Source organism: Allotabrizicola aquatica (SeqCode), from assembly GCF_965194375.1.
Classification (GTDB): Bacteria; Pseudomonadota; Alphaproteobacteria; order Rhodobacterales; family Rhodobacteraceae; genus Tabrizicola_A; species Tabrizicola_A aquatica.
In genome coordinates this window covers 459,170-514,318 of sequence record NZ_CBDAEL010000001.1, presented here as the reverse complement: position 1 = coordinate 514,318, position 55,149 = coordinate 459,170, and the positions used below count along the sequence as shown (strand labels likewise).

General features: G+C 63.8%; 56 protein-coding genes (2 of these 56 only partly in view). 24 read left to right on the top strand and 32 right to left on the bottom strand.

The annotated features are described in order from the left end of the window. The 5 genes from AC72UB_RS02540 to AC72UB_RS02520 all read left to right on the top strand — a co-directional run. Positions 1-258, top strand: partial view of an ACT domain-containing protein gene (locus tag AC72UB_RS02540; RefSeq protein WP_505188362.1) — the 3' portion only. It extends 126 nt beyond the left edge of the window; only the last 258 of its 384 coding nucleotides appear in the window; its start codon lies beyond the left edge, outside the window; its stop codon occupies positions 256-258. Next, positions 251-856, top strand: coding sequence for a LysE/ArgO family amino acid transporter (locus AC72UB_RS02535; protein ID WP_505188361.1), 606 nt, complete (start codon positions 251-253; stop codon positions 854-856). Before AC72UB_RS02540 ends, AC72UB_RS02535 begins: the two co-directional genes overlap by 8 nt. 69 nt (positions 857-925) lie before the next feature. After that, positions 926-1,765 carry a DMT family transporter gene (locus AC72UB_RS02530; RefSeq protein WP_505188360.1) on the top strand — a complete coding sequence of 280 codons (840 nt, stop codon included), beginning with the start codon at positions 926-928 and terminating at the stop codon, positions 1,763-1,765. A gap of 111 nt (positions 1,766-1,876) precedes the next feature. Beyond that, a complete protein-coding gene (locus AC72UB_RS02525) occupies positions 1,877-3,193 on the top strand; it encodes a DUF2793 domain-containing protein (RefSeq protein WP_505188359.1) in 1,317 nt (438 codons plus the stop codon). A gap of 160 nt (positions 3,194-3,353) precedes the next feature. Further along, positions 3,354-4,658 (top strand): UDP-glucose dehydrogenase family protein, encoded by a 1,305-nt coding sequence (locus AC72UB_RS02520; protein WP_505188358.1) that lies wholly within the window; start codon positions 3,354-3,356, stop codon positions 4,656-4,658. A gap of 107 nt (positions 4,659-4,765) precedes the next feature. On the opposite strand, the gene AC72UB_RS02515 is transcribed toward AC72UB_RS02520, so the two are convergent. The 6 genes from AC72UB_RS02515 to AC72UB_RS02490 all read right to left on the bottom strand — a co-directional run bounded on the left by AC72UB_RS02515 (position 4,766) and on the right by AC72UB_RS02490 (position 11,023). Beyond that, positions 4,766-5,386 (bottom strand): YdeI/OmpD-associated family protein, encoded by a 621-nt coding sequence (locus AC72UB_RS02515; RefSeq protein ID WP_505188357.1) that lies wholly within the window; start codon positions 5,384-5,386, stop codon positions 4,766-4,768. After that, complete coding sequence (locus AC72UB_RS02510; RefSeq protein ID WP_505188356.1) at positions 5,383-5,586, bottom strand: hypothetical protein; 204 nt, start codon at positions 5,584-5,586, stop codon at positions 5,383-5,385. The genes AC72UB_RS02515 and AC72UB_RS02510 overlap by 4 nt, the downstream gene beginning before the upstream one ends. A gap of 10 nt (positions 5,587-5,596) precedes the next feature. Continuing rightward, on the bottom strand, positions 5,597-6,004 hold the full coding sequence (locus tag AC72UB_RS02505) for an SRPBCC family protein (protein WP_505188355.1): 408 nt from the start codon (positions 6,002-6,004) through the stop codon (positions 5,597-5,599). Further along, entirely contained in the window at positions 6,001-6,327 is a 327-nt protein-coding gene (locus AC72UB_RS02500) for an ArsR/SmtB family transcription factor (RefSeq protein WP_505188354.1), read from the bottom strand. The genes AC72UB_RS02505 and AC72UB_RS02500 overlap by 4 nt, the downstream gene beginning before the upstream one ends. 142 nt (positions 6,328-6,469) lie before the next feature. After that, positions 6,470-7,909 (bottom strand): mannose-1-phosphate guanylyltransferase/mannose-6-phosphate isomerase, encoded by a 1,440-nt coding sequence (locus AC72UB_RS02495; RefSeq protein WP_505188353.1) that lies wholly within the window; start codon positions 7,907-7,909, stop codon positions 6,470-6,472. Positions 7,910-8,002: 93 nt separating this feature from the next. Then, complete coding sequence (locus tag AC72UB_RS02490; RefSeq protein WP_505188352.1) at positions 8,003-11,023, bottom strand: nidogen-like domain-containing protein; 3,021 nt, start codon at positions 11,021-11,023, stop codon at positions 8,003-8,005. A gap of 218 nt (positions 11,024-11,241) precedes the next feature. Between AC72UB_RS02490 and AC72UB_RS02485 the strand changes: the two genes are divergently transcribed. From AC72UB_RS02485 to AC72UB_RS02445, 9 genes are all read left to right on the top strand, one after another. After that, a complete protein-coding gene (locus AC72UB_RS02485; protein ID WP_505188351.1) occupies positions 11,242-12,714 on the top strand; it encodes a calcium-binding protein in 1,473 nt (490 codons plus the stop codon). 73 nt (positions 12,715-12,787) lie between these two features. Further along, entirely contained in the window at positions 12,788-13,771 is a 984-nt protein-coding gene (galE, locus tag AC72UB_RS02480; RefSeq protein ID WP_505188350.1) for a UDP-glucose 4-epimerase GalE, read from the top strand. Positions 13,772-14,026: 255 nt separating this feature from the next. After that, a complete protein-coding gene (gene rplU / locus AC72UB_RS02475; protein ID WP_505188349.1) occupies positions 14,027-14,413 on the top strand; it encodes a 50S ribosomal protein L21 in 387 nt (128 codons plus the stop codon). Between the two features lie 15 nt (positions 14,414-14,428). Next, positions 14,429-14,698 carry a 50S ribosomal protein L27 gene (rpmA, locus tag AC72UB_RS02470; protein ID WP_463288937.1) on the top strand — a complete coding sequence of 90 codons (270 nt, stop codon included), beginning with the start codon at positions 14,429-14,431 and terminating at the stop codon, positions 14,696-14,698. Between the two features lie 143 nt (positions 14,699-14,841). Beyond that, positions 14,842-15,021: a hypothetical protein gene (locus tag AC72UB_RS02465; protein ID WP_463288936.1), complete on the top strand. Its 180-nt coding sequence runs from the start codon at positions 14,842-14,844 to the stop codon at positions 15,019-15,021. Positions 15,022-15,097: 76 nt separating this feature from the next. Further along, positions 15,098-15,637, top strand: a complete 540-nt coding sequence (locus AC72UB_RS02460) for a GNAT family N-acetyltransferase (protein ID WP_505188348.1) — start codon at positions 15,098-15,100, stop codon at positions 15,635-15,637. 174 nt (positions 15,638-15,811) lie between these two features. After that, a complete protein-coding gene (gene obgE, locus AC72UB_RS02455; protein WP_463288934.1) occupies positions 15,812-16,834 on the top strand; it encodes a GTPase ObgE in 1,023 nt (340 codons plus the stop codon). Then, positions 16,834-17,949, top strand: a complete 1,116-nt coding sequence (gene proB / locus AC72UB_RS02450; protein ID WP_505188407.1) for a glutamate 5-kinase — start codon at positions 16,834-16,836, stop codon at positions 17,947-17,949. The genes obgE and proB overlap by 1 nt, the downstream gene beginning before the upstream one ends. 92 nt (positions 17,950-18,041) lie before the next feature. Continuing rightward, entirely contained in the window at positions 18,042-19,298 is a 1,257-nt protein-coding gene (locus AC72UB_RS02445) for a glutamate-5-semialdehyde dehydrogenase (RefSeq protein WP_505188347.1), read from the top strand. Here the strand turns inward: AC72UB_RS02445 and AC72UB_RS02440 are convergent. Further along, positions 19,288-19,884: a histidine phosphotransferase family protein gene (locus AC72UB_RS02440; RefSeq protein WP_505188346.1), complete on the bottom strand. Its 597-nt coding sequence runs from the start codon at positions 19,882-19,884 to the stop codon at positions 19,288-19,290. The genes AC72UB_RS02445 and AC72UB_RS02440 overlap by 11 nt on opposite strands. Before the next feature lie 33 nt (positions 19,885-19,917). Here AC72UB_RS02440 and AC72UB_RS02435 point away from each other — a divergent pair, with 33 nt between their 5' ends. From AC72UB_RS02435 to olsA, 3 genes are all read left to right on the top strand, one after another. After that, positions 19,918-20,091, top strand: coding sequence for a DUF3553 domain-containing protein (locus AC72UB_RS02435; RefSeq protein WP_463288931.1), 174 nt, complete (start codon positions 19,918-19,920; stop codon positions 20,089-20,091). 139 nt (positions 20,092-20,230) lie between these two features. Next, positions 20,231-21,016, top strand: coding sequence for an L-ornithine N(alpha)-acyltransferase (olsB, locus tag AC72UB_RS02430; RefSeq protein WP_505188345.1), 786 nt, complete (start codon positions 20,231-20,233; stop codon positions 21,014-21,016). Between the two features lie 10 nt (positions 21,017-21,026). Next, positions 21,027-21,848, top strand: coding sequence for a lyso-ornithine lipid O-acyltransferase (gene olsA, locus AC72UB_RS02425; protein WP_505188344.1), 822 nt, complete (start codon positions 21,027-21,029; stop codon positions 21,846-21,848). Positions 21,849-21,895: 47 nt separating this feature from the next. Here olsA and AC72UB_RS02420 read toward each other — a convergent pair whose 3' ends face one another. Beyond that, positions 21,896-22,528, bottom strand: a complete 633-nt coding sequence (locus AC72UB_RS02420) for a thiamine phosphate synthase (protein ID WP_505188343.1) — start codon at positions 22,526-22,528, stop codon at positions 21,896-21,898. Between the two features lie 125 nt (positions 22,529-22,653). Between AC72UB_RS02420 and AC72UB_RS02415 the strand changes: the two genes are divergently transcribed. The 5 genes from AC72UB_RS02415 (at position 22,654) to AC72UB_RS02395 (ending at position 28,735) form a co-directional block, all read left to right on the top strand. Beyond that, entirely contained in the window at positions 22,654-23,427 is a 774-nt protein-coding gene (locus AC72UB_RS02415) for an RNA methyltransferase (protein WP_505188342.1), read from the top strand. 140 nt (positions 23,428-23,567) lie between these two features. Continuing rightward, a complete protein-coding gene (locus tag AC72UB_RS02410) occupies positions 23,568-24,809 on the top strand; it encodes a lytic murein transglycosylase (RefSeq protein WP_505188341.1) in 1,242 nt (413 codons plus the stop codon). A 124-nt stretch (positions 24,810-24,933) separates the two neighbouring features. Beyond that, positions 24,934-26,082 (top strand): heme A synthase, encoded by a 1,149-nt coding sequence (gene ctaA, locus AC72UB_RS02405; RefSeq protein ID WP_505188340.1) that lies wholly within the window; start codon positions 24,934-24,936, stop codon positions 26,080-26,082. After that, positions 26,079-27,557, top strand: a complete 1,479-nt coding sequence (locus AC72UB_RS02400) for a carboxypeptidase M32 (protein ID WP_505188339.1) — start codon at positions 26,079-26,081, stop codon at positions 27,555-27,557. Before ctaA ends, AC72UB_RS02400 begins: the two co-directional genes overlap by 4 nt. Next, positions 27,554-28,735, top strand: coding sequence for an MFS transporter (locus AC72UB_RS02395; RefSeq protein ID WP_505188338.1), 1,182 nt, complete (start codon positions 27,554-27,556; stop codon positions 28,733-28,735). The genes AC72UB_RS02400 and AC72UB_RS02395 overlap by 4 nt, the downstream gene beginning before the upstream one ends. Positions 28,736-28,841: 106 nt before the next feature. On the opposite strand, the gene AC72UB_RS02390 is transcribed toward AC72UB_RS02395, so the two are convergent. The 4 genes from AC72UB_RS02390 to AC72UB_RS02375 all read right to left on the bottom strand — a co-directional run bounded on the left by AC72UB_RS02390 (position 28,842) and on the right by AC72UB_RS02375 (position 33,244). Further along, positions 28,842-29,585 (bottom strand): YebC/PmpR family DNA-binding transcriptional regulator, encoded by a 744-nt coding sequence (locus AC72UB_RS02390; protein WP_505188337.1) that lies wholly within the window; start codon positions 29,583-29,585, stop codon positions 28,842-28,844. Positions 29,586-29,658: 73 nt separating this feature from the next. Continuing rightward, entirely contained in the window at positions 29,659-31,437 is a 1,779-nt protein-coding gene (locus AC72UB_RS02385; RefSeq protein WP_505188336.1) for an SLC13 family permease, read from the bottom strand. A gap of 77 nt (positions 31,438-31,514) precedes the next feature. Then, positions 31,515-32,435 carry a DMT family transporter gene (locus tag AC72UB_RS02380; RefSeq protein ID WP_505188335.1) on the bottom strand — a complete coding sequence of 307 codons (921 nt, stop codon included), beginning with the start codon at positions 32,433-32,435 and terminating at the stop codon, positions 31,515-31,517. Then, on the bottom strand, positions 32,432-33,244 hold the full coding sequence (locus AC72UB_RS02375; RefSeq protein WP_505188334.1) for a TIGR00282 family metallophosphoesterase: 813 nt from the start codon (positions 33,242-33,244) through the stop codon (positions 32,432-32,434). Before AC72UB_RS02375 ends, AC72UB_RS02380 begins: the two co-directional genes overlap by 4 nt. Positions 33,245-33,406: 162 nt before the next feature. Between AC72UB_RS02375 and AC72UB_RS02370 the strand changes: the two genes are divergently transcribed. Both AC72UB_RS02370 and pdeM read left to right on the top strand, forming a co-directional pair. Continuing rightward, positions 33,407-35,788 carry a ligase-associated DNA damage response DEXH box helicase gene (locus tag AC72UB_RS02370; RefSeq protein ID WP_505188333.1) on the top strand — a complete coding sequence of 794 codons (2,382 nt, stop codon included), beginning with the start codon at positions 33,407-33,409 and terminating at the stop codon, positions 35,786-35,788. 31 nt (positions 35,789-35,819) lie between these two features. Then, complete coding sequence (gene pdeM / locus AC72UB_RS02365; protein WP_505188332.1) at positions 35,820-36,485, top strand: ligase-associated DNA damage response endonuclease PdeM; 666 nt, start codon at positions 35,820-35,822, stop codon at positions 36,483-36,485. On the opposite strand, the gene AC72UB_RS02360 is transcribed toward pdeM, so the two are convergent. The 20 genes from AC72UB_RS02360 to ruvA form a co-directional block, all read right to left on the bottom strand. Then, positions 36,454-37,248 carry a LytTR family DNA-binding domain-containing protein gene (locus tag AC72UB_RS02360; protein ID WP_505188331.1) on the bottom strand — a complete coding sequence of 265 codons (795 nt, stop codon included), beginning with the start codon at positions 37,246-37,248 and terminating at the stop codon, positions 36,454-36,456. The genes pdeM and AC72UB_RS02360 overlap by 32 nt on opposite strands. Before the next feature lie 109 nt (positions 37,249-37,357). Then, positions 37,358-38,248, bottom strand: a complete 891-nt coding sequence (gene folD / locus AC72UB_RS02355) for a bifunctional methylenetetrahydrofolate dehydrogenase/methenyltetrahydrofolate cyclohydrolase FolD (RefSeq protein ID WP_505188330.1) — start codon at positions 38,246-38,248, stop codon at positions 37,358-37,360. A 12-nt stretch (positions 38,249-38,260) separates the two neighbouring features. Further along, positions 38,261-39,139 carry a bifunctional 5,10-methylenetetrahydrofolate dehydrogenase/5,10-methenyltetrahydrofolate cyclohydrolase gene (locus AC72UB_RS02350; RefSeq protein WP_505188329.1) on the bottom strand — a complete coding sequence of 293 codons (879 nt, stop codon included), beginning with the start codon at positions 39,137-39,139 and terminating at the stop codon, positions 38,261-38,263. Positions 39,140-39,148: 9 nt separating this feature from the next. Then, positions 39,149-39,451: a chorismate mutase gene (locus tag AC72UB_RS02345; RefSeq protein WP_505188328.1), complete on the bottom strand. Its 303-nt coding sequence runs from the start codon at positions 39,449-39,451 to the stop codon at positions 39,149-39,151. 71 nt (positions 39,452-39,522) lie between these two features. Beyond that, positions 39,523-41,199: a formate--tetrahydrofolate ligase gene (locus AC72UB_RS02340; protein ID WP_463288912.1), complete on the bottom strand. Its 1,677-nt coding sequence runs from the start codon at positions 41,197-41,199 to the stop codon at positions 39,523-39,525. Between the two features lie 305 nt (positions 41,200-41,504). Beyond that, positions 41,505-42,470, bottom strand: a complete 966-nt coding sequence (locus AC72UB_RS02335) for a magnesium transporter CorA family protein (RefSeq protein ID WP_505188327.1) — start codon at positions 42,468-42,470, stop codon at positions 41,505-41,507. A 128-nt stretch (positions 42,471-42,598) separates the two neighbouring features. Further along, on the bottom strand, positions 42,599-43,198 hold the full coding sequence (locus AC72UB_RS02330) for an MOSC domain-containing protein (RefSeq protein ID WP_505188326.1): 600 nt from the start codon (positions 43,196-43,198) through the stop codon (positions 42,599-42,601). 97 nt (positions 43,199-43,295) lie between these two features. After that, positions 43,296-45,209 (bottom strand): ATP-dependent zinc metalloprotease FtsH, encoded by a 1,914-nt coding sequence (gene ftsH, locus AC72UB_RS02325; RefSeq protein ID WP_505188325.1) that lies wholly within the window; start codon positions 45,207-45,209, stop codon positions 43,296-43,298. Positions 45,210-45,292: 83 nt separating this feature from the next. Then, a complete protein-coding gene (tilS, locus tag AC72UB_RS02320) occupies positions 45,293-46,492 on the bottom strand; it encodes a tRNA lysidine(34) synthetase TilS (RefSeq protein ID WP_505188324.1) in 1,200 nt (399 codons plus the stop codon). A gap of 56 nt (positions 46,493-46,548) precedes the next feature. Further along, positions 46,549-47,388 (bottom strand): tol-pal system protein YbgF, encoded by an 840-nt coding sequence (ybgF, locus tag AC72UB_RS02315; protein ID WP_505188323.1) that lies wholly within the window; start codon positions 47,386-47,388, stop codon positions 46,549-46,551. A gap of 4 nt (positions 47,389-47,392) precedes the next feature. Then, the gene (gene pal, locus AC72UB_RS02310) at positions 47,393-47,911 is read right to left on the bottom strand and encodes a peptidoglycan-associated lipoprotein Pal (protein WP_463288907.1); all 519 of its coding nucleotides are present in this window, start codon (positions 47,909-47,911) and stop codon (positions 47,393-47,395) included. A 172-nt stretch (positions 47,912-48,083) separates the two neighbouring features. Further along, positions 48,084-49,406, bottom strand: coding sequence for a Tol-Pal system beta propeller repeat protein TolB (gene tolB, locus AC72UB_RS02305; RefSeq protein ID WP_505188406.1), 1,323 nt, complete (start codon positions 49,404-49,406; stop codon positions 48,084-48,086). A 106-nt stretch (positions 49,407-49,512) separates the two neighbouring features. Beyond that, positions 49,513-50,685, bottom strand: coding sequence for a cell envelope integrity protein TolA (gene tolA / locus AC72UB_RS02300; protein ID WP_505188322.1), 1,173 nt, complete (start codon positions 50,683-50,685; stop codon positions 49,513-49,515). Positions 50,686-50,694: 9 nt separating this feature from the next. After that, a complete protein-coding gene (gene tolR / locus AC72UB_RS02295; protein WP_463288905.1) occupies positions 50,695-51,165 on the bottom strand; it encodes a protein TolR in 471 nt (156 codons plus the stop codon). 3 nt (positions 51,166-51,168) lie between these two features. Continuing rightward, positions 51,169-51,864, bottom strand: a complete 696-nt coding sequence (tolQ, locus tag AC72UB_RS02290) for a protein TolQ (protein ID WP_463288904.1) — start codon at positions 51,862-51,864, stop codon at positions 51,169-51,171. Positions 51,865-52,014: 150 nt separating this feature from the next. Beyond that, positions 52,015-52,416, bottom strand: coding sequence for a tol-pal system-associated acyl-CoA thioesterase (gene ybgC, locus AC72UB_RS02285; protein WP_505188321.1), 402 nt, complete (start codon positions 52,414-52,416; stop codon positions 52,015-52,017). Continuing rightward, on the bottom strand, positions 52,413-53,126 hold the full coding sequence (locus AC72UB_RS02280) for a DUF2161 family putative PD-(D/E)XK-type phosphodiesterase (protein ID WP_505188320.1): 714 nt from the start codon (positions 53,124-53,126) through the stop codon (positions 52,413-52,415). The genes ybgC and AC72UB_RS02280 overlap by 4 nt, the downstream gene beginning before the upstream one ends. Next, a complete protein-coding gene (locus AC72UB_RS02275) occupies positions 53,123-53,734 on the bottom strand; it encodes a hypothetical protein (RefSeq protein ID WP_505188319.1) in 612 nt (203 codons plus the stop codon). Before AC72UB_RS02275 ends, AC72UB_RS02280 begins: the two co-directional genes overlap by 4 nt. 209 nt (positions 53,735-53,943) lie before the next feature. Beyond that, positions 53,944-54,969: a Holliday junction branch migration DNA helicase RuvB gene (gene ruvB, locus AC72UB_RS02270; protein WP_463288900.1), complete on the bottom strand. Its 1,026-nt coding sequence runs from the start codon at positions 54,967-54,969 to the stop codon at positions 53,944-53,946. A 3-nt stretch (positions 54,970-54,972) separates the two neighbouring features. Then, a protein-coding gene (gene ruvA / locus AC72UB_RS02265) for a Holliday junction branch migration protein RuvA (protein WP_505188318.1) crosses the window boundary here: on the bottom strand, positions 54,973-55,149 show its 3' end. Its footprint extends 510 nt past the window's final position; the window shows 177 of its 687 coding nt (coding positions 511-687); the start codon falls outside the window, past its right edge — the gene reads right to left on this strand; it ends in the stop codon at positions 54,973-54,975.

Genomic DNA, 55,149 nt, shown 5'->3' with positions numbered 1-55,149 from the left:
GAAGGCCCGACCGTCATCGCCCCCCACGCCGCCTTGCAAGCCGCCGGGGTGAATGCCGGGGCCGAATGGGCGCGCATCAGCCTGACCGTTCATTCTGACCTTGCCGCCGTCGGTCTGACCGCTGCCTTTGCCCAAGCGCTGGCCGATCGCGGGATCAGCGCCAATGTGGTGGCGGGCTTTCACCACGACCACATCTTCGTGCCATGGACCCGCCGCCATGATGCCATGACCGCCTTGCAGGAGCTGTCCCATGTTTGAAACCGCCCTTCAGGGCTGGCTTGTCGCCATCAGCCTTATCCTCGCCATCGGCGCGCAAAACGCCTTTGTCCTGCGCCAAGGCCTGCGGCGCGAGCATGTGGCTTGGGTGGTCGCAGTCTGCGCCATCTCCGACGCGATCCTGATCGCCGCCGGGGTGGCGGGGTTTTCGGCGGCCTCCAAAGCCTTGCCTTGGCTGGGCGACGCCATGCGTTGGGGGGGCGTGGCGTTTCTGCTGGCCTATGGCGCGCTGCGGTTTCGCGCGGCGCTGCAGGGTGGGGAATCCTTGGCACCCGGCGAAGGGCCTGCCGCCTCGCTCGGGTCGGTGCTCGGCACCTGTCTCGTGCTGACCTGGGCAAACCCGCATGTCTATTTGGACACCGTGGCGCTGATCGGGTCGATCTCGGCGCAATACGCCCCACATCAAACGTCCTTCGGCATCGGTGCGGCGCTTGGCAGCTTTACCTTCTTTTCCGCCCTCGGCTTTGGCGCGCGGCTTCTTGCGCCCATCTTCGCCAGCCCCCGCGCTTGGGTGGTGCTTGAACTGGTGATTGGAGCCACCATGTGGGCCATCGCGGCAGGGCTTGCCTTTGGCGGCTGAAAGCCCTTACCTCCGCCCATCATGGTGACCACGGCAGCAACACAACGGCCCCTTCAAGGGGTGGCATGGATGGTCGGGTCCGGTCTTGCCTTTGTCGGGGTCAATGCCACCGTGCGGGCCTTGGGCACCGATTTGCCCGCCGCCCAGTCAGCCTTCATCCGCTACGCCTTTGGCGTGCTCTTTTTCCTGCCCATGCTGCCCAGCCTGCTGCGGCAGGGCTTGCCCCCCGGCGCCCTGCCACTCCTCGCATGGCGCGGTGTGGTGCACACGGCGGCGGTCGTCTTTTGGTTCTTTGCCATGGCCCGCATCCCCTTGGCCCATGTCACCGCGATTGGCTATCTCTCCCCGGTCATCCTCCTCTTGGCCGGCGCACTGCTTCTGGGCGAGGGGCTGACGTGGCGGCGTATGCTTGCGGTGGGGTTTGCGCTGATCGGCACGTTGATCGTCCTGCGCCCGGGGCTGGAGCCTGTCGGCATCGGCCATCTGGGCCAGATGGCGGCGGCAACCTGCTTTGCCGGAAGCTATCTTTACGCCAAGAAACTCAGTGGCTTTGTCTCTGCCTCGGTGGTGGTGGCCATGCTGACCTTCACCGTCACGCTGGGCCTCTTGCCACTGGCGCTGTTGGATTGGCGGCCGGTGCCGGGCTGGCATCTGGCCGGGCTGGCGCTGGTGGCGCTACTGGCCACGCTGGGCCACTACCTGATGTCGCGCGCCTTCAGCGTGGCCCCTTTGACCGTGACACAGCCCGTCACTTTCCTGAACCTTGTCTGGGCCGCGCTGATGGGCAGCCTCTTCTTCCATGAGCCGGTGGATATCTGGGTCATCCTCGGCGGCGGGCTGATCATCGGCGCGATCAGCTGGGTAACATGGCGCGAACGCGCCACCCCCGCCCCGACCGCTGAAACCTAAGCTGTTGCGCCCCACAGCACCCCTGCGCGCGCCCCGGAAGCCCGCGTTAAGCCCCTTTCCCTAGCCTTCGCCGCAAGATGTTCCCCCCAGACGATCCCCGCGGAGGCTTTCATGTCAGACCTTTCCCCGATCCTGTCCCTACCGCTCTTGCAGGCCTCGCAGGCGCAAAAGCATGTCACCCATAACGAGGCGCTGATGCAGTTGGACCTGTTGGTGCAGCTGACAGTCGCCGACCGTACCCGCACCGCGCCGCCCCCCGGCCCGGTCGAAGGCCAACGCCACATTATCGCCGCCGCCCCCACCGGGGCTTGGGCGGGTCAGGCTGGCAAGATCGCGCTCTGGCTCGACGGGGCTTGGCAGTTTGTCACCCCGCTGACCGGCTGGCGCGCTTGGGTGACCGCCGAGACGGCGGAACTCACCTTTACGGGCAGCGCGTGGGTTGCCCCTTCGGGCGCCACGATCCCAACGGTGCTGTCCGTGGACGAAATCGGTGTCTCTGCCACCTCGGACGCCACCAACCGGCTGTCCGTCGCCTCAGCCGCTTCACTGTTCAACCATGCCGGTGCCGGTCATCAGATGAAGCTGAACAAGGCCAGCACCGCCCAGACCGCCGCCATCCTATTCCAGACCGACTTCTCCGGACGGGCCGAAATTGGCACGCTGGGCAACAACAACTTCGCCCTGAAAGTCTCCAGCAACGGCACCAGCTACACCACCGCGCTAGAGGTCAGCGCGACCACCGCCGGGGTCGAGCTGTTCCGTCCGGTGCTCTTGACCGGGCAGTCCAGCCCACCGGCCAGCCCGGCCAACGGGCATCTCTGGCACGACAGCACCCGCGGCCAACTGATGGCGCGCATCGCTGGGCAAAGCCGGGCGATTGATGAACAGGCCGATATCCCCTGCCTTGTGCCACCGACCGGCGAATACATGTCGACCACCATGGGCAGCGGCGGGGCGACGACGGTGCTCAGCGGCGCGGCCGGGCGGATTGACGTTTTTCCCTTTATCCCCGGCGCCGATCTGGAGGCGAATGCCTTGGGCGTGAACTGCACGACAGCCGTCGCAGGGGCCCTGTGCAAGCTGGTGGTCTATGACGCGCTGCCGAACGGCACGCCGGGCAGCCTGTTGCTGGAAACCAGCACGGCGGATCTGTCGACCCTTGGCAACAAGGTGCTGACCGCCAGCCTGACGCTCTATCGCGGGCGTACCTATTGGCTCGGGGTGCGCCATTCTGCGACTGCTTCGCTGTCGGCTTGGGCGTTGCAGGCGACGCCCGACATCAACGGTGGCACCGCCATGGTCACAACCGCCCGCAAAACCCTGCGCCGCACGGTGACCTTCACCACCGCCGCCCCCGCCACATGGACCTACAGCTCGGCTGAGATCAACGCCGCCGTGGCCACCGCGATCTGGCTGCGCATGGCATAAGGCCCATCAATAGCCGCCCCCCAATGCCCCGGACAGCGCACAACCTTGCCCGGAAATTGACTTGTTTTTGCAGTCTGCCTACACAGGCAGAACCCGTCCGATCTATGTGTCAGGGCGGGATAAGACATTTTTAAAAAGACATTTTCTGAAGGTCAGGCAGATGAAGATTGCAATGATTGGCACTGGCTATGTCGGCCTTGTCTCTGGGGTCTGCTTTTCGGATTTCGGCCATGAGGTGATCTGCGTCGACAAGGACCCTTGCAAGATTGATCGGCTCTGCGCCGGGCAAATTCCGATCTTCGAGCCGGGTCTGGAAGATCTGATGGCCAAAAACGTCGCCGCTGGACGGCTGTCGTTCACTCTGGATCTGGCGCAGGCGGTCGCAGGGGCGGATGCAGTGTTCATCGCCGTCGGCACCCCCACCCGGCGCGGTGACGGGCATGCGGACCTCACCTATGTCATGGCCGCCGCCGCCGAAATCGGCCGCGCGCTGACTGGCTATGCCGTGATCGTCACCAAATCGACCGTGCCCGTCGGCACCAACCGCAAGGTGGCCGAGGCCGTGCTGGCCGCCAACCCGAACGCGGACTTCGATGTCGCCTCCAACCCCGAATTCCTGCGCGAAGGGGCGGCGATTGATGACTTCATGCGCCCCGACCGGGTTGTGGTCGGCGTCGAAAGCAAGCGCGCCCGCAAGGTGATGGGCGACATCTATCGCCCCCTCTTCTTGCGCGATTTTCCGATCGTCTACACGGGGCTGGAAAGTGCCGAGATGATCAAATACGCCGCCAACGCCTTTCTGGCCACCAAGATCACCTTCATCAACGAAATCGCCGCCCTGTGCGAACGCGTCGGGGCAGATGTCAAAGATGTGGCCAAGGGCATGGGTATGGACGGGCGCATCGGCAACAAGTTCCTGCACGCAGGTCCCGGCTATGGCGGTTCATGTTTCCCCAAAGATACCAAAGCCTTGGCCCGCATTGGCCAAGAACATGCCGTGCCGATGCAGATCACCGAGACCGTCATTAAGGTGAATGAGGAAATCAAGCGCCGGATGATCGACAAGATCGAAGACCTCTGCGACGGGGTCCTCAACGGCAAGACCATCGCGGTTCTGGGCGTCACCTTCAAACCCAACACCGACGACATGCGCGACGCCCCCTCGCTCACCATCGTGCCCGCGCTTGTGGGCGCAGGCGCGCGGGTCAAGGTGGTGGACCCCCAAGGCCGCCACGAAGGCGAGGCGCTCTTGCCGGGTGTCAAATGGGTGGAAAACCCCTATCAGGCCGCCCAAGGCGCGCATCTGGTGGTGATCCTGACCGAATGGAACGAATTCCGCGCGCTGGATCTGACCAAGATGGCCAAGAAAATGGAGATCGCCCGCATGGCCGACCTTCGCAACGTCTACTCCGAGGAAGAGGCGAAAGAGGGCGGGTTTGAGGTTTATGTGGGGATTGGGCGGTAGGGGCCAAAGGCCTCAGCTGCCGCCTGTTGGCTGCGTTGTCCTATGTGCTAGCTAAGTTAGGAGGGCGGGTGTGCGGACGAAACCTTCATTTGACCAATGACTGCTTACTAGCGTTCGTTGGCACCCTTGCCATCGATGATCTTGTCACGAAACTGCTCAATCCGGGCCATGCGTGTCTCTGGTTTCTTCGCACCACTCAGATTGATTACGTAGCTGCGTTGCCGCCCGGGTGTCAGAGCATGAAACGCCTCTGCTAGTTCTGGATCACTATCGAGCGCATTTGCAAGCTCTTCCGGCAGCTCAGGTGTCGAGGAGTTCTTCGGCGGTGTCTTGCCTTCCTTCGCGTAGCACTTCGCCTCGTCCAAATAGGCGCGGATAGTCTTTTCCAAGGCCGCGACCTGAACTGTTTGCTTGAAGTAGATCGTATCTGCATGCTGCGTGTTCGGTCCCGGTCTTTCCAGCACGCCTTCCGGATCTTTCATCAGGGCAGCATTGAAGAAACCAAGGACGAACTTGTCTTTATAGGCACCGAGGATGGCGATGTTTCGGCCCGCATGGCGATAGCAGGGTTGCCCCCATCTGAGCTCTTCTTTCAGATCAGCCGACAGACAGATGGCGCGGAGCTTCGCCAGACCTTCGGACCAAAGCTTAGTAGAGCATTCGGGCGAGTCGAAGCGGTCGCAGCGCCCGCATCCCTTTGTGAAGAAATCCTCGACATCCGTAATCATGCGTTAGCTTTCCGAACATAGTGCAGGGCGAAGAGGTAGAGGCCGCTAAGCAGCATCAGCGCGAGCGCGGGAAGCGGCATGTAGAAGGCCCATTCCGGGGGCGCGGGCCTGGTGCTAATCACGAAGACCGCAATCACGAGTAGGGTAAAGATGATCGACATCCAGCGATGGAACTGACGGGCGAAATTGCTGATTTTCAAAGCAGATACCTCATGGTTTGTCTAGCGTGCCTTGAAGGTTTTCGAAGAATGCGCTCCACCCACCTTTCGCCCCGCCAAGGGCTTGTTTCTGATTCAAACGGAACCCACTTTGCTCCATTCTCAGCAAGGTGCCAGCGCTGGTCGGCTCCAGTGTGAAGGTAACCACTGTTGCGACATCGAAGGCACTCCAGGTGTACGAGAGCTTCTTGTGTTGCTTGATTTCCTCCACACGGCAGTCGATTGGACCCCACTCCGCCGAGAACGAGAAGGCATGACCAATCACCAATTGAAAGTTACTCTGCATCAGCCAGTCCGCGAGCAACTCGGGCTGGGTCAACGCGCGCCAGACCCGTTCGGGCGGATACGCAAATTCACGTTCGACAACAACCGAACGGGTCTGTCTATCCGCGCCCGTCATTGGTCCATCCGCTTCAACAGATCACCGAGCCTGTCAAATTTGGTTTCCCAGAACCTTGTCATATGGTCCATCCAATCAACCAACACACGGAGGCCATCAGCTCGAGCGGCATAATGCGTTTCGCGCCCACGTTGCTGCCCCGTGACTAGCCCGGCTTCCTTGAGAACAGCCAGATGCTTTGATACGGCGGGTTGTGAGAAACCCGCTCTATCAGTCAACGCTCTGACAGACTTTTCGCCCTCCATGCACAGATGCTCGAACAGCCGCCGTCGCGTTGGATCGGCAAGCGACTTGAATAAAGTGTCCGTTTCATGATGGTTCAATTTTCATAGCTCCACGGTTATGGATTATCCATAACCAACGGGGAATGAGATAGTCAAGATCGGACCATTGCACCGGTCTGAATAATGAGGGGGTTGAGCTCCAAAGCACATCGATGCTGCATGCAAACCATGGGCAATGACCCTACCCCTTCGCCCCCTGCCCCCGCGCATAGACATCCTCATATCGCACGATGTCATCCTCGCCCAAATAGGCCCCGGTCTGCACCTCGATCAGCACCATCGGCAGTTTGCCGGGGTTTTCCAGACGGTGTTTTTCGCCCAAGGGGATGAACACCGACTGGTTTTCGCTCACCAGTGACACCCGGTTGCCCACCGTCACCCGCGCGGTGCCGCAGACCACGATCCAATGTTCCGCCCGGTGGACATGGCTTTGCAACGACAGCGCCGCCCCCGGCTTGACCACAATGCGTTTCACCTGAAAGCGGTCTGACAGCGCGAGCGTCTCAAACCAACCCCAAGGCCGATGGTCGCGGGGAAAATGCTCAGCCTGCCGGGCCTTGGTCTCTTTCAACACCGCCACCGCCTGCTTCACATCCTGCGCCCGGTTGCGGGGCGCGACCAGCACGGCATCGGGCATCGCAACCGCGATCATGTCCTGCAAGCCAATTCCCACCACGACCTGCCCCGCGCTTTCCGCCCGCAAAAGACTGCCCGTGCAGCCGATGCTCACCGCGTCCCCATGGGTCACATTTCCCGCCGCATCGCGCGTGCCGGTCTCGCGCCAAACCGCGTCCCAATCGCCCAGATCAGACCAGCCGGCCGAGAACGGCAGCACATCCAGATTGGCCGCCTTTTCCATCACCGCATAGTCAATCGAGATATCGCGCGCCTTGGCCCAAGGGTCAGCCGCCAGCCGCAAAAAGCCCAAATCCGGCTCGGCCAGTTCCACCGCATCGGCTACGGGGCCAATCAGATCGGGCGCATGGGTGGCAAAGCCTTCCAAAAGCGTTTGCGCCGAAAACAGGAAAATCCCCGCGTTCCACAAAAAGGTGCCCGCCGCCAGCATCGCCTCGGCCCGCGCCGCATCGGGCTTTTCGACGAAGCGGCGCAGGGGCTGGGTCTGGTCGTCACGCGGAGGGGCCGAAAGCTCGAGCCAACCATAGCCGGTTTCCGCCCGGTCCGGCCGGATACCAAAAGTCACAATCCGCCCGGCCATCGCCGCCGGGGCCGCAGCCTTGACCGCCGCACGAAACGCCTCGGCCTTGGGCACCACATGGTCCGACGGCGCGACAAGGATCAGCGTCTGCGGGTCGCGCGCGGCAATCTGCAGCCCAGCCGCCAGAATGGCCGGGGCGGTGTTGCGGCCCGAAGGTTCGATCAGCACCGCACCGGGATCAATCCCCGCCGCCGCCAATTGTTCAACCACGATAAAGCGAAACTCGCTGTTGGTCACCACCACCGGACGGTCGAACCCCGGCCCAGAAAGGCGCGTGGCCGCCTGTTGAAACAGGCTGTCCTGACCATTCAAGGCACTGAATTGCTTTGGATAACTCTTGCGCGACAAGGGCCAAAGCCGCGTGCCCGACCCGCCGCACAAGATCAAAGGCGTCACACTGGTCATCTGCTTTGCCACCACAAGACAGGCACACCCCCCGTCCACCTAAAGAAGGGCTAGCCAGCCAATGTGGCGAATTTGTGGAAGATACACCCTGCCTCACAGCAGATCGTAACTGACCGATCCGATCCGAAGGAAAATGTCGTCCAGCCGTCCGGCATCGACCAGCGTGAACAAGACCTGCCCGCTGGGGCGATGCAGGATCAACGCTTCGGGGGTGCCCGCCGCCCCCTGCCCGGCCACCGCCTGCACGCGCACAGCCAGATCCGCCCGCTGCAGCCCAGCCACTGTGATCGCCAGCGCGTCCCCTTCGGCTGGGTCATAATCCAAAATGACATCCCCTGCCTCGGACAAGTGGCGGAGCACAAACGTGTCAGCCCCGCGCCCGCCCGACAGCCGGTCGATCCCCGCACCGCCGTCCAGCCGATCATTGCCATCGCGGCCAAACAGCCAGTCGTTGCCGCCACCGCCCTCGATCCCGTTGCTGCGGGTATCGCCATACAGCCTGTCGCCAAACGGCGACCCGCGCAGACCCTCAATGCTGACATAGCGGTCGCCCTTGGCATCCCCGGTGTTGACGGCCGGATTGGCCAGATCGACGGTCACGCCCGCGCGGTCGATGGTGTAGTCGGCCCAGTCAAACCCCGACCCGCCCTCCAGATGATCGGCCCGCGCGCCGCCCCGCAAGACGTCATTTCCGGATCCACCATAGAGCCTGCCATGGCCCCAGCCTCCGATCAGCAGATCATGGCCCGCCCCGCCATAAATCCAATCCACCGCCGCACTGCCCATCAAGGTATCCGCGTGATGCGACCCGATCAGCCCCTCGATGCTGACATAGCGATCCCCCCGCGCATCTCCGGTGTTCGCCGCAGGCGACGCGAGCGAGACCGCGACCCCCACCGTCGCATCGGCATAGCTGGCAAGATCAATCCCGCTGCCGCCGTTCAAAAGGTCGGCCCCACTGCCGCCTTGCAAGCTGTCCTGTCCCGCAGCCCCCATCAGCGTGTCATTGCCGCCAAGGCCTTGCAAAAGATTGGCCGCGCTGGTGCCGCGCAGGTCATCGCCATGGGCCGAACCCTGCAATCCCTCGACGCTGGAATAGCGGTCACCGCGCGCGTCACCCGTGTTGGCCAAAGGCTGGGCAAGGCTGGCCAAAACGCCGCGCGCGGCATTGGCATAGCTGGCCAGATCAAACCCTGCGCCGCCATACAGCAGATCCGCCCCGCCATAGCCTTGCAGCGTGTCATTGCCCGCCCCGCCCGAGAGCCGATTGCTCGCTGCATTGCCCCCCAACCTGTCATGGTAATTTGTGCCGCCCAGATCCTCGATCTCGACATAGCGGTCACCCCGCGCATCGCCAAAGTTGCGATCATGGCGCGTCAGATCAGCCCCAACGGCCGCACGCGCCCCGGAGTGGCTGGCAACATCCCGCCCGCTGCCGCCAAAGAAAAGATCCGACCCGCGCCCGCCCACCAGCACATCATTGCCGACCCCGCCATACAGCGTGTCATTGCCGTCGCGGCCAAAGATCTGGTCATGGCCTGACCCGCCGTAAAGCCGGTTGGTGGCCGCATCCCCCGACAGTGTGTCATTGTAAGGGCTGCCCAGAAGATCCTCGACACTGCTAAAGCGGTCGCCCAGCGCATCAGTGCCGCGATGGGCCGAAGGCGTCGCGAGATCGGCCCGAATGGCGCTTCTCGAGTTGGAATAAGACACCAGATCCCGCCCGCTGCCGCCAAAGAACGTGTCCGCCCAGCTACCGCCGATCAAGATGTCATTGCCGAGCCCGCCATAAAGGAGATCCGCCCCACCGCGCCCCACCAGCTGGTCTTGGCCAGACCCGCCATAAAGCCAATTCACCAGATGATCGCCGATCAAAGTGTCATCGTGACCCGATCCGCTGACCATCTCGATCTCGCGCAGCACATCACCCGCCGCCAGACCGCTGTTTGCCCCGGGCGACACAAGATCCACCCGAACCGCCCCCGTGGCCTCGCTATAGTCCACCCGGTCAAGACCGCTGCCGCCGATGTAAAGATCAGCCCCCGCCCCGGCCATGAACACGTCATCGCCGAGCCCGCCGTAAAGCGTGTCATTGCCCGCCCCGCCGCGCAGCGTGTCGGCCCCCGCCTCACCGCGCAACAGGTTGCTGCCCGCATCCCCGGTGATCGCATCGCCAAAGCCAGACCCGATCACCCCCTCCACCGACGCATAGCTATCACCCGCCGCATCCGCGCCCCGGTTGGCCGAGGGCAGCGCCAGATTGACCGTCACCGGCCCCACTGAGGCGGCATAGCTCACCGTGTCGAACCCGGTGCCGCCAAAAAACCCATCGGCCCCAGCCGAGCCGAGGAACACATCCTCGCCCGCGCCGCCGTAAAGCAAATCCTCGCCCAGCCCCCCGGCCAAGGTGTCACCTGCACTGGTGCCATTGACCACCCGCGGCGGCACATAGCGATACACCCAAAGCCCCGCGACCCCGGTATTGCCAAGCTGATCGGGCAACGCCAAAAGCCGCCCCTCCTGCCCCGAGGCCCCGTGGCCATTCACAGCCCCCGAGGCCCCCAGCCGCCAGCCAATCAGTGCCGGATCACCGCCCAGCCCCTGCCAGCCCCCCTCCAGATCGCCCGTCGTCCAGCCAATGCTTTCATAGCGCAGGACAATGTCGATCCCGTCCTCGCCCTGATCGTAAAGCTGCAGCTGAAAGGTGTTGGTCACGCTGGCATTGCGGCGGTAAAACCCCACCTCCTGCCAGGTGATGCTGACGACATCGGCCACCGGGTCAATATCCACCCAGACCGACCCACTTTCCGGCCCCTCACCATCCAGCCGCGTGTCCACATCGCCATGAAACGCCGCGATGAAGGGCCGCGCAATGGCCGCCAGACTGCCCTGCACCCCATTCACCGCTGCGCCAAAACTCACCAAGCCATTGGTGCTGACAAAAAGGCTGCTGGCGGCATACGGCGTCGCGCCAAACTGAAAGCCGTCCTCAAAGACCGCGCTAACATTGACCTGCAGGCTCGCATCATCAGCCCGCGACAGCATGATCTCCCCGTAACCCGCCGAGCCGCCCAGCCCGGACATGGCGGTGCCATTTCCGCTGACCTCAGACATTCCACCATCCACACACGTCCCCGGCGCCAAGGATGCCCCGCGCCGGGTGAACGAGGCGTTAAATCCGCCCGCCGCCGCGCCCCTCAATCAAACGCATTTCCCTTTAACTTTTCCGAAAGGTCGCCATCCCGCCCAAAACCCGTCACCGCCCCGGCCCCAGCCATGGCCGACCCTGCCCACCAGTCTTGGGCACAATGGTCTGGCAGGGGGCAGCACAGGTGCAACTTCAGTCGGTGACGTCCTATACCGCGCTCGGCCAATGGTTTGACCACATCGCCGATGGGCTGGCGGTGGTGGAAAGCGGCGGCTATGTGCGGCTCCTGTATGCCGCGCGCGCCGACAACCGCCTGTCCTCGCTGACCCTTGCCGAAGGCACCAGCCCACCCCCACCCGCGCCCACAGACCCTCAGATCGGCCACAGCACCGGGGGTGATCTTGTGGTGCAAGACATGCCCGGCGCAGACCGCATCTATGTGTTTTCCAGCCATGAAGGGCTTTTGCGCCATGCCACCCTTGGCCCCACCGGACAACCGGGGCTGACCAATGGCACGCAGACCGATCAAGGCTTCCTCTTTGGCGTCACCGCCATGGAAATTCTGGAACGCGGCGCGACCGATATCGCCGTGATCGCCCAGCGCAACGAACCGGGGCTCAAGCTGTTTTCCATCACCCAAACCGGGACGGTCACGCTGCTTTCCAGCCTCTCGGACAGTGCCAAATCCTATCTCGGCGATGTCACTGCCCTGACCAGCGTCGAAGTGGCTGGGCGCAGCTTTCTTCTCACCGCCTCGGCCTTGGAGAACGGGATCAGCCTTTTTGAAATCGAGGCCGACGGCTCGGCCAGCTTCGTCGATGCGCTGGGCGCGGCCGATGGGTTGCCCGTGGGCGGTCCTTCAGCCCTGCAAACCGCCCAGATCGGCGGCACGCAATATGTCGTGGTCGCGGGTACCCTTTCCTCCTCGCTCAGCGTGCTGCGCGTCAACGAGATGGGCGTGCTCTTCGTGCACGATCACATAATCGACGACCGCAGCACCCGCTTCGACCATGTCGCCGCCTTGGACATGTTCACCTATGCCGGCCGCGTCTTTGTGGTCGCCGCTGGCACCGACGCGGGCCTGTCGGTGGTTGAACTTTTGCCCGACGGACGGCTGTCGCACATGCTGTCGCAGGCGCTGGAAACCGGGGCGGGTCTTGCCAATGTCACCGGCATCGAGGTGACAGTGATCGGCACCGCCGCGCAGATCCTGTTGACCGACGCGCGCGGCGACCGCATCCATCACTTTGCCATCCCACTGGCCGATCTTGGCGGCATAATCACCGCACAGGGCGGCACCACCACCGGCAGCGCGCGGGATGACCGCCTGATCGGCAGCGCAACTGCCGACACGCTGCAAGGCGGCACAGGCGATGATTTTCTGCACGACGGCGGCGGCAATGACCTTCTTTTCGGCGGTACGGGGGCCGATGTCTTTGTCTTTGGCCGCGATGACAGCCCCGACCGGATTGGCGATTTTCAGGCCGGAACGGATAAGCTGGATGTGTCGGACTGGGGGCGCATCTATACCGCCATGGCGCTCCAGATCACCGCCACCCCCACCGGCGCGGTGGTCAGCTATGGCACCGAAACCCTGACCATCACCCGCGCGGGCGGTGGCAGCCTAGCGCTGACAGATGCTGACTTTCTGTTTTGACCCCGCTTTCAACTTGCGCCCTTGGCCCGGTTTGCGCCAAGAACAAGGCAATTGATTTCAGGACGACCCCATTATGCAGACTGTATTGGTCACCGGCGGCGCGGGCTATATTGGCGCCCATGCCTGCAAAGCGCTGGCGCAGGCGGGATTTCAGCCCGTGGCCTTCGACAATCTCTCCACCGGCTGGGCCGAAGCGGTAAAGTTCGGCCCCCTCGTCCAAGGCGATCTGATGAACCGCGCCGATCTCGACGCGGCCTTTGCCCGCCATCGCCCCGTCGCAGTGATGCACTTTGCCGCTCTGTCTTTGGTGGGCGACAGCATGACCGATCCGGGCCGCTACTGGCGCGGGAACATCGGCTCGGCGCTGAACCTCATCGAGGCGGCGCTCGATGCGGGATGTCTGAACTTTGTGTTCTCCTCAACCTGCGCCACCTATGGCGATCAGGACGGCGTCCTGCTGGACGAACACAGCGTCCAGCGCCCGATCAATGCCTATGGCGCCTCAAAACGCGCCATCGAAGATATGCTGAACAACTTCTCTGCCTCCCACGGGCTGAACCGGGTGATCTTTCGCTATTTCAACGTGGCAGGGGCCGACCCCGAGGGGGATTTGGGCGAACAGCACCGGCCGGAAACCCATCTGATCCCCCTGATGCTGGACGCCATCGAAGGCCGCCGCTCGGCACTGACACTACATGGCACCGATTATCCCACGCCAGACGGCACCTGCCTGCGCGACTATGTGCATGTGTCAGACCTCGTGGATGCCCATGTGCTGGGCCTTGGCTGGCTTTTGGACGGCAAGGGCAATGCCGAATTCAACCTCGGTTCCGGCCGCGGCTTTTCGGTGCGCGAGGTGATTGCCGCCTCCACCGCCGTCACGAACCGCACCGTGCCGGTCGTCGAAGGCCCGCGCCGGGCGGGCGATGCAGCGGCGCTGGTGTCAGGCTCGACCCGGGCGGTTGAGGTCTTGGGCTGGAAGCCGCGCTACCCAGATCTGGCGGACATGATCCGCCACGCCTATGAATGGGGACAAAAGCCGGGGTTCTCCAAATGACACGCCTCGCCGGCTTCGGCGTGCGTCGTGGGGCCTCGACGAGAAGCGGAACGCGCACGAGGAGACGCGGTCGCGCTTGACAGAACGCGCCAATCCCCCGATAAGCCCGTATCCCGGACAGGTGCGAATCTGTCCGGGCAATTTTCATGACGTCCCGAGAGGGGCGCGCTGTCCGAGGCGGGGAAACCCACGAACACCCGATGATTGCAAAATCCGGGGGGCCACAGGGCGCGGCTGACAAAGAAGGAACGACCCATGTTTGCGGTCATCAAGACCGGTGGCAAACAGTATACCGTTCGTGCGGGCGACGTCCTGCGCGTCGAACTGATTGACGCCGTTGCTGGAGACAAAGTCCAGTTCAACGAAATTCTGATGGTTGGCGGTGAGAAAGTCACCGTCGGCGCTCCGATGGTGGCAGGTGCAGCGGTTCAGGCCGATGTCATCGACAACATCAAGGGCGAAAAGACCATTCACTTTGTGAAGCGTCGCCGTAAGCACTCGTCGCAGCGCACCAAGGGCCACCGTCAAAAGTGGACGCTGGTTCGCGTGTCCGAGATCATGGCAGCCGGTGCTGACAAGTCGGGCGTCAAGGCTGCAATCGGCACCGCCGATGCGCGCCGCGCCGCGCACGAAACCAAGTAAGAGGAGAACTCCCCCATGGCACATAAAAAGGCAGGCGGCTCCTCTCGCAACGGCCGCGACTCCGCGGGCCGTCGTTTGGGCGTAAAACTGTTCGGCGGCCAAGCGGCCATTCCGGGCAATATCATCGTTCGTCAGCGCGGCACCGAATGGTTCCCGGGCGCGGGCGTTGGCATGGGCCGCGACCACACCATCTTCGCCGTTGTCGAAGGCAAGGTGACGTTCAAGAAAGGCTTCAAAGGCCGCACCTTTATTTCGGTGCTGCCGACCGCCGAGGCCGCCGAGTAAGCCGAACACCCAAGCTTGAAACATCAACGGGGGATCGGCGACAAAGCCGGTCCCCCGTCTCGTTTTCCAGATCAGGGCGCGGACGGAACCGGTCAGACAGGGTGGGGCAACCCACCACAACCGTCACGCAGGAAACGATGCAAATGACCGTGACACGACAGGATCTTTTAGACCTTGGCCTTTCCCAAGGACCTCACTTCGACGCCGCCCTTGCCGAGGCCAATCGCCTTCGGCTGACCGGGGCGGCTTTGCAAACATTTGTCCGCGCGCTGGGGGCCGATCAGGCCACCAAGACCCCCCATTTCATCACAAGCGAGGGCTGATATGACACAGCTGGCGCCCCATATTCATCCTGTCGCCCGCCTTCGGACGGGACCTGCGCTTTCACGGAGAGACGCCATGACCTTTGACCGGCCCATTGCCCCCGCCGACAGCATTGCCGCCGGGCGGTTCGGGCTGCGCCCCTTGCGCCCCTCGGATTCCGGTCTGTGTGAACTTTATGCCGGGGACAAGCGGGTGGCCGAGGCCACGCGCACGATTCCCCACCCGCTGCCGCCGGGCGCGGTCGAAGCCTTTATCGCCCGGGCCATGGCAGGCGACAGCCGCGGCACGATCTGGGCGATGGACGGCTCGGCCTCGGGCCTGTCCGAGCTTTTGGGCGTGATCAGCCTGAAGCCGATGGATCGCGGCCAGTCAGAGGTCGGGTTTTGGGTTGCCCCGCAGATGTGGAACACCGGAATTGCCTCGGACGCCGTGCGCGCGCTGGTCGCGGCCAATCCCTTGAACGACCGCACCTACTTTGCCGAGGTGTTTCAAGACAACCCCGGCTCGGCCCGCGTGCTGACCAATTGCGGCTTTGAATATCTGGGCGACGCCGAAACCTTTTCGGTCGCCCGCAATGCCCGTGTGCCGACCTGGACCTATATCCGCAAGATGTAACGCTCATCGTTGCGCTGACGCGCCTCTTCGCTGGCCATCTGGCCAAGGGGGCGCACGGAGCGGATGGTGTAAAGATGAGTATTTGGAAAGGCGCAAGACCTGCACGCGAAGTGCTTGAGCCTTGCGCCTTTGTCCTCTATCGCCTGTCGGGCGAGCCAAACGAAAGATGATGCGATGAAGTTCCTCGACCTTGCCAAAGTCTATATCCGCTCGGGCGGCGGTGGGGCGGGCTGCGTGTCGTTCCGGCGCGAGAAGTTCGTCGAATTCGGCGGGCCTGATGGCGGCGACGGCGGCCATGGCGGTTCGGTCTGGGTCGAGGCGGTCGAGGGGCTGAACACGCTCATCGACTATCGCTATCAGCAACATTTCTTTGCCAAATCCGGCCAGCCCGGCATGGGCAGCCAGAAAACCGGCAAGACCGGCGATGACGTCGTGATGAAGGTGCCCTTGGGCACCGAAATCATCGATGAGGACGAGGAAACCGTGATTGCCGATCTGACCGAGCCGGGCCAGCGGGTCTGTATTGCCAAGGGCGGCAATGGGGGCTGGGGCAACCTGCAGTTCAAATCCGCCACCAACCGCGCGCCGAACCGGGCCAATCCGGGGCAAGAAGGCGTGGAGCGCACCATCTGGCTGCGGCTGAAGCTGATTGCGGATGCCGGGCTTTTGGGCCTGCCCAATGCCGGCAAATCCACCTTTCTGGCGGCCGTCTCGAACGCCCGGCCCAAGATTGCGGACTACCCCTTTACCACACTGGTGCCGAACCTTGGCGTCGTCGGGGTGGATGGCAAGGAATTCGTCATGGCCGATATCCCCGGCCTGATCGAAGGCGCCAGCGAAGGGCGGGGCCTTGGCATCCAGTTCCTCGCCCATGTCGAACGCTGCAAGGTGTTGTTGCATCTGGTCGATGGCACATCCTCCAGCGTCACCAAGGATTACCGCACCATCGTGCATGAGTTGGAGGCCTATTCCGACGTTCTGGGCGACAAGCCCCGCATCTTGGCGCTGAACAAGGTGGACGCGATGGATGCCAAGCAGATTTCCGACCGCCGCCGCGCCTTGGAAAAGGCCTCAGGCGGGCCGGTGCATGTGATTTCGGGCGTCGCAGGGCGGGGCGTGCAGGACGTGTTGCGCGTGATTTACGCCACCATCGAAGGTGAGGCCCCGCAAGTGGAGACAGGACCGTGGCAGCCGTAATGCCCCTGATTGCCCCCGATGTGACGGCGGCGAAGCGACTGGTCATCAAGATCGGTTCGGCCTTGCTGGTTGACCGCATGACCGGGTTGAAACAGGGCTGGCTGTCGGCTTTGGCCATGGATGTGGCCGAGGCCAAGCTGCGCGGCACCGATGTGGTGCTGGTGTCGTCGGGCTCGATCGCGCTTGGCCGCAAGGTGCTGGCGCTGGGGGATGGCCCGCTGACGCTGGAGCAATCGCAGGCTGCCGCCGCCGTGGGCCAAATCCGTCTCGCGCGCGCCTATGAAGAGGTGCTGCAACCGCATGGCATCACCACCGGCCAGGTTCTGGTGACGCTGGAGGATACCGAGGACCGCCGCCGTTATCTCAACTCCCGCGCCACGATGGAAACGCTGCTGGGTCTGGGCGTGGTGCCGATCGTCAATGAAAACGACACCGTGGCCACCGACGAGATCCGCTTTGGCGACAACGACCGGCTCGCCGCGCAAATCGCGGTCACCGTCGGGGCGGATCAGCTGATCCTGTTGTCAGATGTGGACGGCTTCTATTCGGCCAATCCGAAAGAAGACCCGACGGCCGAGCGGTTTGACCTTGTCACCAAGATCACGCCCGAGATCGAGGCGATGGCGGGCGATCCGATTTCGGGCATGTCCAAGGGCGGCATGAAGACCAAGCTTCTGGCGGCGAAAACCGCCGTAGCCGGGGGCTGCGCCATGGCGATCATGGAAGGATCCACCCCGCGCCCCTTGCAGGCGCTGGCGCGGGGGGCCAACCGGACGTGGTTCCTGCCCAAAGGCGACCCGCAAGCCGCGCGCAAACGCTGGATCAACGCCATGAAGCCGCGCGGCGAACTGCGGCTGGACGCAGGGGCCGTGACGGCGCTGAAGGCGGGCAAAAGCCTGCTTCCGGCGGGCGTTACAGAGGTCACCGGCAGCTTTGGTCGCGGTGATCCGGTGGCGATCCTGTCGCCAGAGGGCGATGTTTTGGGCAAGGGTCTGGTGCGCTATACCGCCACCGAGGCCCGCGCGATTGCCGGACATCGGACGGGCGATATCGAGGCGATCTTGGGCTATCAGGGCCGCTCGGCCTTGGTGCATCGCGACGATATGGTGATCTGAGACACCGATTTCTTTACAGAAATCGGTTCGGAAAATTGCAGATTTTCCGGGGCGGAGTTTGGGTCAAACTCCGGTTTCGGGAGGGGATGAAGATGAGCGAACAGTCCGACCTGATGACCGAAATCGGCACCCGCGCCCGCGCGGCGGCGGCGGAGCTGGCCTATGCCTCATCTGAACGCAAGGCGGCGGCCTTGCAGGCGGCCGCGGCGGCGGTCTGGGCGCGGCGGGACGAGATCCTCGATGCCAATGTGCTCGACATGGATTTCGGCCGCGACAAGGGCCTGTCGCCCGCCATGCTCGACCGGCTGATGCTGAACGAGACGCGCCTGCGCGGCATTGTCGATGGCTTGCGTCAGGTGGCCGAACAGCGCGATCCGGTGGGCCGGGTTCTGGACCAATGGACGCGCCCGAATGGGCTTCATATTCAACGCGTTGCCACCCCCTTGGGCGTGGTGGGCGTGATTTATGAATCGCGCCCCAATGTCACCGCGGATGCCGGGGCCTTGTGCCTTAAGGCCGGCAATGCCGTGATCCTGCGCGGTGGCAGCGAAAGCTTCCACTCCTCCGAGGCGTTGCACGCCTGCATGCAGCAGGGCCTGCGCGAGGCCGGTCTGCCCGAAGCCGCGATCCAGCTGATCCCCACCCGCGACCGCGCCATGGTGACCGAAATGCTGCGCGCCACGGCCTATATCGATGTGATTGTGCCGCGCGGCGGCAAGGGTCTGGTGGGCCTTGTGCAAGCCGAGGCCCGCGTGCCGGTCTTTGCCCATCTTGAGGGCATCTGCCACATCTACGCCGACCGCGACGCTGATCTTGAAAAGGCACGCCGCGTGGTTCTGAACGCCAAAACCCGCCGCACCGGCATTTGCGGTGCCGCCGAATGTCTGCTGATCGACTGGCAGTTCTACACCAAGCACGGCGCGATGCTGATCGAGGACCTCTTGGCCGCCGGGGTCGAAGTGCGCACCGAGGGTGAGCTTCTGAAAATCCCCGGCACGGTGCAGGCCGCCCCCGACGATTTTGGCCGCGAGTTTCTCGACAAGATCATCGCCGCCAAGCTGGTCGACGGGGTCGATGCCGCCATCGCCCATATCCGCCGCTATGGCTCCAACCACACCGAGGCGATCCTGACCGAAAACGACGCCACCGCCGCGCGGTTTTTCGAACGGCTCGACAGCGCCATCCTGATGCGCAACGCCTCCACTCAGTTCGCCGATGGCGGCGAATTTGGCATGGGCGGCGAAATCGGCATTGCCACGGGCAAACTGCATGCGCGCGGGCCGGTTGGGGCCGAACAGCTGTGCAGCTTCAAATACCTTGTCACCGGCGACGGCACGATCAGAACGTAAGCCGAATCTCCTGCCCGCTGATCTCCACCGTCAAGCGGCGATGCTGGCGGGCCACCTCCTCGGGCACCAGCAGGAATTGCACTTGCCCGGGGCCAATCTCGGGTGCTGCCGCCGGGTTTGACAGCGCCTCCCACAGCTCAGGGTCAATCCGCAGCCGCGGCGCCGACCCGGTCAGCGTCCAGCGGCTTTCCCCCCGGTCCACCGCGATGCGCCCACCTTGGCCGAGTGCCGTTTCGAGGCACAGGATGCACTGAAACGCCAACTTGCATTCGCGCCGCGACAGATCGGCAGGCGAAGTCCAGTCCACCATCACGCGCGTGCCGCGCGCCATATCGGCCAAAATCCCCGTCACCTCAGCCGCGCCAATGCGCTGATCCTTGGATGTCTGCCCAAAGGCCACGCGGAAAAACCGGATGCGCGCATTGGCATGGGCCACGCTTTCGGCCACCAGCGTCATCTCGGGCCCCTGCGCCAGCCCGTCCATCATCAACAGCTCCACCCCATTGCCGATGGCCCCGATCGGGCTGATAAGATCATGACAGATGCGCGACCCCAGCAAGGCAGAGATGTCAGACTTATCATGCATCGGGGCAACCTTTCTTACGGGCGGAGACCTGAGATGGCAGCACTTTTGGAACCCGGCATGTTGGTGCGGCACCCCGCCCAGCCCGATTGGGGCCTTGGTCAGGTGCAATCCAACATAGGCAACCGCGTTACCGTGAACTTCGAACACGCCGGAAAACAGGTGATTGACCTGAACCAGATCGATCTGGTCCCCGTTTTCGGCCTTTAAGCCAGTATTGGGTTAAGAAGACCTTAATGCAACCTTGGATTGCATTTGTCGCACCAGCCACTCTGACCGGCAGCCGCAGTTGCATTGCACGCAGCCCGGTTCTAGAACCGAAGCCGATCGGGGCAGGAAAAAAGCAGGAATGACGGACGACGACAGCGCCTTTGTCTTGCGGCTTGCCCGTGACGACCGCGATCTGCGCGCCGCGCAGCGGCTGCGCTATCGAGTCTTCGTGCAGGAACTGGGCGCCAATGGCCCCCTGATCGACCATGACCGGCTTTTGGAAATCGACGCGTTTGACCCGCATTTCGACCACCTTCTTCTGATCGACACCCGCCGCGATGCGACGCATCTCGATGATGTGGTGGGGGCTTACCGGCTTTTGCCCTCGGACCGGATGCTCAGCGCCGGTCGCTTCTATTCCGAAAGCGAATATGACCTCAGCGCGTTGAAATCCACCGGGCGCAAGCTGGTGGAACTGGGGCGGTCTTGCGTGCATCCGGCCTATCGCGGCGGCAGCGCCATGCTGCAACTGTGGAGCGCGCTGGCCGCCTATGTGCTGGAACGCGATATCGAAATTCTGTTCGGGGCCGCCTCGTTCCACGGCACCGATGTGGCGGCACTGGCACAGCCCTTGTCCTATCTCGCCCATCACCACATTGCCCCGCCCGAGCTGCAAGTCCGCGCCCTGCCGCCCCATGCCGTGGCGATGGACATCATCCCCGCCGATCAGCTTGACCGCCGCGCCGCCGTGGCCGGCACCCCGGCGCTGATCCGCGCCTATCTGCGGCTGGGCGGATTTGTCGGCCAGGGCGCCTTTGTCGATCACGCCTTCAACACCACAGACGTCTGCCTCGTGCTTGACACCGCACGGATGAGCGACAAGCACCGCGCCTTCTGGATCCGCAAGCAGGGCGATCGAGCGTGAGGCACACGGCATGACGGACTGGCGTGACGCACCGATCGTGGTTGCAAAGCCCGGGCTTCTTGGCTGGGCGTTGGTGGCGCTGCGCGGGTTGACGCTGGGCGCCGTGACCTATGGCGGCCTTTTGCTTCTCTTGCTCTTGCGGCTGATCGAACGGCCGCTGTTCGGGCAACAACGGCCCATCACCCCCTTCATCACGCAATTCGTCTGCCGCGCGGCCTTTGTCATCCTGCGCATGCCGATCATCGTGCGGGGCCAACCGATGCGCCAAAAGGGTGCGGTGGTGGCCAACCATGCGTCATGGCTGGATATCTTCGCGCTGAACGCGGCCCAGCGCATCTATTTCGTGTCAAAATCCGAAGTGGCCTCATGGCCTGCCATCGGATGGCTGGCTCGGGCGACCGGCACGGTGTTTATCAACCGCAAGGGCACCGAGGCGAAAGCCCAGCAAGAGGTGTTCGAGGCGCGACTGCGCGCCGGTCACCGCCTCTGCTTTTTCCCCGAAGGTACCAGCACCGACGCGATCCGCGTCCTGCCGTTCAAATCCTCGCTGTTTCAGGCGTTTTACACCCACGGGCTGGACCGGGTCTTGTTCATTCAGCCGGTGACCGTGGTCTATCACGCCCCGCCCGAGAAGGACCCGCGCTTTTACGGCTGGTGGGGCAATATGGAATTTGGCCCGCATCTGCTGCTCACACTGGCGGCGCGGCGGCAGGGCCGGGTCGAGGTGATCTTCCACCCCGAAGTGCCGGTGGACGCCTTTCCCAGCCGCAAAGAATTGGCCGCGCATTGCGAGCGCGTGATCCGCACGAGCCATCCCTTGGCCGAAGGCTGATCTGCCGAAGCTCTCGTCGGGCGCCTGCGGCTTCTCCTCGAGGGGTGTCAGCCCAAGGGGGCCATCAACGCCTTCAGCGCCGCCGCCGGATCCTCTGCGCCCCAGATTTCTTCGCCAACCCCGAAGAAATCGGTGACGGGGCCGAATTTCGCGACCAACTCGGCCGTCAGCGCGCCTTCGGCGATCGAGGGCACCTCGATCACCTGGCTCCACCATTCGAACAAATCAAACTCCACCCGCTCGCCCTTGCCGAGCGCGGTTTCGCCCAAGGGGCCAAAGGCGGCATAATCGGCCCCAGCCTCGCCCGCGCTCATGCCCTCATGGCGCGAGGTGCCGCAAAAGGCCCCCACAATCGCATCGGCCCCAAGATCCTTGCGGACCTTGCGCACCGACCGCGCGCCATCGGTCAGATGCACGCCGTCAAGACCCAGACGTTCGACCATAAGCACATGGTTTTCAATGACAATCGCCACGTCCCGCTCATGCGCGACCAAGCGGCAGGCATCACCCGCGCGCAGGATCATCTCCTCATCCTTGGTCGCCAGCGCCAACCGCACGCAGGCCACCTCGACCCCGTCCAGCACCCGCGCCAGCTGGTCGGGAAACACCTCCAGCTCAAAGGCGGGCGGGGTGATCAGCGTGATCTGCGGACGATCTTCAACGGCGGGGGTGGCGGACATGTCAGGCTCCTTCGGCATCCGCCCGGCTTATCAGCCTTTTTTCGGCTTGGCTATCGGGGGCTGGCCTTCCAAGAGGGGGGCAGATGGCGTATCTGGCGGGAAAATCCCGCACAAAGGCGCCGCCCATGACCGAAGCCAAAAGCCAGACGACAATTCCGGCGCCGATCCAGCCCGCCTTCATTCTGGTGCGCCCGCAAATGGGCGAGAACATCGGGGCGACCGCGCGGGCCATGCTGAACTTCGGGCTAGACCGGATGCGGATCGTCGAGCCGCGCGACGGCTGGCCCAACCCGAAGGCAAACGCCCTTGCCTCGGGCGCGGGCCGCGTGCTGGACGCGGCCGGGATTTTCCCTGACGTTCCGCGTGCCATTGCGGACTGCGATTTCGTCTTTGCCACGACCGGGCTCAAGCGTGAGATGGTCAAACCCGTGGTCACGCCCGAACGCGCGATGCAGATGGTGCGCGAGATGGCGGCGGCGGGCAAGAAGGTGGGCATTCTCTTTGGCCCCGAACGGACAGGGCTGGAAAACGACGATGTGGCGCTGGCCAATGTCATCGTCACCGTGCCGACAAACCCCGATTTCTCCAGTCTCAACCTTGGCCAATGCGCGCTGTTGGTCGCCTATGAATGGGGCCGCCAACAGATCGACGTGCCACCCGAAATCATGATGCTGGCCCGCACCGAGTTTGCCAACCGCGAAGAGGTGGAAAAGCTCGGCGATCATTTCGAAGAGCGGCTGGACGCGGCGGGCTTTTTCTTTCCCCCCACCAAGTCCGCCGGCATGCGGCTCAACCTGCGCAACATGTGGGCGCGGCTGAACCTGACGCGGGCCGAGGTGCAAACCTTTCACGGCATGCTGCGCCAGATCGCCTATAAACTGCGCCAGCAAGGCGATTAAGCGCACAACCCAGCTTGCACCCGCGCGCCCGGCCCTATCGGCGGATTTGAGTATTTGGGCCAAGATGAAACCAAATTCGATTCAAACTGTTTGGGTTCTGCGATAGGGTCAGACGAAGGACCACGGGTATGGGGCGAGTGATGCGGGTAGTGACGCGGCGGGTAACGGTGATGGGGTTGATCGCGGCGGGGCTGTCGGCTTGCGTTGGTGGGGGCGGGCGCGGGCCGGTTGGGGCCGCACAGGCCGAAACCGTGATGCGCCCGGTGCCCAATGCTGGGTTTGACGCTTGGGTCGCGGGGTTTCGCGCCCGCGCCGCAGCGCGCGGCATCCCGGCCGGGGTGATCAGTGACGCGATGGGATCGGCCGGCTTTCTGCCCGATGTGGTGGAGCGTGACCGCAACCAGACAGAGTTCACCCGCACACTGGAAGATTACCTCGCCATCGCCGCCAAGCCCGAACGCGTGACCATGGGCCAAGACAAGCTGCGCCAATATGGGGCCGTCCTGTCGCGGATCGAGGCGCGCTATGGGGTCGAGGCCCATGTGGTGACCGCCGTCTGGGGGCTGGAAAGCTTTTACGGCACAAGGCGCGGCAATGTGCCCGTGGTGTCGGCGCTGGCCACGCTGGCCTATGACGGGCGGCGCGGCGCGTTCTTTGAAAGCCAGTTGATTGCGGCCCTGAAGATCATCGCCAATGGCGATGTCTCGGCGCGCGGGATGACCGGGTCTTGGGCCGGGGCGATGGGCCACACCCAGTTTATCCCGACCTCCTATCTGGCCTATGCCGTTGATTTCACCGGCGATGGCAAGCGCGACATATGGAGCGAGGATCCAACCGATTCCCTCGCCTCTACCGCCGCCTATCTTAAGAATTCCGGCTGGCAGCGCGGCCTGCCTTGGGGCGGTGAAGTGTGGCTGCCATCAGACTTTAACCCAGCCCTTCTGGGGCGCGGCAAGGGCAAGTCAGCGGGCGAATGGGCCGCCCTTGGCGTCACCTCGGCCACCGGCGGCGCGGTGCCCGAGGGCGGGTCGATCATCGCGCCGAAGGGCGTCGGCGGCCCAGCTTTCCTTCAGACCCAGAATTTTAACGTCATCCTGCGTTATAACAATGCCGAAAGCTATGCGATCGGCGTCGGCCACCTGTCCGACAGGCTATTGGGCCGTCCGGCTGTGCAGGCCGATTGGGGCCCGGACCAAACCGGCATGACCATGGCCGACCGCCAAGCGCTGCAACACGCGCTGACCGATGCGGGCTATGACACCGGCGGCACCGACGGGGTGATCGGCACCAAGACCAAGGCGGCCATCTCGGCCTATCAGCAGGCCTCTGGCCTGCCCGTGACCGGCGAGCCGTCGTTGGATCTGTTGCGCCGTTTCCGCTGATCGCGCACGCCCTTGCCCGATCCGGGGCGGAATGACGCAGGGCAATCTGTGGTTTCGCGGCACCAGCCCTTGAAGGCCCCTCGCGGCGGGCCTAGACTCTGCCCAAGACGTGAAGGGGACGGGCATGGCCGAAAAGCGCAAGCTGTTTGAAGAGGTTGGGGCAACCGCACAGGCGGCCCCGCAGGGTGGGCTGATCGAAGGCAACAAGGGCGCGCGGCGCGGCATCCGGGCATGGCTCGTGACGCTGTTCCTCTTGGTCGCCATGATGATCGCCGTGGGCGGCCTGACCCGGCTGACCGACTCTGGCCTGTCGATCACCGAATGGAAGCCCGTCACCGGCGCCATCCCGCCGCTCTCTGAGGCCGATTGGGTCACCGAGTTCGACAAATACAAGGCCACCCCGGAATACCAGCTGCAAAACAGCCAGATGTCGATGGAGGCCTTCAAGGTCATCTTCTGGTGGGAATGGGCGCATCGGCAGTTGGGCCGCGTGGTGGGGCTGGTTTGGGCGGTGGGCTTTGTCGGCTTCCTCGTCGCCCGCGCCATTCCACCGGGCTGGACGGGGCGGCTGTTGGGCCTTGGTGCGCTCGGGGGGCTGCAAGGGGCCATCGGCTGGTGGATGGTGTCATCGGGGCTGGTGGGCGAGCAGGTGGATGTGAAGTCCTACCGGCTGGCCACCCATCTGGGGCTGGCCTTTGTCATCCTTGGCCTGATCGCGTGGTATGTGTTCCTCTTGGGCCGATCCGAGACCAACCTGATACAGGCGCGGCGCAATTCAGAGCGCAAGCTGGTGGGCCTGTCCACCGGGCTCATGCATTTCGCCTTCCTGCAAATCCTGCTGGGGGCCTTGGTCGCGGGCATTGACGCCGGGCGCGGCTTTCCCACTTGGCCCGACATGAACGGCCAGTTCTTCCCGGCGGACGCCTTCTATGTGCCGGGCGGTGGCGGGGTCTGGCATGCCTTCTTTGAAAACCCGGGGCTGGTGCAGTTCATGCACCGGATGGCGGGCTATCTTCTCTTTGCCTTCGGCATCGTCGTCTGGCTGCGCGGGCGGCACTCGGCCCATGCCGCCACACGCGGGGCCTTTCATGCCGTCATGGCCATGTTGGTGGCGCAGATGGTCCTTGGCATCATCACCGTCCTGACGGCAGCGCATATGCACATCGCCATCACCCACCAGATTGGCGCGGTGATCTTGTGGGTTCTCATCATCCGGGCGCGGCACCTGTCGGTTTATCCGGTCGCAGGGTCCATCGCAAAGGGCACAGCATGACCAACACCACCGCCTTCGCCGATCTCATGGCCTTCCAGCGCCAGACCGAGGCGCTGTCCTTAGTGGCCGAACGGCTGGGCTGGGATCAGGAAACCATGATGCCGCGCGGCGCTGCCGATCAGCGCGGCGAGGAAATGGCGGCGATGGAGGGGGTCCTCCACGCGCGGCGCACCGATCCGCGCATCGCCAACTGGCTGGAGGCGGCTGAGGCCCCCGACCCAGCCGGGGCCGCGCAACTGCGCCTGATCCGCCGCAGCTATGACCGCACCACCAAGGTTCCCGCCGATCTGGCCGAGGCACTGGCGCGGCTGACATCCGTCGCCCAAGGCATCTGGGCCGAGGCCCGCGCGCGCGATGACGTGTCGGCCTTCCTGCCCACCCTCTCCGAAGTGCTGGCCTTGAAGCGCGAAGAGGCCGCCGCGCTGGCCACGGGCGGCGATCTTTATGACGCGTTGATCGATGACTATGAACCCGGCGCCACCGCCGAAAGCTTGGGCGCGATGTTTGACCGGATGCGCCCGCGTCTCGTGGCCCTGCGTGAGGCTGTGCTGGCCCACCCGGCCCCGGCCCCGCTCGTCGGCCATTTCTCCACCGACAGCCAACTCCGCATGTCCCGTGATCTGGCCACCGCCTTTGGCTATGATTGGTCGCGCGGCCGCATCGACCTTGCGGTGCATCCCTTCTCCTCGGGCGGTGGCAGCGACAGCCGGATCACCACCCGCGTGGTGGAAACTGACCCCTTCAACTGCTTTTACTCCACCATCCACGAGGTCGGCCATTCCAGCTATGAGCTGGCCATCGACCCTGATTACGCCATGACCCCGATCGGCCACGGCTGCTCGATGGGTGTCCACGAAAGCCAAAGCCGGATTTATGAAAACCAGATTGGCCGCAGCCGCGCATTCACCGGCTGGATGTTCGCCCAGATGCACGACCGCTTTGGCGCCTTTGACATGCCCAACGCCGAAGCCTTCTACGCCGCCGTCAACCGCGTGCAGCCCGGCTTTATCCGCACCGAGGCCGATGAGGTGCATTACAACCTGCACATCATGATGCGCTTTGATCTCGAACGCGCGCTGATCCGGGGTGACCTTGCGGTCAAAGACCTTGAGGCCGCCTGGAATGACCGTTTCAAGGCCGATTTCGGCGTCGCCGTCGACCGCCCGGCCCATGGCATGCTGCAGGATGTGCATTGGTCTTGCGGGCTCTTTGGCTATTTCCCGACCTATACCTTGGGCAATGTCTATGCCGGCTGCCTCAATCAGGCGCTGCGCAAGGCCGTGCCGGATCTTGACGACCAACTGGCCAAGGGCGACACCTCTGCCGCGACCGGTTGGCTGCGCGAGACCCTGCAACGCCACGGGGGGCTGCGCACGCCCCGCGACACCATCGCCCATGCCTGCGGCTTTGATCCCCACGAAGGCCCGCTTCTCGACTATCTGGAGGCCAAATTCGCTGGCCTCTACGGGCTGTGAGCCGCGCCAACGCCCCGGTCTGGGCGCTGGCCGTCGGCCAGACGCTTACCTATGCCGGGGTCTATTACGCCTTCCCGGCCATCCTGCCCGATCTTCTGGCCGAGACCGGCTGGACCGCCGCCGAACTCGCCGCCGGGCCGACCTTGGGCTTTCTGGTGATGGCCGCCCTCACCCCCTTTACCGGGCGCTGGGTTGACAGGGGCTGGGGCGGCGAGATGCTGACCTATACCCCGATCCTTGCCGCCCTTGGCGTGGCGGCCCTTGGCTGGGCACCAAGCCTTGTCTGGTGGCTGCTGATCTGGGCGCTTCTCGGCGCAGTGCAGGCCACCTGCCTCTATGAAACCTGCTTTGCCTTCCTGACACGCCGCCTGGGCGACGATGCCCGCCTTGCCATCACCCGCGTAACCTTGGTCGCGGGCTTTTCCGGCACGGTCACCTTTCCCTTAGGCGCGCTGATGGCGCACAATTTCGGGGCCCAAGGCGCGCTGATCGGCTTTGGCCTTCTGATCCTTCTGGGCGCGGTTCCCGTCAACGCCTGGGCCGTGCGCACCCTGCGCCGCATGGAGCGCGCCGAGGCCCCGCGCCGCAGCCCGCCCGAACCCGGAGCGCTGCACGATGCGCTGCGCCGCCCGGCCTTTTGGGGCATTTCAGCCATCTTCGCGCTGGTCTGGCTGAACCACGGGATTCTTCTGACCTTTATCCTGATGCTGTTCCAAGACCGCGGCGCCAGCGTCGCCATGGCCACGATTGCAGCGGCCTGCATCGGTCCCTCCCAAGTGGCCGGACGCGCGGTCCTGTTGATCTTTGCCTCGCGGCTATCCAACGCGCGCGCGAGCCTCTGGTCGCTGGCCTCTGTCCTCGTCGCAGGCGTGATCCTGTGGGTGGCGGGCTGGCTTCCCGCACTGATCTTCGTCTTTGCCATGCTGCAAGGCGCAGGTGCGGGGCTTTTGTCCAACCTGCGGCCCATGCTGGTGGCCGACCATCTGGGCCGTCGCGGCTTTGGCACCATTTCCGGCGCGGTGGCGGTGTCGCCCATCCTCGCCTCCGCCGCCGCCCCGTCTGTTGGTGCCGCTCTTCTCGGCGTCGGCGGGCCGGGCCTGATCTATGCCGCCGGCCTGTCAATGGCGGCGGCGGCCATGGCCTTGGGGCTGTGGATCTTGCCGAACCGGCAGTCCTGACGCACCCCCCACCCCCAGCCCCTCCCCACAAAGGGGGAGGGGAGGCGGCAGACATGAAAAAGGCGCGCCGGGTGGGGCGCGCCTGTTCAACCTTATCGAAGCAGGTTCAGCCCAGTTGGGCCGCAACCTCATCAGACATATCGAAGTTATGGGTGACCGACTGCACGTCGTCATCCTCTTCCAGCATGTCGATCAACCGCATCAGCTTTTGCGCCGTGTCCAGATCCACATCGGTGCGGGTCTGCGGCTTGAAGATGATCTTGGATTCTTCAGATTCCCCCAGCGCCTTTTCCAAAGCGTCAGAGACTTCCGATAGGCTTTCCACCTGACAGTAAATCCAGTGGCCCTCCTCATCGGATTCCACGTCATCCGCCCCCGCATCCAGCGCGGCCATCATGACATCATCGGCCGATCCGGCGCTGGCGGGATAGGAGATCTCGCCCACCCGGTCAAAGCCGTGGGAAACCGACCCGGTCTGCCCCAGATTGCCGCCGCACTTCGAAAAATAGCTGCGTACGTTCGACGCGGTGCGGTTCAGGTTATCCGTCATCGCCTCTACGATGATCGCAATCCCGTTCACCCCGTACCCTTCATAACGGATCTCGGTGTAATCCGCCGCATCGCCACCCGATGACTTCTTGATCGCGCGGTCGATCACGTCTTTCGGCATAGACACCGCCTTGGCGGCCTTCACGGCCAGACGCAGACGCGGGTTCTTGTCGGGGTCAGGATCGCCCATCTTCGCCGCGACGGTGATTTCCTTCGACAGCTTGGAAAACATCTTCGAGCGCAGCTTGTCCTGCTTGCCTTTACGATGCTGAATGTTCGCCCATTTGGAATGGCCAGCCATGACCTCAAACTCCGGTAATCTCGGTGATGGGGTCGTCTACACCAGCCGCCCCCCCGGCGGCAACCCCCGCACCCTAAAGGTCATACAAGAGCGGCACCGCAATGGTCACGACCACCGCCGAGATCACGTTGATCGGCACACCAAAACGGATGAAGTCCATAAAGGTATAGCCGCCGGGGCCGTAAACCAGCGTGTTGGTCTGATAGCCAATCGGCGTGGCAAAGCTGGCCGAGGCGCCGATCATCACCACAATGACCAAGGGGCGCGGATCGACGCCCAGCGTATGGGCCAGCTGAATGACAATCGGCGTCACGATGACCGCGACCGCGTTGTTCGACACCACCTCGGTCAGAAACGAAGTCAGCGCATAGACGGACAGCACCAAGAGCCACGGCGCCATGCCTTGCATAAAGGGCGCGACAAACTCCACGACCCGCTCCACCGCGCCGGAATGCTCCAACCCGGCCCCAACCCCTAGCATCCCGAAGATCAGCGCCATCAGCCGCCCATCGACCGAGGCCAGCGCCTCATCGCCGTCAATCGCCCGGGTCAAGAGCACGATCCCCACGCCGACAAAGGCCAGATATTGGATCGGCGCAATGTTCAGCGCCGCCCCGATCACCACCGCCACCAGCACCACCACCACAATGGGCGCATGCTTGCGCCGATAGGGGCGCTCAGAGGGATGCGAGACATCGACCATATCCATATCCGCCGCCAACCGCTGAATATCGGACGGCGCGCCCTCCAACAGCAAGGTATCACCCACCTGCACCACCAGATCATCCAACTGCCGCCCGATGTTCTGATTCCGCCGATGCACCGCCAAAGGATAAACCCCATAGCGCCGCCGCAAGCGCATCTGGCCAAGACTGCGCCCCACCATCAGACAGCCCGGAGTGATCAAGACCTCCACCGTGGCGGTCTGCACCGACGACAGCTCATCCACCTGCCGCAACTGTTTGTGGTCCTTCAGCCCCAAAAGCTCGGCCATCGGCGTGCGCAGCACCACACGATCACCCTCGACCAGCACCACCCCCGCCATGTCGCGGCGCAACGAAAGATCCCCGCGCAGCACGTCAATCACCCGCGCCCCCCCGCGCGAAAAGAGGTCAACCTCACCCGGGTTCTTGCCGATAAAGGCCGACCCTTCGGGAATGGCCACTTCGGTAAAGAACTTCATCCCCTTACGGTCCGACAACAGCGCCGACATCGAGTCACGATCCGGCAACAAGCGTTTGGCGAAAAACGCCAGATAAGCCAGCCCCGCCGCCGCCACGATCAGGCCCACGGGCGTCAGCTCAAAGATCCCGAACGGCTCCAGCCCTTGGGCGCGTGCCACGCCATCCACCACAAGATTGGTCGAAGTGCCGATCATCGTCACCGTGCCACCCAGAATGGTCATGTAAGACAAGGGGATCAGCAGCTTGGACGGCGACATCTGCAGCTGTTTGGCCAGCTGCATGAAAATCGGCAGCATCACCACCACCAAGGGGGTGTTGTTGACAAAGGCCGAGGCCAGCGTGACCCCAAGGCCCAAGGTCACCAAGGTCAAGGCAGGATGCGCCTCGGCCTTGCGGGCGGCCAGTTGGCCGACGGTTTCCAAAACCCCCGTCCGCACCAAGGCACCCACGATGATGAACATCGCCGCAATCGTCCAAGGCGCGTTGTTCGACAGAACCGAGCCGACACTCTCCATCGGCAAAATGCCAAGGATCAGCATCAGCGTGGCACCACCAATCGCCACCACCTCAACCGCATAGGTTTCGCGCAGGAACATCACGAACATGCCGCACAGGATCAACAGCGCGATCACCGCTTGCGCGCCTTGGCTCAGGTCAAGTCCGATCATGGATGCCTCCGGTCTGGACGGCAACCTTAGCGCGACTCCCGCATCATGGGAATATAATATCTACTAACTTAGTCGAGTTAAGCGGAGGGCCGCTCACGCGGCGCAACAAGCGCCAAGCCGCAGAGCATAACCGCCGCCGCCGCCCAAACCCAAGGCGAGAACCGCTCGCCCAACAGCACCATGGCCCAGACGATCCCCGAGGCCGTGGTGAAATAGGCCGATTGCGAGGCAAAGACCGACCCAGCCCGCGCCGCAAGCCAGACAAAGCTGGCATACAGCAGGGCATGCAGGGCCGATGAGGCGATCAACGCCCATTCCGCCAGACCGGGCTTTAGGGGCATCGGGAACCAATGGCCCATGGCCAGCATGACCGGCGCGCAGAACACCAGCCCGGCGATGGACGCACCGAACATCGCCTGAATCGCATCCATCCCTTGGGTGCCGCGCGCAGCGACATAGGTGTTTTCCAGCGCGTAAAAGAACGGGCCAATCATGGCGATGGGCAAAAACGCCACCATCGCCCGATCCGGCAGGCTGGTTTGCGGCAGCACAATCAGCAAAACCCCCGACAGGCCCAGCAGAATCCCAATCATCCGCCGCAGGCTAAAGCGGTCCAATCCCAGCGCCATCGCAATGGGAAAGGCCATCAGCGGGATGGTGGCGATGATGATCGACATGATGCCCGAGGGCAGGCGCGCCACCGAGACATAGAAGGTGTAGTTCGGGATCAGCGTGCCCAAAAAGGCCACCACCACGTAAAACTCCAGCGCCTTGCGGTGCAAGGGCAAGCGCTTGCCGCGCACAAGGGTCAGGGCCCCCAACACCAGAACGCAGACCACAAGCTGCCAGAAGATCAGCCCAAAGGGCGGATGCCCGGTCGAGGCGGCAATCTTGCCCAGGGGCTGGGTCGACCCCCAGCCAATGCCGATCAGCGCCAGAATAATCGCATAGCCCGCGCGCGAGGGTGTCTTGCCCGTGGCAAGGGATGCAAAGGTCATGGCCCAACAGGCTCCAGTCGTCCGCCCTGACGCACCGGCACAATGCGGGTGGCCTTTCCGGTGCGGTCATCGGTTTCGACGTAAACGCCCGACAGCGTGGCCGGGCCACTCGCGGGTTCAAAGCGGGCCTGCGACATGCCGGTGATAAAGCGGCGCAACGGCTCCATCTTTTCCATGCCAATGACCGAGTTGTAATCGCCGCACATCCCGGCATCGGTCAGATAGGCAGTGCCGCCGGGCAGAATCATATGGTCGGCGGTCGGCACATGGGTGTGGGTGCCGACGACAAGGCTGGCTTGCCCGTCACACCAATGACCCATCGCCATTTTCTCGGATGTCGCCTCGGCGTGCACATCCAAAATGGCGGCTTGCACCGATGCGCCCAGCCGGTGGGTCTTGAAAATCGCCTCGGTGGCCGAGAACGGATCATCAAAGGGCCGCTTCATAAAGACCTGCCCCAAGACCTGCGCCACCAAAACCTTGCGCCCCGACGTGGCGTCGAAAATTTTGTAGCCGCGCCCCGGCGCCACCTTGGAGAAGTTGAGCGGCCGAATGATGCGATGTTCGGTTTCTGCAAACTGCATCATGTCCTTTTGGTCAAAGGCATGATCCCCAAGGGTGATGCAATCGGCCCCGGCTTGCAGGAGCAACCTCGCATGTTCCGTGGTCAGCCCCGCGCCTTGGCTCGCGTTCTCGCCATTCACGACGACAAAATCCAACCCCCAACGCGTGCGCAGGGCGGGCAGGAATTCGGTGACAGCCGCACGACCCGCGCGGCCCATCACATCGCCAAGGAACATCAGTTTCATGGGCCGAAGCCTTAGGCTGCCCCGCGCGGCAACGCAAGCAAACCAGCGACGCGCCTCGTCGGTCTTCGACCGCTCGTTGCCCATGCCCCAAGGCCCCCCACGACGCGCGGTCGCAGACCGACGAGGAGTTGCGGTCCGCCCTGCACAGGCTATCTATGGCCCATGACCCTGCCCCCCACCCTGTCAAACTGGTTCGCCGCCCAAAGCTGGACCCTGCACCCCCATCAGCACGAGATGCTGGCGCGCGGGGCGGCACGCTCCACCTTGCTCATCGCGCCCACCGGGGGCGGCAAAACGCTGGCGGGGTTTCTGCCCTCGCTGGCCGAACTCGCGGGCGGGCATCAGGGCCTCCACACCCTTTACATCTCGCCGCTCAAGGCGCTCGCCGCCGACATCCGCCGCAACCTGCGCCGCCCGGTCGAAGGGGCCAACCTCCCCATCCGGATCGAAGACCGCACTGGCGACACCACCTACACCCAACGCCGCCGCCAGCGCGCCGACCCGCCGCATATCCTGCTCACCACCCCCGAAAGCCTCGCGCTTTTGCTCAGCTATGAAGACGCCCCGCGCATCTTTGCCGGGCTCCAGCGCGTCGTGGTGGACGAACTTCACGCACTCGCCGAAAGCAAGCGCGGCGATCAGTTGATGCTCGCACTCTCCCGGCTGGAAACCCTCTCGCCCGGCCTGCGCCGCGTGGGCCTCTCGGCCACGGTCGAAGATGCCCCGGCCCTCGCCGCCTATCTGGGCGCGGGCACCCAGATCCTGACCGCCGATCCCGGCCCAGACCCCGACATCACCATGCTCGACACCGCCACACCGCCGCCTTGGGCGGGGGGCGGCGGGCGCTACGCCATCCCGGAAATCCTGAACCAGATCACCCGCCACCAGACCACGCTGATCTTTCACAACACCCGCGCGCAGGCCGAAATCTTTTTCCACCACCTGTGGCTGGCCAACAGCGAAGACCTGCCGATCGGCATCCACCACGGCTCGCTGTCCCGCGAACAGCGCGAACGGGTCGAGGCGGCGATGGTCTCGGGTGCCCTGCGCGCCGTGGTCTGCACCGGGTCGCTTGATCTGGGCATCGACTGGGGCGCGGTCGATCTGGTCATTCAGGTCGGCGCGCCAAAGAACATCAAACGCCTTGTCCAGCGCATCGGCCGCGCCAACCACCGCTACAACGCGCCCTCCAAGGCGCTTTTGGTGCCCGCCAACCGCTTTGAGGTGGTGGAATGCCAAGCCGCGATGGAAGCCGCCCGCGCCCATACGCTGGACGGCGAGCCGCGCGGCCCCGGCCCGCGCGATGTGCTCTGCCAGCACATCCTCGCCACCGCCTGCGCCGCCCCCTTTGACGCCGCCACCCTGTACGCCGAGGTCACCACCGCTGGCCCCTACGCCGCCCTCACCCGCCCCGAGTTCGACGACTGCCTGAATTTCGTCGCCACCGGCGGCTATGCACTGCGCGCCTATGACCGCTGGCAGCGGCTGATGCAGCGCGGCGGGCTGTGGTCCTTGCGCGACCCCCGCAGCGCCGCCGTGATCCGCCAGAATCTTGGCACCATCATCGACATCGAAACGCTGAAGGTGCGACTGGGCCGCTTTGGCACTCCCTTGGGCGAGGTGGAGGAATCCTTCGCCGCCACCCTGTCGCCCGGCGACACCTTTCTGATCGGCGGGCAGGTGGTGCGCTATGAAAGCCTGCACGAAATGACCGTTGAGGTCAGCCGCGCTGCGGCGCGCGATCCCAAGGTCGCTGTGTTTAATGGCACAAAATTCGCCACATCCACCCTGCTTTCCGCCCGGATTCTTGAAATTTTCCAACAAGACCGCTGGCCAGACCTGCCGCGCCACACCGCCGAATGGCTAGCCCTGCAACGCGAGGTCTCGCGCCTGCCAGAGCCCAACCGCCTGCTGGCCGAAAGCTTCCCACAAGACGGGCGCGAGCATCTGTGCGTCTACGGCTTTGCGGGCCGCAACGCCCAACAGACCCTTGGCCTCTTGCTGACGAAACGGATGGAAGAGGCGGGTCTTGCCCCCTTGGGCTTTGTCGCCACCGACTATGCCACGCTGATCTGGGGGCTGGAGCCGGTCCTCGACGCGGCCCCGCTGCTCGATCTGACAGACCTGCGCGACGGGCTGGAGGGCTGGCTTTCGGGCAACGCCGTGATGAAACGCACCTTCCGCAACGTCGCCATCGTGGCGGGCCTGATCGAACGCAGCCACCAAGGCCGCCGCAAATCCGGGCGGCAGGCCACGTTCTCCTCGGACATCCTCTATGACACGCTGGTCCGCCATGACCCCGACCACCTCCTCCTGCGGCTGACCCGCGAAGAGGCGATGCGCGGCTTGATCGACTTCTCCCGGCTGGAAGAGATGCTGGCCCGCGTCCAAGGCCGGATCGACACCCGGCGGCTCTCCCGCGTCTCGCCCCTTGCCGCGCCCTTGTTTCTGGAACCCAGCAAAATCCCGGTCGATGGCAAAGGCCGCGAACGGCTGGCCGAGGATGCCGCCCGCGCCCTGTTGCGCGCGGCGGGTCTGGATTGATTTTCCGCCCCAAGCCGGGCACACCCGCGCCATGAGCTATGACCTCACCCTTGGCCCCGCGCGATTGACCGCCCTGCCCTCCGGCGCGCTGCATTGGGCGGCGGAGCGGCTTTTGTGCGTCTCAGACCTGCATTTCGGCAAATCCGAACGCCTCGCGCGGCGCGGCGGCGCGCTCTTGCCCCCCTATGAGACCCGCGCCACGCTCCTGCGGCTTGAGGCTGATCTTGAAGCGACCGGCGCGCGAGTGGTGGTCTGCCTTGGCGACAGTTTTGACGATCTCGCCGCCGCCGAGGGAATGGACGCCGATGACCGCCTTTGGCTCATCCGCCTCATGGCCGGGCGCGACTGGATCTGGATCGAGGGCAACCATGACGCAGGCCCCACCGATCTGGGCGGCAGCCATCTGGCGGAACTCACCCGCGACGGGCTGACCTTTCGCCACATCGGCGGCGGGCCGGGCCATGAAATCTCGGGCCACTACCACCCCAAGGCGCGGCTGGCGGGCAAAGCGTGGCGGGCGTTTCTGTGCGACGATACGCGGGCAATTCTGCCCGCCTATGGCACCTTCACCGGCGGGCTCTGGGCCGAGGATGCCGCCCTTCAGGGGCTGATGGGGCCGGATGCGCGGGCGATCCTGACGCTGCCCGACAAATGTCTCGCCATCCCTATGCCGCGCCCTGCTGTTCGGCGGCCTTAAGACCGGGCACGGGCGGAAACCGGGCGTCCACCTTGGCGCGGTGGTTGCGGCTCACCGGAATCTGCTGACCGCTTTGCAACTGCAACACCAACTTGCCGCCCTCACGGCAGACGGTGGTCACAGCCCCCCATGCCACCCAATGCGACCGATGCACCTGCGCGCCAAGGTGATCCTCCACCTCATCCATCGCATCGGAAAACCGCATCAACAGGCTGGTCTTGCCGCCACTCGTCTGCACATCCACATAATGGTCACGCACCGAGATTGCCCAAATCTCGCCACAGATCGCAGGATCCAACCGCCGCAAAAGCCGCGGCGCAGGGCCGGATCCCACGGTGTCGGTCTGGCTCGGCTCACCGCTCACTGCAATCCGCAACGCGCAAATCCCCAGTGAGACCGACGCGATCAGAACCGCAATTTCGGCACCTTGCACATGGGCGTGAACCTTGTCCGCCACCACCAGAACGATGAGGGCATAAAGCGCCGGCGCCAGCACAATCGCATTCAAACCCGCGATCAGCAGGCTTGCTTTCAGGCTGGGCGCTGGCCAAAAACGGCATGAAACAAGGGTTCTGATCGCGGTGCCAACCACGACGCCCAAGCCCAAAAGCGGTGTCCAGAACAGGGCGCGCTCACTCAACGTCAGCGCGCCATAGCTGCCAAAAGGCCCCATGATCGACACCACAACTGACAGGCACAACCATGCCACCAACGGCACAGGCGACCTTAACTCTGCCAGAAGTTCCCTGCGGAACGACAACATGCGAACCCCGAACCCAAACACCACCTTTTTGCCAGATATCGGAGAATCCGACTCTGATCAATCCGGAGGCGTTGGGCGCGCTGTGGCGAAACCGCCGGGTGGGCGGCCGTTAGGCTGTCAGGCCCTCAGGCTCGGCCAAACCGTTGGCGCGGCAGCAGGCGGTCAGGGTATTGGCCAAAAGGCAGGCAATGGTCATCGGACCCACACCGCCCGGCACGGGCGTGATCGCACCTGCCACAGCGGCGGCGCTGTCGTAATGCACATCGCCCACCAGCTTGGCCTTGCCGTCGCGTTCAATGCGGTTGATGCCCACGTCGATCACGGTGGCGCCGGGCTTCACATACTCGCCGGTCAGCATTTCCGGACGGCCCACGGCCGCCACCAGAATATCCGCCCCGCGGCAGACCGCCGCCAGATCCTTGGTGCGGCTGTGCGCGATGGTCACCGTGCAGCTGTCGCCCAGCAACAGCTGCGCCATCGGCTTACCAACAATGTTCGACCGCCCCACGACCACAGCATTCAGCCCGGCGAGCTTACCATGATGATCGCGCAGCATCATCAAGCAGCCAAGCGGCGTGCAGGGCACCATCGACTTTTGCCCGGTTCCCAGAAGGCCAACGTTCGAAATGTGGAACCCGTCAACGTCCTTGGCCGGATCAATCGTGTTGATGATCAGCTCTGAATTCAGATGAGCCGGCAGTGGCAACTGCACGAGAATGCCGTGAACTTTCGGATCCGCGTTCAGCGATTTCACCAGCGCCAACAGGTCGGCCTCTGACGTCTCGGCGGGCAGCCGATGTTCGAAAGAGGCCATTCCGACCTCGATCGTCGAGGCATGCTTGTTCTTCACATAAACCTTGGAAGCTGGATCCTCACCCACCAGCACCACGGCCAGACCGGGCTGAATACCCTTCTCCTCGCGCAGCTTGGCCACATGGGCCTGCACCTGAGCGCGCACATTGGCAGCGAATGCTTTGCCGTCGATCACCTTGGCCGTCATCTCATCTCTCCCTTACACCGCCGCCGCAAAGGCGCTGCGATAATGTTCCATCTGCATCCGCGTCGCGAGCACGGCGTTCTTCATCAGCGTCAAAACCGTCACCGGGCCAACCCCGCCGGGCACTGGCGTGATCCAGCCCGCCACAGCGGCGCAACTGTCAAAATCGGCGTCCCCCACGGTTCTGCCGTCCACCCGATTGATCCCGATGTCGATCAGCGCCGCCCCCGGTTTCAGCATCTCGCCCGTCACCAGCCCGGGCTTGCCCACCGCCACAAAGACCGCATCCGCCGCACGGGAATGCACGGCCACCTGCCGCGTCATGTGGTGGCAGACCGTCACCGTCGCGCCCAGACCCATCATCAGAAAGGCAATCGGCTTGCCGACAATCTCGCTGTGACCAATCACGCAGACGTCCAAACCCTCCATCCGCAGGGGCAGGGTTTTCAAGATCTCCACCGCCGCCACCGCCGTGCAGGGGCCAAGGGTCAGATCGTTGTACACGATGTTGCCGATCGACGCGGGGTGCATCCCTTCGACATCCTTCATCGGATGCACAGCCTTTTGCAGCGCCTTCACCGGGATATGGGCGGGCAAGGGGCGCTGGATGATGATGCCATTCACGCGGGGATCGGCGTTCAGACCTGCCAGAACGCCGGTCAATTGCTCAAGGCTGATCGCCTCGGGGTAATTGCGCGCCTCAAAGGCCACGCCTGCCGCTTCCGCCGATTTCTGCTGATTGCGGACATAAAGCTCGGCCGCCGCCACATCGCCCACGGAAATCGAGACCAAACGCGGCGCCCAACCTGCAGCGGCCAAAGCCTGCGCCTCTTCGCGCGTCTCATCGCGCATCCGCGCGGCTATCGCTTTACCGTCAATAATCGTCGCCGTCATGTCACCCTGTCAGGGGCGCGAGGCCCCAAGCTTTGCGTCTTCGCGCGCGATCGACCACTCAATGATCCTGCGCCAAAGATCTTCCACCAACTCAGGGTCCAAAGACTGCCGCGCGGCTTCGGCGCGCACCTTGGCGACCACCTCTTCCACCCGCACATCAATCCGGGCAGGCAGGCCGTTTCCCTGCTTTAGCTGGATCGCGCGGTCAATATAGCCCGCGCGCGCCGTCAGCTGCGCCACGATCCCGGCATCCAACGCGTCAATCGCCGCGCGAAGTTCGGTCATGTCGTGGCAATCCTGCGGGGCCTTCATCGCCTGTCCTTCCATGAATTGGGCGTGAGGTATGCTCCCACGCCCAGAAGTTCAAGGCAACAAGGTCGCGATCAGAACAGGCCTTCGACGTTGCCTTCGTCGTTCAGGCGGATCACTTCGGCCGACGGAACCTTGGGCAGGCCCGGCATGGTCATGATCTCACCGCAGATGGCAACGATAAAGCCCGCACCTGCCGAAAGCCGCACTTCGCGCACCGGAACCGAATGGCCGGTCGGCGCACCGCGCACGGTCGGGTCGGTGGTGAACGAGTACTGGGTCTTGGCCACGCAGATCGGCAGATGGCCATAGCCAGCGGCTTCCCACGTCTTCAGCTGATCACGGATCGACTTGTCGGCAATCACGTCATCCGCATGGTAGATGCGCTTGGCGATGGTTTCCAGCTTCTGGAACAGCGGCATTTCATCGGGATAGAGCGGCGCAAAGTTGGCCGCGCCCGATTCTGCCAGCTGCACAACCTTGTGCGACAGCTCTTCGATCCCGGCCGAGCCGTTTGCCCAATGCTTGCACAAGATCGCCTCAGCGCCCTGCTCGGCCACATAGGCCTTCACAGCTGCCACTTCGGCATCGGTGTCCGAGTAGAAGTGGTTGATCGCCACAACAACCGGCACACCGAACGACTTCACGTTGGCGATGTGACGGCCAAGGTTGGGGCAGCCCTTCTGGACGGCAGCCACGTTCTCGGCACCCAAGTCAGCCTTGGCCACGCCGCCGTTCATCTTCATCGCGCGCACAGTCGCCACGATCACGGCAGCCGAAGGCTTCAGCCCGGCCTTGCGGCACTTGATGTCAAAGAACTTTTCCGCACCAAGGTCAGCACCGAAACCAGCTTCGGTGACAACATACTCACCCAGCTTCAGCGCGGTCTTGGTCGCGATGACCGAGTTGCAGCCATGCGCGATGTTGGCGAACGGGCCGCCATGCACGAAGGCAGGGTTGTTTTCCAAGGTCTGCACGATGTTCGGCTGCATCGCGTCTTTCAAGAGGACGGTCATCGCGCCGTCAGCCTTGATGTCGCGGGCGTAGATCGCCTTTTTCTCGCGGGTATAGGCAACAACGATGTCACCCAGACGCTTTTGCAGGTCTTCAAGGTCATTCGACAGGCACAGGATCGCCATGACTTCCGAGGCCACGGTGATGTCGAACCCGGTCTGACGCGGGAAGCCGTTGGCCACACCGCCCAGGTTCACAACGATATCGCGCAGCGCGCGGTCGTTCATGTCCATCACGCGGCGCCAGACGATACGACGCTCGTCGATGGCCAGCTCATTGCCCCAATAGATGTGGTTGTCGATCATCGCCGACAGCAGGTTGTGGGCAGAAGTAATGGCGTGGAAGTCGCCGGTGAAGTGAAGGTTCATCTCTTCCATCGGCACAACCTGCGCCATACCGCCGCCTGCAGCGCCGCCCTTCATCCCGAAGTTCGGGCCAAGCGAGGCTTCGCGGATACAAACCACGGCCTTCTTGCCGATGCGGTTCAGACCGTCGCCCAGACCCACGGTGGTGGTGGTCTTGCCTTCACCCGCCGGGGTGGGGTTGATCGCGGTGACAAGGATCAGCTTGCCATCCTTCTTGCCCGCAAGGCTCTTGATGAACTCTTGGCTCACCTTGGCCTTGTCATGCCCATAGGGCAGCAGGCTTTCGGCCGGGATGCCCAGCTTGGCCCCGATCTCCATGATGTTCTTCTTCTTCGCTTCGCGCGCGATCTCGATGTCGGTTTTGAAGGCCATTTTAATCTCCCAGGGGGCAAACTATCCCGTTTCCGACGTGATAACGGGCAAGTCGGGCTTTGGACGGGCGTTTTCCGACATGTCCCGCACGGTTTTCGCCAGAGGGTGTTTCCGATGGGAAACCTGACGCCACGCGCAGGGGAAAAGCCAAGGGTCGGTCAAAGCCAGATCAGGGGAGAGGGCACCGTCTTTCAAACGCCGCGCGCCCAGCGAGATGAGCCCGGCGGAAACCTTGGTGGGGACAAGGGAGACACCTCAGAGGCCACCATCGGAACGTCTCTTCGTTGTGGCCCTTTGCAGGCCCGTCAGAGCAATTTCTTCCAGCGAAAGATCAGCCAAGGCACGACCGCCGACGCCACCATCAGGCCAATCGCCATCGGATAGCCCCAAGCCCATGTCAACTCGGGCATATGCTCAAAGTTCATGCCGTAGACGCTGGCAATCAGCGTGGGCGGCAGGAACACAAAGGCCACGACCGAGAAGATCTTGATGATATCCGACTGCCGGATGTTGATGACCCCCAGCGTGGATTCCAGCAAAAACAGGATCTTCTGGTTTTGCTTCTGCGCAGTTTCCTGCAGCGATTGGATATCGCGCATCAGGGTTTTCATCCGCACCCCGTCCGCCGCTTTCGTGGCCTTGGATCCGCTCACCAGCAGGGATTGATAGGTCGTCAGCCGTTGCAGCGTGCTCAGGCTTTCGGCTGTCTTGCTGTTCAGATCCTCCGCCCGCCCGATCCTTTGCAAGACCACCGCCAGTTTCTCGGTCTTGCCCGACGGGCGGTGCGCCTCAAAGATCGTGGTGGACAGTGCGTCCAGCTTGCGGGCCTCGGCTTCCAGAATATCGGCCAGCCGATCCACCACGGTATCGACCAGCGACAGCAGCGTTTGCAGCCCCGAGGTTCCGCCCAGATCGTGCCGCGCGGCCCAACCGGCGAAGAAGTCAAGCGAGCCGGGATGGTGGTAATGCACCGTCACCAAACAGTCTGGCAAAAGGACAAAGGTCACAGGACCGATTTCGGTCAGCTTTTCGGACCGCGTGGCCAGTATCTGCGCGGTCAGGAAATGCGCCGCACCTTCCTGATACAGCCGCGACGAATGCTCGATCTCTTGCATGTCGTCGTGGGTCGGGATGTTGATCTTCAGCGCCGCCTCAACCGCCTGCTCCTCCTCGGCAACCGGCGACTCCATGTCGATCCAGACGGCCCCAGCCAGATCGGCCCCCTCGATCCGGACCAGCCTGCCATTCTCTGCCCGATATGCCGTGATCATCCGCTGCACCGATCCGTTGCGCTGAGAGAAAGCCTAGCGGCGTGCCGCGAAAAGCAAAAGGCCCCGCGTCGGGGGCGGGGCCGTTCTAATCTGGATCAGACACAGTCCTGCCTGCCGCACGACTGCGCTTACCCCGCGCGGGCGGCGTCCAGATGCGCCCAGACCGGCTGGTCGGGAATATGCAGGCGAATGGTGTCGCCCAAGGCAAAGCGGCCCTCCCGCTCCACCCAAGCCGTGACACCGCGTCGACCTTTCGCCGCCGTCTTATAGCGTTTGCCAAAGCCGGGATGCTGGCCCTCAATCGGCCGGGCGGGCAAGGTGCAGGGGCGGTTGTTCATATCGATCACCAAGGTCGCGCCACTGGCCCCTTGCAGCCGGGACGAGGGCGGGAGATGGCTGAAATCAGGGATACCTTCGATCACCATCGTCGCCCCCACCAGCGCGGGATCAAGTTCTGCCAAACCCATCGCCGCCGCCGTGGCCGCCAGATCTTCGGCCGACAACAGCGTCAACTGCCGGGTGTTGCGAATTTCGGTGTTGCTTTTGTAAAGCGCCTTAACCCGGCTGCAGGCCGGGCGGGTCAGCCCGCCATGGGCCTCCCCCTCGGGTCCGGCGAAGGTGGTCATCAGGCCGGGCTGGCTTTGGCTTTCCAGCGCCGCTGCGCGGTCGGGAACGCAGCCCAGCCAAACAATGCGACCAATGAACTGGGTGGGTTTCAGCGCGCTCATGACGGCTCCTGTCAGATCAGGGGCGCAGAGCCGCGCCCACACAAAGAAAAACCCCGAGGCCATGGCGTGGCCTCGGGGCGATGGTGGTTCTACCCAATCACGCCAAAGGCTCGGGCGACGGATCGGGCGCAGCTTTCGGCTTGCGCGGCCGGGTCTTCGGGATCGACACCACACCCTCGCCGCCACCGGCGGCAGGCGGGGCGGCATCATCATCAGAACTGGGCTTGTCACCCGCGATCACCCGCTTGATCTCATCGCCGGTCAGGGTCTCATATTCCAACAGACCCTTGGCCAGACGTTCGAACTGGTCAGACTGCTCCAGCAAGATACCGCGCGCGGTGTCATAGCCTTCGTCGATCAGGCGCTTGACCTCGGATTCAATCAGCATCTTGGTTTCAGCCGACACCGAAAGCCCAGCGGTCTTGCCCTGATAGCCCTCATGCGCCTCAGCATAGTCGATGTTGCCGACCGCATCCGACATACCCCAGCGCAGCACCATCGCACGCGCCAAAGCGCTGGCTTGCTGAATGTCGCCAGACGGGCCATTCGACACGCCTTCTTCACCCCATTTGATGATCTCGGCGGCCTTGCCGGCCATGGTCATGGCGATCTTCTGCTTGCACTCATCCTTGTGCCAGTTCAGCCGGTCAATCTCGGGCAAAGATACCACCATGCCCAAGGCCCCACCGCGCGGAATGATCGTGGCCTTATAGACCGGGTCACATTTCGGCAGCGCCATGCCCACAATCGCGTGGCCCGCCTCGTGATAGGCGGTGTGTTCTTTCTGCTCTTGCGTCAGCACCATCGACCGACGCTCGGCCCCCATCATCACCTTGTCCTTGGCCGATTCGAAATCGGCCATGGCGACAAAGCGGCGGCCAAGGCGGGCGGCGATCAGCGCGGCCTCGTTCACAAGGTTGGCAAGATCCGCACCCGAGAACCCCGGCGTGCCGCGCGCAATCACCCGCAGGTCAACGTCCGGGCCCGAAGGCACTTTGCGGGCGTGTACCGACAGAATCTTCTCACGGCCCTTGATGTCCGGATTCGGCACATGGATCTGGCGGTCAAAACGGCCGGGGCGCAGCAGCGCAGGGTCCAGCACGTCTTTGCGGTTGGTGGCGGCGACGATGATCACACCGTCATTCGCCTCAAACCCGTCCATCTCAACCAAAAGCTGGTTCAGCGTCTGCTCGCGCTCGTCATTGCCGCCGCCCATGCCAACGCCACGCGCCCGGCCCACAGCGTCAATTTCGTCGATGAACACGATGCAAGGCGCGTTTTTCTTGGCCTGCTCGAACATGTCGCGCACGCGGCTTGCGCCGACGCCGACAAACATTTCCACGAAATCAGACCCCGAGATGGTAAAAAACGGAACCCCCGCCTCACCCGCAATGGCGCGGGCCAAGAGGGTTTTACCCGTGCCGGGCGGGCCAACCAGCAAAGCGCCTTTCGGAATCTTGCCGCCAAGACGCGAGAATTTCTGCGGATTGCGCAGGAATTCCACAATCTCCTCAAGCTCTTCCTTGGCCTCATCAATCCCGGCCACATCGTCAAAGGTCACGCGGCCATTCTTTTCGGTCAAGAGCTTGGCCTTCGATTTGCCAAAGCCCATCGCTCCGCCTTTGCCGCCGCCCTGCATCCGGTTCATAAAGAAAATCCAGATGCCGATCAGCACGATAAAGGGCAGCCACAGCGACAACAGGCTCATAAAGCCCGACGACTGCTGCGGTTCAGCCCGCACCTCGACGCCCTTGTCGATCAGCCGTTCGGTCAGCTTGGGGTCATTCGGGGCCACGGTGGCAAAGCGGTTGCCGGTGGTGTCGGTCGCAACCACACGCTCGCCGTCAATGGTGGCGCTGGCCACCTCACCCGCATCCACCCGCTGGATGAATTCTGAATAAGAGACCGTGCGCGAAGCCGTGGTCGACTGGTTCCCACCAAAGGCGTTGAAAAGCGCCAAGATCAGAAGAAACAGAACAACCCAGAAGGCGATGTTTCGTGCGTTACCCACGAAGATACTCCGGTTTTGGGGCCAAAGCCCCTCATGAGGCAACTTCGGCGGACTTGCTTAAAATAGAGATAAGTCTGCCGGGTTCAATGAGATAAGATAAATTCCTTAAAGGAGGGCGCGCATGTCGCAGCCTCTCGGCCAAAGATCGCGCATGGGGCGGCCTGCAAAAGCGCCCCCTGCCATAGGCCCGGTGTCACCTCCAGCACCTGCCGGGGCAGGCCCGTGGCCCGCCAATCGGGACATTGGCGCAACCCTTCGGGACCAAGCGCCCGCACCTCGCCCACCTTTCCCGTCAGGTGCCAACGCCCGTCCCAGACCTGCCCGGCGGGCACCGGCCCGCCACAGGCGCGCGCCTCTCGGCTGACCCAACAGGCCTGATCCCGCCAGCGAAACCGCACCCCGCCCAAGGTGGCATCCTTGCCAAGGCTCAGCGCCCGCTCCAGCCCCGCAAGCTTGGCCTCCCGTGGCGGATGGTGCGCGCCGCTGACCCAACGGATCGCCGCAATCAACAACCGCCGCCTAGTTTCAGGATGCAGCGCCCCAAAGGCGCGCCCCTCAACCCGCAACGCCCCTGCCACCTCGGCCACCGCCTCTTGGGCGGCGACCGCCACCGCATGCTGCACCAAGCCCTGCACCGCCGAAAGGTTGCTGATGACAGCCGAAAGCTCGCCCACGCTGATCCCCAACGGCCCCAGCGCCTGCAGCGCACGCCGCGCCTTGATGCGGGTAAAGCGGTCATTGTCATTCGATGGATCGTCAATCCACGGCAGATTGTGCCGGGTCAGATAGGCCCGCAACTCGGCGCGGGTCTGCGACAGAAACGGCCTGCGAAACGCAACCCCATCAATCGCGAACTCTGGCCGCATGCCGCTCAGCCCATCCAGCCCAGCCGCGCGCGACAGACCCATCAGAAAGGTTTCAGCCTGATCGTCGGCGGTATGGGCCAGCGTCACGACACCCAGGCCTTGGCGCTTGGCCCAAGCGGCCATCAACCCGTACCGTGCCTCACGCGCCGCTTGCATCAGATTGCCGGGCACATCGCCATGCTCCCAGACCAAAACCTCATGCGGCACCATAAGCCCTGCACAGGTTCGCCCAACAAAGGCCGCTTCTTCCGCCGCCTCGCGCCGCAGGCGGTGATCCACTGTCACGGCCTTCAACGCCCAGCCTGCCTCACGCGCGGCGCGCGCCATCAGATGCAGCATCGCCATGCTGTCACTGCCGCCAGACACTGCCACACCAAGGCCTGCAGGACGCGCCCCAGCCGCGCAACCCGCAGCCAAGGCCCTCCTCAACAAAGGCGCATCATCCCCCTGCGCGGCCAGCCATTGGCTGTGATCTACTGACACCCCAGCCCCTGCCGCGACAGATCGGCGTTGGTGGCATGAATGGTGCCGGGAAAGCGCACCGGCACTTCGGCCAAGGTCACGCAGGCATCGGGAACCTGCCCCAGATCGCCCAGCGCCTGCCCCAGCTTCAACAGCGACTCAGCCGCAAACGGCCCGTCCGGCTTGCCCGAAAACGCGTCGAGATAAGCCCGCGCCGCGCCCGCCGTATCGGCCACTTGCACCAGCGCCTCGCCCCGCAGGAAAGCGGCCTCTTGGCTTAAGGGCCCGCCAGGATAGGATTGGGCAAAGGTCGCAAAGAGGTCAGCGGCGCCGCGAAAGTCACCCTGAGCGAGCACCTCCTTGGCCCGGTCAAAGTCGGCTTGCTCACCCATGGCCAGCTCAGGTCCGCCATCAGCTGGCACAGCCGGATCACCACTGATCGCCGGTTCCGTGGGCGCAACAGCCCCCCCGTCCGCAGCCCCGCCCAGCATGGGGGTCTCCGGCAGATTGGCCGGATCGCAGCCCTCGGTCACTTCGCACAACCGGTATTCCAGATCACCGATCCGGTTGGTGCCATCGCTGACCACGCGGGTCAGCCGCAGCTCAATCTCTTCGGCGCGCGAGGTCAGCCGCATCAACTCGGCCTCAATCGCATCCATCCGCTGCAACGCATCGCCCGCTCCGAGACTTCCCCCCGTCGCCCCAGTGGCGACGGTTTCAGATTTCAGCGCGGTGAACTCGGCCATCAACAGGCCGAGCTCCGCCTTGATGTCGGCCAGTGTCTGCGCCCGGTCCTGCGCATGCACAGGCAGGGCAAGCAGGGCGACAGAAAGAACCAGCCAACGCCACATCAGATCAGACCCCCGAGCCCATCGACAGCACGGTCACAGCGCGACGGTTGCGGCTGTAGCATGCCTCTTCCGAGCACACCTCAATCGGGCGTTCCTTGCCGTAGGAAATGGTCTTCATCCGGTCAGGTGCCACGCCTTGGGCCATCAGGAACTGCTGAACCGCCGCCGCACGGCGGGCGCCCAGCGCCAAGTTGTATTCGCGGGTGCCCTGCTCGTCGGCATGGCCTTCGATGATGATCGCATAGTTCGGGTTGGCCGCCAGCCACTGCGACTGACCTTCCAGAACCGTGCGGCCTTCGGGCGACAGGGTGGACTGATCAACGGCAAAGAGCACGCGGTCGCCCACGGTCTGGTTGAAATAGGCGATCGAGGTCGGATCGTTCGGATCGCCCAGACCATTGGTGTCAACAAAACCGCCCGCGCCATTGGCACCGGCACCGCCCGCACCAAAGCGGTCGGGGTTGTTACAGGCCGCCAAACCAAGGGCGGCGATGAGGAGAAGGGCTTTGGGCATCAGGGTCATGGTGGGGTGTCCTTATGGATCTAGGGTGCTCGATTGGGAATGATCTTAGCAGCTTCTTTGCCGCCTGTGAATCGGGTGTCTTGCAGGCTCATCGTCCCCTTCGGGGCTCTTCGCAAGGCCGGGCGGCGGCACCCGCGAAGAGGCCCTGAAAGGGCAACGATGAGCCGCCGTGTTACGGCAAAAGCGGCGACCAAGCCGGGTCGGACGCCGGGCCATCGGTCGGCACCGGCTTTAGGTTGCGGCCCGAGACGTCGACCGAGAACAACTGCGCCTGCCCGCCTGCGCCCGCGGTTTCGCGGGTGAACATCACCACGCGGCCATTCGGGGCCCAAGTCGGGCCTTCGTCCAGGAAGGACGCCGTCAGCAGCCGCTCTTCGCTGCCATCGGTGCGCATCACGCCAATGTGGAAGCGGCCCTCGTTTTGCTTGGTATAGGCAATCATATCGCCGCGCGGGCTCCAGACCGGGGTGCCATAGCGCCCCTTGCCGCCCGAAATCCGCACCGCCTCACCGCCACCCGCCGACATGATGTAAAGCTGCTGGTTGCCCGAGCGGTCGCTTTCAAACACGATCTGGCTGCCATCCGGGCTGAACGACGGCGCGGTTTCAATCGACGGCGCATTGGTCAACTGCCGCAACCCGCCGCCGTTCACGTCCATCGCGTAGATGTCGGAATTGCCGCCCTGCTCAAGGCTAAAGACCACCGTGCCGCCATCGGGCGAAAAGCGCGGGGCAAAAGTCATGGTGCCGGGGATTTCGCCCAAAGACCGCACGGCTAGGCTGCCCACGTCCATGATGTAAATCTGCGGGAAGCCAGAGGCATAAGAGGTGAACAGGATCCGGTCGCCCGAGGGCGAGAAGCGCGGCGCCAGCACGATGGACGAGCTGTCGGTCAAATAGGCGACATTGGCGCCATCGTAATCCATCACCGCCAAACGCTTCTGGCGCTGGTTCTTCGGCCCGCTTTCGGCAACATAAACCACGCGGCTGTCGAAATAGGGGCCTTCGCCCGTGATCCGGCTATAAACCGCATCGGCCACCTTATGGGCCATGCGCCGCCAGCTGCTGGGGGTTCCTGCAAACTGCAGACCCTCGCCCAAAGGCTGGCCGGTGAACACGTCAAACAGGCGGAATTTCACGACGATCCGGTCGCCACTGGCCTGCACGGCCCCCACAATCAGCGCCTGCGCGTTAATCGCCTGCCAGTCATTATAGGCAATCGGCGCATCAAAGGCGCTGATGCCCGAGATATGCGCCTCAGCCGGGATTTCGCGGAAAAGGCCCGTGCCCGCCAGATCGGCCGCCACCACGCGGCTGATATTGGTGGCATAATCCCCCGCCCCGCCCTCATCGACAAAGGTCGGAATGGCAAAGGGCATCGGCTCGATCACCGGACTGTCGATGACGATGTTCAACTCGGCCTGCGCGGGGTGTGCCGCGACAAGGCCGACAATCCCCATCATCAGGGCGGCGGCAAAGGATTTAAACGCGTTCATCATGTCCTCGCTTGTCACGGGTGTTCCTCGGGTCTGCTCGGTTTTGGCAGAGTGTGCCATCAGCTTGCGCTTCGGCAGGGGAAAAAATATGCGGTTCACCTGCATGTTATCGCAACCTCATGCCAGAGGCATCAAACGTCAGGTTCATCACGTTCCATTCGCCGTATTTCTCGGGGTCCAGCTCATAGCCGGGCTTGCCACCACAGCCGCGCACCCCGCGCACTACGGCGCGCTTGGCCGCTTCAAAGGCCTGCTGGGCGGCAGCCTCGTCGCCGCCTTCAAAGCTGGTCATCTGGATCGACGGGGCGACCGGCGTGCCGTCCTCGTTCATCTCGACCCGCATCACCAGTTTCACCCGCTGCGCGGCACTCGACAGGCTGCCGATGTTCCAGCACGAATTGATCGCCACGCGCACCCCATCCCTCTCACCCGCCGTCATCGGCGGACCTTCGGGCAAGCCGGTGTCGGTGCTGGAGGTGTCGGTAGCCGCAGCCTCCGCCAACGCGGCGGCAATCGCTTCGGCCTCGGCGTCGGCCTGCTCGGTTGCCTCTTCGGTGGCCTGCGCTTCCGGCTCGGGCGCATCCTCAACCTGGACCTGCCGCTCGGGGCGCGCCTGCGGACGAAGCGAAGCCGTCGGGGCCAGTTCCGGCGCATCACTTTCGGTGGCATCAGGCGACACCATCGCGGCACTTTCCTCAGGCGCGGCGGCAGGCTCGGTGGTCTCAATCACCGGGGCATCAGGCTCGGCCTGATCCGATACCTCGGGCGTCGCCTCTTCGGCGACCTCGGGCGTGTCTTGTTCACTTTCAACCGGCACATCCGTGATGCGCTGCGCCGGGCGCGGCGCCGGGGCCTCGGTGCTTTCGGGCATGGGGATAAGCTGTTCTTCTTCCGCCACCTGCGGGGCAGGCTCGGGCACGGCAACCGGCTGAACCTCGGGCGCCACCGGCACCTCTTCGGGCAAAACCTCTTCCACCGGGGTCGGCTCGGCCGGGGCTTCAGTCTCAGGCAGTGCCGTATCCACCGGCTCGGGCGGCTGAACAACCGGCGGCGCCTCAGCCGGTTCCACCGCAGGATCAGGCTTTGGGGCTGACGCCATCATGGCCTGATACTCGCCCTCGCTCATCAGCGAGACCGAGGCCACCTCCATCGGCGGCATATCCTTGGGCGCAAACAGCCAGCCGCCAAGGACCGCCCAGAGGATCACCCCCAGGTGGCCGACGGCGGAAATCGTCGTGGCCTTGTCCATATTGCCCAAGCCAATGCTGCCCAGATTCATCGCGCGGCCTTAGTTGCTGCCGTCCATCGCCGGACCACCAGAATCAGTGACCAACCCGATGTTGTTGAACCCACCCGCGTTCAAAGCGCCCATCACCTGCGCCACCCGCTCATAGGCCAAGGCCCCATCGGCGCGCAAAAACACCTTGTCGGAGGTGCGCTCAGCGGCAATCGCGGCCAGCTTGGGGATCAGTTCCGCATCTGACACTTCGGTGGTCTGCAACAAGATCAGCCCATCGGCGGTGATCGAGATGGTCAGCGGTTCTTCTTCCTCATTCGGCATGGCGCTGGCGGCGGTGTCCGGCAATTCAATCGGCACCCCCACTGTCAGCATCGGTGCCGCCACCATGAAGATGATGAGAAGCACCAGCATCACGTCCACAAAGGGCGTGACGTTGATCTCACTCATCGCGGCGGATGACCCGCGGCGGCGGCCCCTCCGGCCACCCCCGCCCGCTTTTTTCATCACCCCTCCGCCCATGGATCAGGCGTCCAACTGGCGCGAAAGGATGGTGGCAAACTCGTCGGCAAAGGCCTCATAGCCGCCCGTGATATGCTCACTGTCGGCATTCAGCTTGTTGTAGAACACCACAGCCGGAATAGCGGCGATCAGGCCGACACCGGTGGCCAACAGCGCCTCGGCAATACCGGGGGCCACAACTGCGAGGTTGGTGTTCTGGCTGATGGCGATCTGTTCAAACGAATGCTTGATCCCCCAGACCGTGCCGAACAACCCGATAAAGGGCGCAGTCGACCCGGTGGTGGCCAAGAACGACAGACCCTTGTTCAAGGCCTCGGATTCCCGCGCAATGGCAACATCCATCGCCCGATCAATCCGCGCCTGAGCGCCCGCGATCAGCCCGCCATCCTGCCGGTGGCTGCGACGCCACTCCAGCATGCCCGCCGAAAAGATCTTCTCCGACGCGCCCTGAGGGTCGCCGCCGATCTTTTCAAACAGCTCGTCCAAAGGCTCACCCGACCAGAAGGCCCGGTCAAACACCGCAGCTTCGGCCCGCGCAGAGCGGAACATAAGGTGCTTTCTGATGATGATGGCCCATGACCAGAAGGACATGACCAAAAGCGCGATCATCACGAGTTTGACCGTGATGGTCGCGCGTGCAAATAGGGCGAGCATGGAGAAATCAATCTCCGCCGCCATTCCGATGGCTTCCGTTTCCATTACGCCTGCTCTTCTAACGCGGGTCTACGCCCGCCTGATATGGGTGATTCTAGCAAGGTTTGAGAGGGATTGCCAACACATCTGCGTTAATGGCGGTTTTGCGCCCATCTGTGTCGGCCTTCACGCGCCAAAGGTCGCCTGCGGAACAGGTCAGCTCGACGCGGCCTGCAACGCCGCGCGAATATGGGGCGACAGGCGGGCTGGCTTGCCGGTGTCATGCAGACACACCAAGACCACTTGGGCGGTGAAGAGCCGCTCCTCGCCCCGCCAAACCTCTTGGCGCAGCGTGATGCTGGCCCCGCCCAGCGCCACAAGGTCAGTCGTGACCTGCAACAGGTCATCAAACTTGGCCGGTTTCAAAAAATCCGCATCCACCTTGCGCACCGCAAAGACGATCCCCTGATCCGCCTTAAGCGCCCCCTGATCCACACCGCAACCCCGCACCCACTCGCTGCGGCCCCGCTCGATGAACTTCAGGTAATTGGCGTAATAGACGATGCCCGCCAGATCGGTGTCCTCGTAGTAGACGCGAACGGGAAAAGAATGGGTCATGCGCTGTCCTTCAAGGTTTGGCCTGCGCTGCCCAGCCGGGCAAGCTCATCAGCATTCTCACCAAGGGCGGCCAGCCCCTTTGGCGACAGGGCGTAAACGCCCAAGGCCACCCGGTCAAACCAGCCGTAATGATCCGCCCGCATCAAGGCGGCGGCCTTTGCAACCCCCGCCCGCTTGGCCACCTCGGCGGCCTTCAGCGGGCCATCGGCCACAGACGCCAGACAGCGCAGCGCATCCTGCCGATAGGCGGTCATGCGCTTGATGCCGGTCGTGCCGCCCTGATTGGGATCGCCCACCCGGCGCTGAAACTCACGCAGCAACCGCCCCGCGCGGGTAGCATTGCGGTGGGGAAGATATGGGCCGGGGTCCAGATGTGCCTCAACCAACCCCGGATCAGCCCCCGCCTCCCCCGGCGTCACGACCAAAAGGCCAAGCCCCAACCGACGGCACAGCGCCACAATATCCTTATACCGCGCAGGCCAGCCCTTTTTCGGTGCCGCAACCGCAAGATACACGGTGTCAAACAACGCCTGCCGCGCCACACCCTGCAACACAAGGCTCAGATTGAAGCCCAGCTTCATCTCAACAACCAAGGGCGGGTCCCCCGCGCGCAGGGCCATGATGTCACAAGCCCCGATTTCGGCCTTCACCTCATAGCCCTGCGCCTCCAGAAAGGCCTTCAAGGGCGGATAAAGGTCGGCCTCTTTCATAGCCGCGCGGCCAACCGATAGGCATGCGACCCATCCCGCGCCACGGGCGGCATCACCGGCGCATAGGCGGCGCGGATCACATCGCCAATCTCGGGGCGCAAGATCACCCGCTCTCCGGCACGGCCCAAAGGCGACAGCTCTGCAAAGGCCGCCTCGCCCCAAACCAAAATGGCCTGCACCGCCTCGTTTAACGCCAGCGTCTCGGCGGGCATCTCCGCGAGCATCCCCTCCATCCGCACAAAGACAAACCCCGCCTTGATCGCGCCCTCGGCGTCAAAGCGGAAGGCGCGGTAATGATGCGCCTCTGCCGCCGCCAGCCGGTCACACAAGGGGCCAAGATCCGGGATCAGCCGATCAAGGTTCGGCACCTGAGGCAGTTCCGCCCAATCGCGCAGGAAAAACACCATGAGGTTTGCGCCAAGCTCCGGGTCCGTCTCGGCCATCTTATGCCCGGCCAAGGCCACCACCGCCTCAATCGCGCCCTTGACGATGGCCAGCGTGGCATCATCGACCCCAAAGACCACCGGCACAATCGGCCGCCCCCAGCGGGCGCAGAAATAGGATCCATCCTTGCGGGTGAACAGGGCTTGCACCTGATCGGGGGTCATCACGCACTCCTTCAGCCAGCGGCCCTCGGATCGATGCCGCGACAGGCTGAAAACATCAAGAGGAAGGCCGGCATATTCTGCGCGCACCAGCATCCCGCCCACCCCCGGGGCGCCGCCCCGGACCCCGGAGTATTTCGAAAGGCGCAAATCCTTGAACGGCTCTTGCCTTCAATGCGGCACAAATATCCAACTTGGCTGGCCCGGGGCGCTCAGCCCTCGAAAAGCTCGCCCTGACCGGGGCCTTTCGGCGCGGCCAGTCCCAGATGCGACCAGGCCTTCGCCCCCAGCATCCGCCCCCGCGGCGTGCGCAGGATCAGACCTTGTTGCAGAAGATAGGGCTCAATCACCTCTTCAATCGCATCCCGCGCCTCGGACAAGGCAGCGGCGATGGTTTCCACCCCAACCGGGCCGCCGCCGTAGTTTTCGGCCAAAAGCGTCATATAGCGCCGGTCGCCGCCATCCAGACCCAGATGATCGACACCGAGTCGCGTCAGCGCGCGGTCGGCGATGGCTTGGGTCAGGCGGCCATTGCCCTCGACGGTGACAAAATCCACCACCCGACGCAGCAAGCGCCCCGCAATCCGCGGAGTGCCCCGGGCGCGCTTCGCGATTTCGCGGGTGCCGGCGGGGTCGCTTTCAATCCCCAAAAGCCGCGCGCCACGGGTGACGATATGGTCAAGCTCATCCTCGGTGTAAAACTGCAACCGGGTCGGAATGCCAAAGCGGTCGCGCAAGGGCGTGGTCAACAGGCCCAGCCGCGTTGTCGCGCCCACCAGCGTAAAGGGCTGCAGATCAATCCGCACCGTGCGCGCCGCCGGTCCCTCGCCGATCACCAGATCCAGCGCGAAATCTTCCATCGCGGGATAGAGCACCTCTTCCACCACCGGCGACAGGCGGTGAATCTCGTCGATGAACAGCACATCGCGCGGTTCCAGATTGGTCAGGATCGCCGCAAGATCCCCCGGCTTTGCCAGAACCGGCCCCGAGGTCATGCGAAACCCCACCCCCAATTCGCGCGCCATGATCTGCGCCAGCGTCGTCTTGCCCAAACCGGGAGGGCCATGGAACAGCGTGTGATCCATCGATTCCCCGCGCATCCGCGCCGATTGGATGAAGACCGCAAGGTTCGCCCGCGCCTCGGCTTGGCCGACGAATTCCTCCAGCATCTGCGGGCGCAAAGCCCGGTCGAGATCCTCGGGCAGTTTCTCAGGGCGCAAGGTGGGGTCGGAGGTCATCGCTTAGCCTTTCGGAGCCAGCAGTTTCAGGCTGGCGCGGATCAGCGCGGCGGTGTCGGCATCGGGGGCCTCCCCCGCCACCGTCGCCACCGCCTGTGCCGCATCGCCCTGACCATAGCCAAGGTTCATCAGCGCCGAGAGCGCATCGGCCGTATAGGCCGCGCGTGATTGGCTGGGCGC

What these genes read in the sequence shown, in the direction of transcription:
- AC72UB_RS02535 (WP_505188361.1), top strand. Translation starts at nt 251, where the DNA reads ATGTTTGAAACCGCCCTTCAGGGCTGGCTTGTCGCCATCAGCCTTATC.
- AC72UB_RS02530 (WP_505188360.1), top strand. Translation starts at nt 926, where the DNA reads ATGGTCGGGTCCGGTCTTGCCTTTGTCGGGGTCAATGCCACCGTGCGG.
- AC72UB_RS02525 (WP_505188359.1), top strand. Translation starts at nt 1,877, where the DNA reads ATGTCAGACCTTTCCCCGATCCTGTCCCTACCGCTCTTGCAGGCCTCG.
- AC72UB_RS02520 (WP_505188358.1), top strand. Translation starts at nt 3,354, where the DNA reads ATGAAGATTGCAATGATTGGCACTGGCTATGTCGGCCTTGTCTCTGGG.
- AC72UB_RS02515 (WP_505188357.1), bottom strand. Translation starts at nt 5,386, where the DNA reads ATGATTACGGATGTCGAGGATTTCTTCACAAAGGGATGCGGGCGCTGC.
- AC72UB_RS02505 (WP_505188355.1), bottom strand. Translation starts at nt 6,004, where the DNA reads ATGACGGGCGCGGATAGACAGACCCGTTCGGTTGTTGTCGAACGTGAA.
- AC72UB_RS02495 (WP_505188353.1), bottom strand. Translation starts at nt 7,909, where the DNA reads ATGACCAGTGTGACGCCTTTGATCTTGTGCGGCGGGTCGGGCACGCGG.
- AC72UB_RS02490 (WP_505188352.1), bottom strand. Translation starts at nt 11,023, where the DNA reads ATGTCTGAGGTCAGCGGAAATGGCACCGCCATGTCCGGGCTGGGCGGC.
- galE (WP_505188350.1), top strand. Translation starts at nt 12,788, where the DNA reads ATGCAGACTGTATTGGTCACCGGCGGCGCGGGCTATATTGGCGCCCAT.
- rplU (WP_505188349.1), top strand. Translation starts at nt 14,027, where the DNA reads ATGTTTGCGGTCATCAAGACCGGTGGCAAACAGTATACCGTTCGTGCG.
- rpmA (WP_463288937.1), top strand. Translation starts at nt 14,429, where the DNA reads ATGGCACATAAAAAGGCAGGCGGCTCCTCTCGCAACGGCCGCGACTCC.
- AC72UB_RS02465 (WP_463288936.1), top strand. Translation starts at nt 14,842, where the DNA reads ATGACCGTGACACGACAGGATCTTTTAGACCTTGGCCTTTCCCAAGGA.
- AC72UB_RS02460 (WP_505188348.1), top strand. Translation starts at nt 15,098, where the DNA reads ATGACCTTTGACCGGCCCATTGCCCCCGCCGACAGCATTGCCGCCGGG.
- obgE (WP_463288934.1), top strand. Translation starts at nt 15,812, where the DNA reads ATGAAGTTCCTCGACCTTGCCAAAGTCTATATCCGCTCGGGCGGCGGT.
- proB (WP_505188407.1), top strand. Translation starts at nt 16,834, where the DNA reads ATGCCCCTGATTGCCCCCGATGTGACGGCGGCGAAGCGACTGGTCATC.
- AC72UB_RS02445 (WP_505188347.1), top strand. Translation starts at nt 18,042, where the DNA reads ATGAGCGAACAGTCCGACCTGATGACCGAAATCGGCACCCGCGCCCGC.
- AC72UB_RS02440 (WP_505188346.1), bottom strand. Translation starts at nt 19,884, where the DNA reads ATGCATGATAAGTCTGACATCTCTGCCTTGCTGGGGTCGCGCATCTGT.
- AC72UB_RS02435 (WP_463288931.1), top strand. Translation starts at nt 19,918, where the DNA reads ATGGCAGCACTTTTGGAACCCGGCATGTTGGTGCGGCACCCCGCCCAG.
- olsB (WP_505188345.1), top strand. Translation starts at nt 20,231, where the DNA reads ATGACGGACGACGACAGCGCCTTTGTCTTGCGGCTTGCCCGTGACGAC.
- olsA (WP_505188344.1), top strand. Translation starts at nt 21,027, where the DNA reads ATGACGGACTGGCGTGACGCACCGATCGTGGTTGCAAAGCCCGGGCTT.
- AC72UB_RS02420 (WP_505188343.1), bottom strand. Translation starts at nt 22,528, where the DNA reads ATGTCCGCCACCCCCGCCGTTGAAGATCGTCCGCAGATCACGCTGATC.
- AC72UB_RS02415 (WP_505188342.1), top strand. Translation starts at nt 22,654, where the DNA reads ATGACCGAAGCCAAAAGCCAGACGACAATTCCGGCGCCGATCCAGCCC.
- AC72UB_RS02410 (WP_505188341.1), top strand. Translation starts at nt 23,568, where the DNA reads ATGCGGGTAGTGACGCGGCGGGTAACGGTGATGGGGTTGATCGCGGCG.
- ctaA (WP_505188340.1), top strand. Translation starts at nt 24,934, where the DNA reads ATGGCCGAAAAGCGCAAGCTGTTTGAAGAGGTTGGGGCAACCGCACAG.
- AC72UB_RS02400 (WP_505188339.1), top strand. Translation starts at nt 26,079, where the DNA reads ATGACCAACACCACCGCCTTCGCCGATCTCATGGCCTTCCAGCGCCAG.
- AC72UB_RS02390 (WP_505188337.1), bottom strand. Translation starts at nt 29,585, where the DNA reads ATGGCTGGCCATTCCAAATGGGCGAACATTCAGCATCGTAAAGGCAAG.
- AC72UB_RS02385 (WP_505188336.1), bottom strand. Translation starts at nt 31,437, where the DNA reads ATGATCGGACTTGACCTGAGCCAAGGCGCGCAAGCGGTGATCGCGCTG.
- AC72UB_RS02380 (WP_505188335.1), bottom strand. Translation starts at nt 32,435, where the DNA reads ATGACCTTTGCATCCCTTGCCACGGGCAAGACACCCTCGCGCGCGGGC.
- AC72UB_RS02375 (WP_505188334.1), bottom strand. Translation starts at nt 33,244, where the DNA reads ATGAAACTGATGTTCCTTGGCGATGTGATGGGCCGCGCGGGTCGTGCG.
- AC72UB_RS02370 (WP_505188333.1), top strand. Translation starts at nt 33,407, where the DNA reads ATGACCCTGCCCCCCACCCTGTCAAACTGGTTCGCCGCCCAAAGCTGG.
- pdeM (WP_505188332.1), top strand. Translation starts at nt 35,820, where the DNA reads ATGAGCTATGACCTCACCCTTGGCCCCGCGCGATTGACCGCCCTGCCC.
- AC72UB_RS02360 (WP_505188331.1), bottom strand. Translation starts at nt 37,248, where the DNA reads ATGTTGTCGTTCCGCAGGGAACTTCTGGCAGAGTTAAGGTCGCCTGTG.
- folD (WP_505188330.1), bottom strand. Translation starts at nt 38,248, where the DNA reads ATGACGGCCAAGGTGATCGACGGCAAAGCATTCGCTGCCAATGTGCGC.
- AC72UB_RS02350 (WP_505188329.1), bottom strand. Translation starts at nt 39,139, where the DNA reads ATGACGGCGACGATTATTGACGGTAAAGCGATAGCCGCGCGGATGCGC.
- AC72UB_RS02345 (WP_505188328.1), bottom strand. Translation starts at nt 39,451, where the DNA reads ATGAAGGCCCCGCAGGATTGCCACGACATGACCGAACTTCGCGCGGCG.
- AC72UB_RS02340 (WP_463288912.1), bottom strand. Translation starts at nt 41,199, where the DNA reads ATGGCCTTCAAAACCGACATCGAGATCGCGCGCGAAGCGAAGAAGAAG.
- AC72UB_RS02335 (WP_505188327.1), bottom strand. Translation starts at nt 42,470, where the DNA reads ATGATCACGGCATATCGGGCAGAGAATGGCAGGCTGGTCCGGATCGAG.
- AC72UB_RS02330 (WP_505188326.1), bottom strand. Translation starts at nt 43,198, where the DNA reads ATGAGCGCGCTGAAACCCACCCAGTTCATTGGTCGCATTGTTTGGCTG.
- ybgF (WP_505188323.1), bottom strand. Translation starts at nt 47,388, where the DNA reads ATGTGGCGTTGGCTGGTTCTTTCTGTCGCCCTGCTTGCCCTGCCTGTG.
- pal (WP_463288907.1), bottom strand. Translation starts at nt 47,911, where the DNA reads ATGACCCTGATGCCCAAAGCCCTTCTCCTCATCGCCGCCCTTGGTTTG.
- tolB (WP_505188406.1), bottom strand. Translation starts at nt 49,406, where the DNA reads ATGAACGCGTTTAAATCCTTTGCCGCCGCCCTGATGATGGGGATTGTC.
- tolA (WP_505188322.1), bottom strand. Translation starts at nt 50,685, where the DNA reads ATGAATCTGGGCAGCATTGGCTTGGGCAATATGGACAAGGCCACGACG.
- tolR (WP_463288905.1), bottom strand. Translation starts at nt 51,165, where the DNA reads ATGGGCGGAGGGGTGATGAAAAAAGCGGGCGGGGGTGGCCGGAGGGGC.
- tolQ (WP_463288904.1), bottom strand. Translation starts at nt 51,864, where the DNA reads ATGGAAACGGAAGCCATCGGAATGGCGGCGGAGATTGATTTCTCCATG.
- ybgC (WP_505188321.1), bottom strand. Translation starts at nt 52,416, where the DNA reads ATGACCCATTCTTTTCCCGTTCGCGTCTACTACGAGGACACCGATCTG.
- AC72UB_RS02280 (WP_505188320.1), bottom strand. Translation starts at nt 53,126, where the DNA reads ATGAAAGAGGCCGACCTTTATCCGCCCTTGAAGGCCTTTCTGGAGGCG.
- AC72UB_RS02275 (WP_505188319.1), bottom strand. Translation starts at nt 53,734, where the DNA reads ATGACCCCCGATCAGGTGCAAGCCCTGTTCACCCGCAAGGATGGATCC.
- ruvB (WP_463288900.1), bottom strand. Translation starts at nt 54,969, where the DNA reads ATGACCTCCGACCCCACCTTGCGCCCTGAGAAACTGCCCGAGGATCTC.